Source organism: Pseudomonas sp. 2995-3, from assembly GCF_002742565.1.
Taxonomy (GTDB): domain Bacteria; phylum Pseudomonadota; class Gammaproteobacteria; order Pseudomonadales; family Pseudomonadaceae; genus Aquipseudomonas; species Aquipseudomonas edaphica.
On sequence record NZ_LJSB01000223.1, the window covers coordinates 455,099 to 510,752 of the forward strand.

56 protein-coding genes (2 of these 56 cut by a window edge) are annotated in these 55,654 nt (G+C 60.6%); 34 read left to right on the forward strand and 22 right to left on the reverse strand.

The window, feature by feature from the left end; all coding sequences use genetic code 11:
- The 3 genes in view from AOA62_RS23000 to AOA62_RS23010 are tightly spaced (at most 59 nt apart) and all read right to left on the reverse strand, a layout consistent with a single transcriptional unit that may run on beyond the window.
- Positions 1-982: the 5' portion of a fimbria/pilus outer membrane usher protein gene (locus tag AOA62_RS23000; protein WP_099549861.1), read on the reverse strand. Its footprint begins 1,625 nt before the window's first position; only the first 982 of its 2,607 coding nucleotides appear in the window; the start codon lies at positions 980-982; its stop codon lies beyond the left edge, outside the window.
- Positions 983-984: 2 nt separating this feature from the next.
- Complete coding sequence (locus AOA62_RS23005) at positions 985-1,764, reverse strand: molecular chaperone (RefSeq protein ID WP_017135503.1); 780 nt, start codon at positions 1,762-1,764, stop codon at positions 985-987.
- Positions 1,765-1,823: 59 nt separating this feature from the next.
- The gene (locus AOA62_RS23010) at positions 1,824-2,384 is read right to left on the reverse strand and encodes a fimbrial protein (RefSeq protein ID WP_099549862.1); all 561 of its coding nucleotides are present in this window, start codon (positions 2,382-2,384) and stop codon (positions 1,824-1,826) included.
- Between the two features lie 297 nt (positions 2,385-2,681).
- Here AOA62_RS23010 and AOA62_RS23015 point away from each other — a divergent pair, with 297 nt between their 5' ends.
- Positions 2,682-4,223: an EAL domain-containing protein gene (locus tag AOA62_RS23015; protein ID WP_017135501.1), complete on the forward strand. Its 1,542-nt coding sequence runs from the start codon at positions 2,682-2,684 to the stop codon at positions 4,221-4,223.
- A 199-nt stretch (positions 4,224-4,422) separates the two neighbouring features.
- Entirely contained in the window at positions 4,423-4,785 is a 363-nt protein-coding gene (locus tag AOA62_RS23020; protein WP_017135500.1) for a histone-like nucleoid-structuring protein, MvaT/MvaU family, read from the forward strand.
- 104 nt (positions 4,786-4,889) lie between these two features.
- On the opposite strand, the gene AOA62_RS23025 is transcribed toward AOA62_RS23020, so the two are convergent.
- Positions 4,890-5,426, reverse strand: a complete 537-nt coding sequence (locus AOA62_RS23025) for a DUF4946 domain-containing protein (RefSeq protein WP_017135499.1) — start codon at positions 5,424-5,426, stop codon at positions 4,890-4,892.
- 193 nt (positions 5,427-5,619) lie between these two features.
- Here AOA62_RS23025 and gloA point away from each other — a divergent pair, with 193 nt between their 5' ends.
- Complete coding sequence (gene gloA, locus AOA62_RS23030; RefSeq protein WP_017135498.1) at positions 5,620-6,141, forward strand: lactoylglutathione lyase; 522 nt, start codon at positions 5,620-5,622, stop codon at positions 6,139-6,141.
- A gap of 105 nt (positions 6,142-6,246) precedes the next feature.
- Here gloA and ahpF read toward each other — a convergent pair whose 3' ends face one another.
- From ahpF to AOA62_RS23045, 3 genes are all read right to left on the reverse strand, one after another.
- A complete protein-coding gene (gene ahpF / locus AOA62_RS23035; RefSeq protein WP_099549863.1) occupies positions 6,247-7,812 on the reverse strand; it encodes an alkyl hydroperoxide reductase subunit F in 1,566 nt (521 codons plus the stop codon).
- Positions 7,813-7,939: 127 nt separating this feature from the next.
- Entirely contained in the window at positions 7,940-8,503 is a 564-nt protein-coding gene (gene ahpC, locus AOA62_RS23040; protein WP_010210361.1) for an alkyl hydroperoxide reductase subunit C, read from the reverse strand.
- A gap of 133 nt (positions 8,504-8,636) precedes the next feature.
- The gene (locus AOA62_RS23045; protein ID WP_017135496.1) at positions 8,637-9,569 is read right to left on the reverse strand and encodes a site-specific integrase; all 933 of its coding nucleotides are present in this window, start codon (positions 9,567-9,569) and stop codon (positions 8,637-8,639) included.
- A 170-nt stretch (positions 9,570-9,739) separates the two neighbouring features.
- Between AOA62_RS23045 and AOA62_RS23050 the strand changes: the two genes are divergently transcribed.
- The gene (locus AOA62_RS23050; RefSeq protein WP_099549864.1) at positions 9,740-10,747 is read left to right on the forward strand and encodes a DNA-binding protein; all 1,008 of its coding nucleotides are present in this window, start codon (positions 9,740-9,742) and stop codon (positions 10,745-10,747) included.
- Here AOA62_RS23050 and gorA read toward each other — a convergent pair whose 3' ends face one another.
- Positions 10,748-12,106, reverse strand: coding sequence for a glutathione-disulfide reductase (gene gorA / locus AOA62_RS23055; RefSeq protein WP_099549865.1), 1,359 nt, complete (start codon positions 12,104-12,106; stop codon positions 10,748-10,750). It lies immediately after the preceding gene.
- A gap of 97 nt (positions 12,107-12,203) precedes the next feature.
- Positions 12,204-13,043 carry a UTP--glucose-1-phosphate uridylyltransferase GalU gene (gene galU / locus AOA62_RS23060; protein ID WP_003212579.1) on the reverse strand — a complete coding sequence of 280 codons (840 nt, stop codon included), beginning with the start codon at positions 13,041-13,043 and terminating at the stop codon, positions 12,204-12,206.
- A 308-nt stretch (positions 13,044-13,351) separates the two neighbouring features.
- On the opposite strand from galU, the gene AOA62_RS23065 reads away from it, so the two are divergent.
- Positions 13,352-13,540 carry a hypothetical protein gene (locus AOA62_RS23065; protein ID WP_017135493.1) on the forward strand — a complete coding sequence of 63 codons (189 nt, stop codon included), beginning with the start codon at positions 13,352-13,354 and terminating at the stop codon, positions 13,538-13,540.
- A gap of 144 nt (positions 13,541-13,684) precedes the next feature.
- Positions 13,685-13,969 (forward strand): hypothetical protein, encoded by a 285-nt coding sequence (locus tag AOA62_RS23070; protein WP_017135492.1) that lies wholly within the window; start codon positions 13,685-13,687, stop codon positions 13,967-13,969.
- Positions 13,970-13,978: 9 nt separating this feature from the next.
- Here AOA62_RS23070 and AOA62_RS23075 read toward each other — a convergent pair whose 3' ends face one another.
- Both AOA62_RS23075 and AOA62_RS23080 read right to left on the reverse strand, forming a co-directional pair.
- The gene (locus AOA62_RS23075; RefSeq protein WP_017135491.1) at positions 13,979-14,209 is read right to left on the reverse strand and encodes a hypothetical protein; all 231 of its coding nucleotides are present in this window, start codon (positions 14,207-14,209) and stop codon (positions 13,979-13,981) included.
- A 210-nt stretch (positions 14,210-14,419) separates the two neighbouring features.
- Positions 14,420-14,770 (reverse strand): hypothetical protein, encoded by a 351-nt coding sequence (locus AOA62_RS23080; RefSeq protein WP_065929976.1) that lies wholly within the window; start codon positions 14,768-14,770, stop codon positions 14,420-14,422.
- A 213-nt stretch (positions 14,771-14,983) separates the two neighbouring features.
- On the opposite strand from AOA62_RS23080, the gene AOA62_RS23085 reads away from it, so the two are divergent.
- From AOA62_RS23085 to AOA62_RS23135, 11 genes are all read left to right on the forward strand, one after another.
- The gene (locus AOA62_RS23085) at positions 14,984-15,286 is read left to right on the forward strand and encodes a DUF1883 domain-containing protein (protein ID WP_003173824.1); all 303 of its coding nucleotides are present in this window, start codon (positions 14,984-14,986) and stop codon (positions 15,284-15,286) included.
- 26 nt (positions 15,287-15,312) lie between these two features.
- Positions 15,313-15,471: a hypothetical protein gene (locus tag AOA62_RS31830; protein WP_017135489.1), complete on the forward strand. Its 159-nt coding sequence runs from the start codon at positions 15,313-15,315 to the stop codon at positions 15,469-15,471.
- A gap of 3 nt (positions 15,472-15,474) precedes the next feature.
- The gene (gene alkB / locus AOA62_RS23095; protein WP_099549866.1) at positions 15,475-16,140 is read left to right on the forward strand and encodes a DNA oxidative demethylase AlkB; all 666 of its coding nucleotides are present in this window, start codon (positions 15,475-15,477) and stop codon (positions 16,138-16,140) included.
- 75 nt (positions 16,141-16,215) lie between these two features.
- Entirely contained in the window at positions 16,216-17,268 is a 1,053-nt protein-coding gene (ada, locus tag AOA62_RS23100) for a bifunctional DNA-binding transcriptional regulator/O6-methylguanine-DNA methyltransferase Ada (RefSeq protein ID WP_099549867.1), read from the forward strand.
- 280 nt (positions 17,269-17,548) lie between these two features.
- Positions 17,549-18,613, forward strand: a complete 1,065-nt coding sequence (locus tag AOA62_RS23105) for a nitronate monooxygenase family protein (RefSeq protein ID WP_099549868.1) — start codon at positions 17,549-17,551, stop codon at positions 18,611-18,613.
- Between the two features lie 113 nt (positions 18,614-18,726).
- A complete protein-coding gene (gene modA / locus AOA62_RS23110) occupies positions 18,727-19,500 on the forward strand; it encodes a molybdate ABC transporter substrate-binding protein (protein WP_099549869.1) in 774 nt (257 codons plus the stop codon).
- Entirely contained in the window at positions 19,497-20,183 is a 687-nt protein-coding gene (modB, locus tag AOA62_RS23115; RefSeq protein WP_178075651.1) for a molybdate ABC transporter permease subunit, read from the forward strand. Before modA ends, modB begins: the two co-directional genes overlap by 4 nt.
- A 5-nt stretch (positions 20,184-20,188) precedes the next feature.
- A complete protein-coding gene (gene modC, locus AOA62_RS23120; protein WP_099549871.1) occupies positions 20,189-21,268 on the forward strand; it encodes a molybdenum ABC transporter ATP-binding protein in 1,080 nt (359 codons plus the stop codon).
- A 74-nt stretch (positions 21,269-21,342) separates the two neighbouring features.
- A complete protein-coding gene (locus tag AOA62_RS23125) occupies positions 21,343-22,383 on the forward strand; it encodes a DNA topoisomerase IB (protein ID WP_099549872.1) in 1,041 nt (346 codons plus the stop codon).
- Between the two features lie 133 nt (positions 22,384-22,516).
- Positions 22,517-24,151, forward strand: a complete 1,635-nt coding sequence (locus AOA62_RS23130; protein WP_099549873.1) for an ABC-F family ATP-binding cassette domain-containing protein — start codon at positions 22,517-22,519, stop codon at positions 24,149-24,151.
- A 69-nt stretch (positions 24,152-24,220) separates the two neighbouring features.
- The gene (locus AOA62_RS23135) at positions 24,221-24,925 is read left to right on the forward strand and encodes a YoaK family protein (RefSeq protein WP_099549874.1); all 705 of its coding nucleotides are present in this window, start codon (positions 24,221-24,223) and stop codon (positions 24,923-24,925) included.
- 145 nt (positions 24,926-25,070) lie between these two features.
- Here the strand turns inward: AOA62_RS23135 and AOA62_RS23140 are convergent, their stop codons facing one another.
- From AOA62_RS23140 to AOA62_RS23160, 5 genes are all read right to left on the reverse strand, one after another.
- The gene (locus AOA62_RS23140; RefSeq protein ID WP_099549875.1) at positions 25,071-25,424 is read right to left on the reverse strand and encodes a hypothetical protein; all 354 of its coding nucleotides are present in this window, start codon (positions 25,422-25,424) and stop codon (positions 25,071-25,073) included.
- A 314-nt stretch (positions 25,425-25,738) separates the two neighbouring features.
- The gene (locus tag AOA62_RS23145; protein WP_099549876.1) at positions 25,739-29,260 is read right to left on the reverse strand and encodes a molybdopterin cofactor-binding domain-containing protein; all 3,522 of its coding nucleotides are present in this window, start codon (positions 29,258-29,260) and stop codon (positions 25,739-25,741) included.
- On the reverse strand, positions 29,257-29,748 hold the full coding sequence (locus tag AOA62_RS23150) for a (2Fe-2S)-binding protein (protein ID WP_099549877.1): 492 nt from the start codon (positions 29,746-29,748) through the stop codon (positions 29,257-29,259). The genes AOA62_RS23145 and AOA62_RS23150 overlap by 4 nt, the downstream gene beginning before the upstream one ends.
- Positions 29,749-29,891: 143 nt before the next feature.
- Entirely contained in the window at positions 29,892-30,326 is a 435-nt protein-coding gene (locus tag AOA62_RS23155; protein ID WP_026013564.1) for a MarR family winged helix-turn-helix transcriptional regulator, read from the reverse strand.
- Positions 30,327-30,515: 189 nt separating this feature from the next.
- The gene (locus tag AOA62_RS23160) at positions 30,516-31,568 is read right to left on the reverse strand and encodes a 2,5-dihydroxypyridine 5,6-dioxygenase (RefSeq protein ID WP_099549878.1); all 1,053 of its coding nucleotides are present in this window, start codon (positions 31,566-31,568) and stop codon (positions 30,516-30,518) included.
- A gap of 307 nt (positions 31,569-31,875) precedes the next feature.
- Between AOA62_RS23160 and AOA62_RS23165 the strand changes: the two genes are divergently transcribed.
- From AOA62_RS23165 to AOA62_RS23190, 6 genes are all read left to right on the forward strand, one after another.
- A complete protein-coding gene (locus AOA62_RS23165) occupies positions 31,876-33,009 on the forward strand; it encodes an FAD-dependent monooxygenase (protein WP_099549879.1) in 1,134 nt (377 codons plus the stop codon).
- The gene (locus AOA62_RS23170) at positions 33,006-33,806 is read left to right on the forward strand and encodes an alpha/beta fold hydrolase (RefSeq protein ID WP_099549880.1); all 801 of its coding nucleotides are present in this window, start codon (positions 33,006-33,008) and stop codon (positions 33,804-33,806) included. The genes AOA62_RS23165 and AOA62_RS23170 overlap by 4 nt, the downstream gene beginning before the upstream one ends.
- Positions 33,807-33,816: 10 nt before the next feature.
- Positions 33,817-34,569, forward strand: coding sequence for an Asp/Glu racemase (locus AOA62_RS23175; RefSeq protein ID WP_017135472.1), 753 nt, complete (start codon positions 33,817-33,819; stop codon positions 34,567-34,569).
- 189 nt (positions 34,570-34,758) lie between these two features.
- The gene (locus AOA62_RS23180; RefSeq protein WP_099549881.1) at positions 34,759-35,391 is read left to right on the forward strand and encodes an N-carbamoylsarcosine amidohydrolase; all 633 of its coding nucleotides are present in this window, start codon (positions 34,759-34,761) and stop codon (positions 35,389-35,391) included.
- A gap of 278 nt (positions 35,392-35,669) precedes the next feature.
- On the forward strand, positions 35,670-36,980 hold the full coding sequence (locus AOA62_RS23185) for an MFS transporter (protein ID WP_099549882.1): 1,311 nt from the start codon (positions 35,670-35,672) through the stop codon (positions 36,978-36,980).
- 28 nt (positions 36,981-37,008) lie between these two features.
- Positions 37,009-38,097, forward strand: coding sequence for a nucleoside hydrolase (locus tag AOA62_RS23190; protein WP_099549883.1), 1,089 nt, complete (start codon positions 37,009-37,011; stop codon positions 38,095-38,097).
- A 107-nt stretch (positions 38,098-38,204) separates the two neighbouring features.
- On the opposite strand, the gene AOA62_RS23195 is transcribed toward AOA62_RS23190, so the two are convergent.
- Positions 38,205-39,572, reverse strand: coding sequence for a PLP-dependent aminotransferase family protein (locus AOA62_RS23195; RefSeq protein WP_099549903.1), 1,368 nt, complete (start codon positions 39,570-39,572; stop codon positions 38,205-38,207).
- Positions 39,573-39,705: 133 nt separating this feature from the next.
- Here AOA62_RS23195 and AOA62_RS23200 point away from each other — a divergent pair, with 133 nt between their 5' ends.
- The 5 genes from AOA62_RS23200 to AOA62_RS23220 all read left to right on the forward strand — a co-directional run bounded on the left by AOA62_RS23200 (position 39,706) and on the right by AOA62_RS23220 (position 45,855).
- The gene (locus AOA62_RS23200; RefSeq protein WP_099549884.1) at positions 39,706-40,182 is read left to right on the forward strand and encodes a carboxymuconolactone decarboxylase family protein; all 477 of its coding nucleotides are present in this window, start codon (positions 39,706-39,708) and stop codon (positions 40,180-40,182) included.
- Positions 40,172-40,615, forward strand: a complete 444-nt coding sequence (locus tag AOA62_RS23205) for a GNAT family N-acetyltransferase (RefSeq protein WP_099549885.1) — start codon at positions 40,172-40,174, stop codon at positions 40,613-40,615. Before AOA62_RS23200 ends, AOA62_RS23205 begins: the two co-directional genes overlap by 11 nt.
- Positions 40,612-41,205 carry an FMN-dependent NADH-azoreductase gene (locus tag AOA62_RS23210; RefSeq protein WP_099549886.1) on the forward strand — a complete coding sequence of 198 codons (594 nt, stop codon included), beginning with the start codon at positions 40,612-40,614 and terminating at the stop codon, positions 41,203-41,205. Before AOA62_RS23205 ends, AOA62_RS23210 begins: the two co-directional genes overlap by 4 nt.
- 59 nt (positions 41,206-41,264) lie before the next feature.
- Positions 41,265-42,410, forward strand: coding sequence for a MalY/PatB family protein (locus tag AOA62_RS23215; RefSeq protein ID WP_099549887.1), 1,146 nt, complete (start codon positions 41,265-41,267; stop codon positions 42,408-42,410).
- 94 nt (positions 42,411-42,504) lie between these two features.
- Positions 42,505-45,855 carry a hypothetical protein gene (locus tag AOA62_RS23220; protein ID WP_099549888.1) on the forward strand — a complete coding sequence of 1,117 codons (3,351 nt, stop codon included), beginning with the start codon at positions 42,505-42,507 and terminating at the stop codon, positions 45,853-45,855.
- Between the two features lie 474 nt (positions 45,856-46,329).
- Here AOA62_RS23220 and AOA62_RS23225 read toward each other — a convergent pair whose 3' ends face one another.
- A complete protein-coding gene (locus AOA62_RS23225) occupies positions 46,330-46,545 on the reverse strand; it encodes a molybdopterin-binding protein (protein ID WP_003173733.1) in 216 nt (71 codons plus the stop codon).
- 318 nt (positions 46,546-46,863) lie between these two features.
- Here AOA62_RS23225 and AOA62_RS23230 point away from each other — a divergent pair, with 318 nt between their 5' ends.
- From AOA62_RS23230 to AOA62_RS23240, 3 genes are read left to right on the forward strand one after another with little or no spacing between them, the layout of a single operon-like run.
- Positions 46,864-47,829: an aliphatic sulfonate ABC transporter substrate-binding protein gene (locus AOA62_RS23230; protein WP_099549889.1), complete on the forward strand. Its 966-nt coding sequence runs from the start codon at positions 46,864-46,866 to the stop codon at positions 47,827-47,829.
- Between the two features lie 10 nt (positions 47,830-47,839).
- Positions 47,840-48,667, forward strand: a complete 828-nt coding sequence (locus AOA62_RS23235; protein WP_017135461.1) for an ABC transporter permease — start codon at positions 47,840-47,842, stop codon at positions 48,665-48,667.
- On the forward strand, positions 48,664-49,380 hold the full coding sequence (locus AOA62_RS23240; protein WP_099549890.1) for an ABC transporter ATP-binding protein: 717 nt from the start codon (positions 48,664-48,666) through the stop codon (positions 49,378-49,380). Before AOA62_RS23235 ends, AOA62_RS23240 begins: the two co-directional genes overlap by 4 nt.
- A gap of 106 nt (positions 49,381-49,486) precedes the next feature.
- Here AOA62_RS23240 and AOA62_RS23245 read toward each other — a convergent pair whose 3' ends face one another.
- The gene (locus AOA62_RS23245; RefSeq protein WP_099549891.1) at positions 49,487-50,407 is read right to left on the reverse strand and encodes a FecR domain-containing protein; all 921 of its coding nucleotides are present in this window, start codon (positions 50,405-50,407) and stop codon (positions 49,487-49,489) included.
- Positions 50,404-50,922 carry a sigma-70 family RNA polymerase sigma factor gene (locus AOA62_RS23250; RefSeq protein WP_017135458.1) on the reverse strand — a complete coding sequence of 173 codons (519 nt, stop codon included), beginning with the start codon at positions 50,920-50,922 and terminating at the stop codon, positions 50,404-50,406. The genes AOA62_RS23245 and AOA62_RS23250 overlap by 4 nt, the downstream gene beginning before the upstream one ends.
- 173 nt (positions 50,923-51,095) lie before the next feature.
- On the opposite strand from AOA62_RS23250, the gene AOA62_RS23255 reads away from it, so the two are divergent.
- A complete protein-coding gene (locus AOA62_RS23255) occupies positions 51,096-52,061 on the forward strand; it encodes a threo-3-hydroxy-L-aspartate ammonia-lyase (RefSeq protein WP_099549892.1) in 966 nt (321 codons plus the stop codon).
- Complete coding sequence (locus AOA62_RS23260; RefSeq protein WP_017135456.1) at positions 52,058-52,438, forward strand: RidA family protein; 381 nt, start codon at positions 52,058-52,060, stop codon at positions 52,436-52,438. Before AOA62_RS23255 ends, AOA62_RS23260 begins: the two co-directional genes overlap by 4 nt.
- Here the strand turns inward: AOA62_RS23260 and AOA62_RS23265 are convergent.
- The gene (locus AOA62_RS23265) at positions 52,426-53,052 is read right to left on the reverse strand and encodes a transcriptional regulator (RefSeq protein ID WP_017135455.1); all 627 of its coding nucleotides are present in this window, start codon (positions 53,050-53,052) and stop codon (positions 52,426-52,428) included. The two genes, AOA62_RS23260 and AOA62_RS23265, sit on opposite strands and share 13 nt — an antisense overlap.
- Positions 53,053-53,122: 70 nt before the next feature.
- Between AOA62_RS23265 and AOA62_RS23270 the strand changes: the two genes are divergently transcribed.
- The gene (locus AOA62_RS23270; RefSeq protein WP_099549893.1) at positions 53,123-54,226 is read left to right on the forward strand and encodes a DSD1 family PLP-dependent enzyme; all 1,104 of its coding nucleotides are present in this window, start codon (positions 53,123-53,125) and stop codon (positions 54,224-54,226) included.
- Between the two features lie 254 nt (positions 54,227-54,480).
- Here AOA62_RS23270 and AOA62_RS23275 read toward each other — a convergent pair whose 3' ends face one another.
- Positions 54,481-55,654, reverse strand: the 3' portion of a protein-coding gene (locus tag AOA62_RS23275; protein ID WP_099549894.1) for a GMC family oxidoreductase. It continues 437 nt past the right edge of the window; the window shows 1,174 of its 1,611 coding nt (coding positions 438-1,611); the start codon falls outside the window, past its right edge; its stop codon occupies positions 54,481-54,483.

The following is a 55,654-nucleotide window of genomic DNA, read 5'->3' on the forward strand; positions in this document are numbered from 1 at the left end:
CGCCTCCGTAGCCCGTGGGGTAGAGATCATCGATCACAAAAGGCCCAGGCGCCACAGTGGTTTCGTAAAGGGTGTAGCCGTTCTGGCGCACCGTCACCGTGGCATTGCTGTCGGCAACGCCGCGCACCTGAGGCGCATAGCCTTGTTGCGACGGCGCAAGCATACGGTTATCCGTGGCCAGCGTAACGCCACGCACGCGCACGCCATCAAGGATCTGACCGCTGCTGAAACTGTCACCTACGGTCAGTTGCGACTGCCAGGCTGAAACGGCGCGTTGCAAGTAGGTGGCCGTGGCTTGATAAGGCAAGTGGCTGCTTCGCGAAGCCCAGGCTTGCCCGCCCTGGTGGCGCAACCGCCAGTCACCCAGGTTGACCCCGCCGTCGAGGCCAAGATAACTGCGGTCTTCACCCGCACCTGATGTCACCGCAGCGGCGCTGTAGGTGTAATTGAGCAGTGCGGCATCAACGCCCGCGTCCCATTGGGCGGGGTCAATGTAGTCGCGTGCGGAGCCATTGATGTAGACCTGCGGGATGCTGACATCCAGGGTCAGGGACTCGACATCGACATGGCTGCTGGCCATGGGCATCCATGCGGCGAAATCGCGACAATCCCCCTCGGCGCCTGCCTCGAACTTGCGCAGTACTACTCCGAGTTCGGCCAGTTGTTGCGCGCTCACACAGGGTTGCGCAGCGTCCTGTTTGTCCAGGTTTACGAAGGTGATCGGGCGACGGCCCAGCGATTGGCCGTTGAGTATCACGTCAACGCGATAAACCCCTGGCGTCAACACATTGCTGGTATTGAAGCGTGAGAGATCCGCCGGGCTGGACACACCGCTGGTAAAGGCCTCCAGGTCAAACAACAACGGGGCAGCCTCGGCCGATAACACAAGCGTGCTCAGCAGGCCGAACAACAGCACCAGCCGAGGGTGGGAAAACAGCCAGGCAGCGCCTTGGCAAAACGTGAATGGCAACAAGGCAGGCATAGTCAGAACTTCAGAGGAGCACGCTGCGGCGCGGAAAACGTGCCGTAGTCATTGATGTATTTGAAATGCACCCGGGCATCCGCAGGGATGGGCCGCACGGCCTTGTGCACCCTCAGGGTCAGGTTGCCGCCTGGCGGCACCATGCCCTCTTCCGCCGGCAGCAGCGGCGCGTCTTGCTGCGGGCCCATGGCCAACGCCACCTCGTTGAATGTCACGTGATAGGCCGATGGGTTGTGCACGTCCAGCAGCGTCCCCTGGGTACTGCGGCGCAAGGACCAGCGTAATTGCGTGTGCGCTTCGTTCGGGCTGCCAGGCAGATCGGCGGGGCGAAAAAACACTTTGGTACGGATACGAAAGGCGAATTGCAGGTGATTCGCCGGGCCAACCTCTGCATCGGCCTCGGTGTTGACCTTGGGCGGGATCTCCAGCGCATTCAGCCAAAACAACGATTCCCGATCAGCCGGCAGTGGCTCTTGGGTGTAGACCAGGCGCACGGCCTGGCTTTTCTGCGGGTTCAGGCGAAACACCGGCGGCGAAAGGCTGAAAGGCACCTCGCTGTTAGAAGGGTCTGACGCCGGGTCACCCTGATCCAGCCATACCTGGACCAGGCGCGGAGCCCGTTCGTCGTCGTTGGTCAGGCGCAAGGTGATTTCGCGACGCTGTTGCGGGTAAATGTGCCGCGTGCCATCGATCACTACACCGGCATGGGCAACGGATGGCCATCCGCTAACCATCGAAATGGCGAGCAGCAAGGCAATTGCGAACATGAGTCGGGCAAGCATGGGGCGGTCCTCCAAGGCGCTGTCCAGTGCCTGGCGAACCGCCAGGCTCCGGGCCTTGATCAGGGAAACGTGACGGAATACAGCACCTGCGTACTTACCGGGCCTGGGGTTGCGGCGCCGGTGGCGAAGTACTGCGCGGCGAACGGCAGCGACACCTCACCGTTGTCGGGGACTTTTGCGCTGCTCGAATTGAGTGCCAGGCGCAGGTCCATAGGCTTTTGGGTAGTGCCGTCGACAATCTGCACCTCAACCAGGCTGGCAGGCACTGGTTTGGCCGGCGCTTGATTCTTCAAGTTGCCGGTAGCCGGGTTGATCGCCGGGCTGCTGCTCTCGAACAACACCGCCACCGTCGTATCCTTGGGGCACGCACCCACACGCACAACAAATGGGGTGGTGCCGGCCGTCTGGCCTTTTGCCTTGAGCGCGCTGGCCTGGACCTTGTTGAGCACAACGGCGAAGTTCGGGCTGGCGCCAGGCGCGGAGCCTGCCCCGCCACTGATACTGCAGGTGGTGCCGGTGATTTCACCGGTCAGGCTGATGGTACCGTCTGCGGCAAAAGCAGGCAGCGCGGCGACGCCGGTAGCAGCCAGGAAAGCAGCGGCCAATCGGATGTTGTTCATTGCAGGTAATTCCTTATCAAGTAGCGTTAACGGGTTACGAAACGAATTTCAACAATTGAAAGACGAGGGTCGACCGTCCCGCCAGAAGTGGGCTGAAACGGCTGAGAGAGAGGCTGGAAGGGTCGGTGCTCCGAAGTCTCTTACTTTTTGCAACGATGTTTATCTTGCCAAGTTGAGACAATCGCAACAACTGACCGAACGGCTAGGTCAATTCGCGCCAAACAAGTGAGCGGCACTGCGCAATGCCAACTATCATCGGCACACACCCGTCTTTTTATTCTGTTATTGGCTGCCTCTATGCCCCTCACTGCCAAAGGCCCCCGAAGCCGAACTGCACGCGCGCTCATCAGCAGTGTCTGCGGCCTGGTTCCCGTTTTATTGGGGGTTGTGATTCTTCATTGGCAAGCCGAACGCACCCTTGAGCAAAGCACCGCCCAAACCGCGCTGGAGGCTGTGCGCCAATTCGATTTAATGCTCGACAACACCGCCCTCGCCGCCCAGGCATTGCTGCCGCTGGCCGGCCAACCGTGCGACAACGGCGCGCAACTGGCACTGCGCGAACAGGTCACGCGGCGCCCCTTTGTGCGGGCAACGACCTTGTCCTGGCAAAAAAACATCTATTGCAGCTCGTTGTTCGGCGGCAGCTACCAGTCACCGGTCAACCCGGACGATTACGTAGCGGGCACGCTGTGGTTGATGAACGGCAACCCGGTAACGCCCGATACCGCGTTGTTGGTTTACCGCCTGGTCGATGGCGATAAAGCCGCGTTTGCCTCGGTTGACGGCTATCACCTGACCAACGCCTTGCGCCTGATCAGCCGCTACGCACACCTGATCCTGCAAGTGGGAGCCAACTGGCTGGACGCTGACGGCAAGGTGCACACCACTGCAATGCCGCAGTTTGCAGTGGCCCATCAGCACCTGAACTCCGAGCGTTACCCGTACAGCGTCGATGCCGGCATGCCTGTCGGTGAGGTCTGGCGGTACATGGAGGCGCGCTACCCGGCGCTGTTCAGTCTGCTGGTGTTCTTTGGTGTGCTGGCGGGCGTGTTGGCGCACTGGCTGCAAAAGCGCTCGTCCGCGCCGACCCATGAGTTGCAGCGGGCATTGGGGGCCAATGAATTCATTCCGTATTTCCAGCCAGTGGTGCGTGGCGACACCCGCGAATGGGCCGGCTGTGAAGTATTGATGCGCTGGCGGCACCCGAAGGAAGGCTTGGTTCGCCCTGACCTGTTTATACCGTTGGCCGAACATTCTGGCCTGATCGTGCCGATGACCCGCTCGTTGCTACGCCAGACCGCTGCGCAACTGGCCCCGCATGCCGGGCGCTTCACCCCGGGCTTCCATATCGGCGTGAACATCACCGCCAGTCACTGCCAGGACCTCGACCTGGTGCAGGACTGCCGGGAGTTTCTCGCTGCGTTCGCCCCCGGCCAGGTGACGCTGGTACTGGAGTTGACCGAACGTGAACTGATTCAGCCTACCGACACCACCGCCCGCCTGTTCGACGCCCTGCATCAACTGGGGGTGATGATCGCGATTGATGACTTCGGAACCGGCCACTCCAGCCTGGGTTACTTACGCAACTTCAACGTCGACTACTTGAAAATCGATCAAAGTTTTGTCGCCATGATTGGCGCCGATGCACTCTCACGGCATATTCTGGACAGCATCATAGAACTCAGCGGCAAGCTGGACCTGGGTATTGTCGCCGAGGGCGTGGAAACAGCAGAGCAATGCGAATACCTGGCGGCCCAAGGTGTGGATTTCCTGCAGGGCTACCTGTTCGGCCGGCCGTTGCCCTGTGAGGAATTCATTAAGTCGCTGAGCAGCCATTGAATAGCCATCTAGTGCGCTGGATGAAATAATCTTATTTAGGTAACGCCGTGATTTACTCGCGCGGCATTAACTACTACAATTTTTCCTGCCTGTGCTGAACTCGCAGAAAGGCCTCTTTCTTTGAGTTACCTTAAAGCTCCTGGCTTACACGCTTTATCTGCAGTTGATATCAGCCAACTACACTATTGGAGTACAGATTTTGTCCAGACTCGCCGAATTTCGCGCAGCAGAAAAAGCCCTTCAAGAACAGCTGGCTCAGCTGGAATCCTTGAAGAACGACGCCGGCCTGAAAAAAGAAATCGAATTCGAAGAAAAGCTGCAAGGGCTGATGAAGCACTACGGCAAAAGCCTGCGCGACATCATCTCGATCCTTGATCCTAACCCTGGCAAAGCCAGCGCTGCTGCCGCCGCACCAAAACAGCGCCGCGCACGTGTGGTCAAGGTTTACCACAACCCACACACCGGCGAACTGATCGAAACCAAAGGCGGCAACCACCGCGGCCTGAAAGCCTGGAAAGAACAGTATGGCGCTGCCACAGTAGATTCCTGGTTGCGCGGCTGATCAAAAGACGCTGCAAAAACCCCGCTGATGCGGGGTTTTTTTTTGCTTCGAAAACGAACTTAATCAAGTGTTCACTTTGTTCAAAAACGAGTGAGATAACCCGTTCAAAGTTTAAGGCTATCACGCACTGAACTGACTTCAGCCTTACTGGCTTCATAGGCCTCGGCCTGACCGGCGAAGGAAAAGACATAGGCTTTATCGCTATCAACTGCGCCGACCAATGTTTGTGACAATATGTGCCGACCGTTCTCGGTAATCACGCAAGTAGTTTCCAGCGCTTCAAGACGGCTCAATGTGCTGGTGTGCATTTTGGTGCACACGCTTTGATAACCGCTGCCGGCAAAATCCTTCTGGATGGATTTGCGCATTTCCAGCAGTACGCCTTGAAGATTAACTTTATGGCCCGCCTCAATCGGTGTACCGGTCAACTCCATGACCATCAAGGTGTTGCCGTTTTCATCATTCTTGATTGCGCGTTGGCGGGACACCGCCTGAGGTTTTACCGGCGCTTCGTCGTCGGGCACTACTTCCTCGACTTGCCAGCCGCTGGGCCAATGAATTTCCGGGTCGGCCGCCAACACAAAGGGGCTGCCCAGCAACACACATACAGCGCTCAACAACGGCTTACGAAATTCAATCATCAAGAAAACACCCAAGGTTCAAGCGTCGAAGTTTGAGCCTGACACCCTTGGCTCGCAAGGGCTGAGTAACCTTTTTCATTTGGCTCGGCCGGTAACGCTTGCGTATCATGGCGGTGCGGCACGGATGCCGGCCGCAAGCCAAGGGACCACTCAAGTCACGAGTCGCGTTTGCCCCATTTTTTCTGGAGGGCCCATGAGCCTGCACGATCTGAACACTTTCCCGGGCGTCACCGCCCAACCTGACACCGCCACGTCGAACTTCGTGTTCAACCACACCATGCTGCGGGTCAAGGACATCACCAAATCGCTGGACTTCTACACCCGCGTATTGGGCTTTTCCCTGGTTGAAAAGCGTGACTTCCCGGAAGCCGAATTCAGCCTCTACTTTCTGGCCCTGGTGGACAAGGCCCAGATTCCAGCCGACGCCGCCGCGCGCACGCAGTGGATGAAGTCGATCCCTGGCATCCTCGAACTGACCCACAACCACGGCACCGAAAACGACGCCGACTTTGCTTACCACAACGGCAATACTGACCCGCGTGGCTTTGGCCATATCTGCATTTCGGTGCCGGATATTGTCGCCGCTTGCGAGCGTTTTGAAGCCTTGGGCTGTGATTTCCAGAAGCGCCTGAGCGATGGCCGCATGAAAAGCCTGGCGTTCATCAAAGACCCGGATGCTTACTGGGTTGAGATTATTCAGCCGGCGCCGCTGTAAGCGTTCTGCGTGACGCGGAGCGTCACCGGATGCATTCCCACGTAGAACGTGGGAACGAGAAAACCCCATGATCACTCATGGGGTTTTTTATTTTCGCAGCCGGATTTAAGCGGGTGCCGAGGTACGGATCAGGTGATCAAAAGCACTCAGCGAAGCCTTCGCGCCCTCGCCTACCGCAATCACGATCTGCTTGTACGGCACGGTCGTCACGTCACCGGCAGCAAACACGCCCGGCAGTGAAGTTTCGCCACGCGCATCGACGATGATCTCGCCGCGCGGGGTCAATTCCACCGTGCCCTTGAGCCAGTCGGTGTTGGGCAACAAGCCGATCTGAACAAAGATGCCTTCCAGGTCGATGGTCTTGAACTCGCCGCTGTCACGATCCTTGTACGCCAGACCGGTGACCTTCTGGCCATCGCCTTTGACTTCACTGGTCAATGCGCTGGTGATCACGTCCACGTTCGGCAGGCTGTAGAGCTTGCGCTGCAACACGGCATCGGCGCGCAACTTGCTGTCGAACTCGAGCAAGGTCACGTGGCTGACGATACCGGCCAGGTCAATGGCTGCTTCAACGCCGGAGTTACCACCGCCGATCACTGCCACACGCTTGCCTTTGAACAACGGGCCGTCGCAATGCGGGCAGAAGCACACGCCGCGGGCCTTGTATTCCTGCTCGCCCGGCACACCCATCTCGCGCCAGCGGGCACCGGTGGCCAGAATCACGGTTTTGGACTTGAGGGTCGCACCGCTTTCAAAGCGAATTTCGTGCAAGTCACCGGCATTTTTTGCCGGGATCAGGCGGCTGGCACGCTGCAGGTTCATGATGTCCACGTCGTACTGACGCACATGCGCCTCCAGGGCGCTGGCCAGTTTCGGCCCTTCGGTCTCCTGCACGGAGATGAAGTTCTCGATGGACATAGTGTCCAGCACCTGGCCGCCGAAACGCTCAGCTGCCACGCCGGTGCGAATACCTTTGCGTGCGGCGTAGATAGCTGCGGCAGAACCGGCTGGGCCACCACCGACCACCAACACATCAAAGGCCTCTTTGGCGCTGATTTTCTCGGCGGCCTTTTCGATACCGCTGGTGTCGAGCTTGGCGAGGATCTCTTCCAGGCCCATGCGGCCCTGGCCAAAGTTCACACCATTGAGGTACACACTGGGCACTGCCATGACCTGGCGTTCATCGACCTCAGCCTGGAACAGCGCGCCGTCGATGGCGACGTGGTGGATGTTCGGGTTAAGCACGGCCATCAGGTTCAGCGCCTGAACCACGTCAGGGCAGTTCTGGCACGACAGCGAGAAGTAGGTCTCGAAGCTGAACTCGCCTTTCAAGGCACGAATCTGTTCAATCACTTCGACACTGGCCTTCGACGGGTGGCCACCGACTTGCAGCAGGGCCAGCACCAGCGAAGTGAATTCATGGCCCATGGGGATGCCGGCAAAACGCAGGCTGATATCGGCACCCGGGCGGTTGATAGAGAACGACGGCTTGCGCGCATCATTGCCATCGGTTTTGAGGGTAATCAGCGTGGTGAGGCTGGTTACGTCCTGCAACAGGGCAAGCATTTCCTGGGATTTCGCGCCGTCGTCGAGGGAGGCGACGATCTCGATCGGCTGGGTGACCCGTTCCAGGTATGACTTCAACTGAGCTTTAAGATTGGCGTCCAACATACGGGCGATTTCCTGTTAATTCGGTTTATTGCAGACAAAAAAACGCCCGAGCGAATCTCGCCCGGGCGTTTTGAGGGCGGTGCAGCTTACTTAAGGTGCGGCAACCCGCCCTTGATGTTTCACAGACTTAGATCTTGCCGACCAGGTCCAGGGACGGAGCCAGAGTAGCCTCGCCTTCTTTCCACTTGGCTGGGCAGACTTCGCCTGGGTGAGCAGCGACGTACTGAGCGGCCTTGATTTTGCGCAGCAGCTCGGAGGCGTCACGGCCAACACCGCCGTCGTTCAGTTCAACGATCTTGATCTGACCTTCCGGGTTGATCACGAAGGTGCCGCGGTCTGCCAGGCCAGCTTCTTCGATCAGTACGTCGAAGTTGCGCGAGATGGTCAGGGTTGGGTCGCCGATCATGGTGTACTGGATTTTGCCGATGGCTGGCGAAGTGTTGTGCCAGGCAGCGTGGGCAAAGTGGGTATCGGTGGACACGCTGTAGATTTCGACGCCCAGTTTCTGGAATTCGGCGTAGTTGTCAGCCAGGTCTTCCAGTTCGGTTGGGCAAACGAAGGTGAAGTCGGCTGGGTAGAAGAAGACTACGGACCATTTGCCTTTCAGGTCAGCGTCCGACACGTCTACGAAGTTGCCGTTTTTGTAGGCGGTCGCTTTGAACGGTTTTACTTGGCTGTTGATGATAGGCATCGGTGACTCTCCGTCAGTGGTTGAAAAGTTGATGAGATGAATCCTACTCACTCTTTCCGTCGGTGGCTCATTGGCAAACCTGATGCTGACGATTGGTTTTCCCTATCAGGTATCTGTATTAATAGAAGAAATCTCAAAGCAGCGGTGGAGTCGCCAAGGTCATGCCCAAAAAGGGTGTCGCTTCAACATAGCGCATGGCGGATTTCATGTCGCTCCAGCCGACGTAACTCATCAGCGACTTGATGTCCCAGCCACTGCGATGGGCCCAGGTGGCGAAACCGCGGCGCAGCGAGTGACTGGTGTATTGATCAGCCGGAATGCCCGCGCGCTCCAGAGCCTGGCGCAGCAGCGGGATCACGCTGTTGGGGTGCAGCCCCTCCTCGCCCAGGTTGCCCCAGCGATCAATCCCCCGAAACACCGGCCCCCGCACCAGGGCCGAGGCGCTTAGCCAGTCGCTGTAGGCCTGCACCGGGCACAAGCGCAGCAGCGCCGGCGTCTGGTAGGTTTTGCCGAGGTTGTCGCGGTCACTTTTGCTGCGCGGCAGGTACAGGCTGATGCCGGCGCCGGGCACCGCTTGCACGTGTTCGATGCTCAGGCGACATAACTCGTCGCTGCGAAAGCCGCGCCAGAAGCCCAGCAGGATCAACGCAGTGTCGCGCTTGGCGCGCAGCAAGCGCGGCTGATCCCGCGCTTCAATGGCCTGCCTGGCTTCAACCTCAAGTGATGCCACCACCTGTTCAAGGTGCTTGAGCTGCAAAGGTTCGGCCTGCTTCTCCCGTGCCGGGTGCACCGCCCGAATGCCCTTGAGTACCTTGCGCACCACCGGCGCCTTGGTCGGGTCCGGGAAACCCTGGCTGGTGTGCCACTGCGCAAGCGCCGAGAGCCGCAGCTTTAAGGTGTTGACCGCCAGCACCCCGGCATGGGCCACCAGGTAGCGCGCCACGCTGTCGCTGGTGGCTGGCAGGAACCCGCCCCAACTCACTTCGAAATGCTCGAGGGCTGCGCGATAGCTGCGCCGCGTGTTGTCGCGGGTGGCGGCGTTGAGGTAACGGTCCAGGTCGCTCATGAAAGGCCTATTCGTACTGCTGGCGGGTGTATTAACGGTTAAAACGGCTCTGACACGGGATAATACGCCAATATCCCATCTGTTAAATCATGAATTTAAACGGGTTTTTATTCGTGATAAAGTATGTATCTACATACCATGTACCACAGTACTAAATCGACGGAGACTTCATGGCGCGCGGCGGCATAAACAAAGCAGTGGTTCAAACGGCACGCCTGGCGATCCTGGCCCGTGGCGAAAACCCGAGCATCGACGCGGTGCGCATCGAGATGGGCAATACCGGCTCGAAAACCACGATTCATCGCTATTTGAAGGAACTCGATGACAGCGAAACCCGGCTGACCATCACCCAGGCGCCCATCGACGATGAACTGGGCGAGTTGGTAGCACGGCTGGCTCAACGCCTTAAAGACAAGGCCCAGGAGCCGATTGACGCGGCACTGGCGCAGTTCGAGCAGCAAAAAGCCGCCCTGCTCGCCCAGGTGCAAACGCTTGAAGAAGCCCACGGCCAGCTCAAGCAGCAATTGGATATCCAGGCCGCCGCACTGGCCGAAGAAAGCGCCGCCTTGCAGACCGCCAGCACCAGCCTGCAAACCGAACAAACTCGCAATGCGGGGCTCAGCCAGGCGTGCAGCGATTACGAGTTGCGCATGAATGACAAGGACGAGCAGATTCGCTCGCTGGAAGACAAACACTTGCACGCCCGCGACGCGCTTGAGCACTACCGCAATGCGGTGAAGGAGCAACGCGAGCAAGAGCAACGGCGCCATGAAGGCCAGCTGCAGCAGGTGCAGGCCGAGCTGCGCCAGGCGCAACAAAGCGCGATGGTGCGCCAGGATGAGATCACCCAGCTGCATCGCGATAATGAGCGGCTACTGATCGAGCACCGCGTGACCAGCAAGGAACTGACCGCCCTGCAGGAGCAATCACGCAAGGAACAGGCGCAGCAGCAAACACTCAGCGAACAGCTGGGCCGCATGGAAAGCGAACGCACCCTGCTTCAGGAGCGCTTGCGGGTTGCGGTAGAGGAAAGTCAAGCGCGCCAGGCAGCGCTGAGTGAGCAACAGCAGGTGAGCAAAACCCTGGAACTGGACCTGATCAAGGCCCAGGCCAGTATCGAGGCATTGCGCCTGGCGGCCGTCGTTGCAACGCCGCCAGAGGCAACCGCCGACGCCTGATCAGCCCGCTACAGGCGTGCGCATGGTGACGAACTCTTCCGCCGCCGTAGGGTGCACGCCGATGGTTTCATCGAAATGCTGCTTGGTCGCGCCGGCCTTGAGCGCGATCGCCAGGCCCTGGACGATCTCACCCGCATCCGGCCCGACCATGTGGCAGCCCAGGACCTTGTCGGTGTCGGCGTCGACCACCAGCTTCATCAGGGTTTTTTCCTGGCAATCGGTCAACGTCAGCTTCATCGGCCGGAAGCGGCTTTCGAAGATCTGCACGTTATGGCCGTTTTGCTTCGCATCTTCTTCGCTCAGGCCCACGGTGCCGATATTCGGCAGGCTGAACACCGCGGTCGGGATCATCGCGTAATCCACCGGGCGGTATTGCTCAGGCTTGAACAGCCGACGCGCAACCGCCATGCCTTCGGCCAGCGCGACGGGCGTCAATTGCACCCGCCCGATCACATCGCCAATCGCCAGGATCGAGGCTTCGGCGGTCTGGTACAGGTCGTCGACTTCGACAAAGCCGCGCTCATCCAATTTGACGCCGGTATTTTCCAGCCCCAGGTTGTCGAGCATCGGGCGGCGGCCGGTGGCGTAGAACACGCAATCGGCTTCGAGCACGCGGCCGTCTTTGAGGGTGGCCTTGAGGCTGCCGTCAGCCTGTTTGTCGATGCGCTCGATATCGGCATTGAATTGCAGGTCGAGGCCGCGCTTGGTCAGCTCTTCCTTCAGGTGCGTGCGCACTGCGCCGTCAAACCCGCGCAGAAACAGGTCGCCGCGATACAGCAAGGTTGTGCGCGCGCCCAAGCCATGGAAGATGCCCGCAAACTCGACAGCGATGTAGCCGCCGCCCACTACCAGCACGCGCTTGGGCAGCTCTTTGAGGAAGAACGCCTCGTTGGAGCCTATGGCGTGCTCACGGCCCGGGATTTCCGGGATCTGCGGCCAGCCGCCCGTCGCGATCAGGATATGCCTGGCCGTAAAGCGCTCGCCATTGATCTCCACCTGGTGCGGATCAACCAAACGCGCGTGCCCTTCGTGCAGGGTCACGCCACTGTTAACCAGCAGGTTGCGGTAGATGCCATTGAGGCGGTTGATTTCGCGGTCTTTGTTGGCGATCAGGGTCGCCCAGTCAAAGTTCGCTTCACCCAACGACCAGCCGAAACCGCTGGCCTGCTCAAAGTCTTCGGCGAAATGCGCGCCGTACACCAGCAGTTTTTTCGGCACGCAGCCAACGTTCACGCAGGTACCGCCCAGGTAACGGCTTTCAGCTACCGCCACTTTAGCGCCAAAGCCTGCGGCAAAGCGCGCCGCGCGAACACCGCCGGAACCGGCGCCAATTACATACAGATCAAAATCGTAGGCCATTTCACTCTCCTCGGCAGGGCACCAGCATACCGACTTACATGGGGCTGAAAAACGAAAAAGCCACCCGAAGGTGGCTTTTTGGTCGAGCTACTGTGAATCAGTAAGCCTTACCGGTCTTGTAGAAGTGCTCGTAGCAGAAGTTGGTGGCCTCAATGTAGCCTTCAGCGCCACCGCAGTCGAAGCGACGGCCTTTGAATTTGTAGGCGATCACGCAGCCATCTTTGGCTTGCTTGAGCAGGGCGTCAGTGATTTGAATCTCGCCGCCTTTGCCTGGCTCGGTTTCTTCGATCAGCTTGAAGATGTCCGGCGTCAGGATGTAACGACCGATAATCGCCAGGTTCGACGGCGCATCTTCCGGCGCTGGTTTTTCAACCATGTCACGCACGCGAATCAGGCCATCACCAATATCGTCGCCGGCGATCACGCCGTACTTGTTGGTTTCCTGAGGGTCGACCTCTTGAACCGCAACGATGGTGCAGCGGTATTTCTGGTACAGCTTGACCATCTGGGTCAGTACGCCGTCGCCTTCCAGGTTGACGCACAGGTCATCAGCCAGCACCACGGCGAACGGTTCGTCACCGATCAGCGGGCGGCCAGTGAGGATGGCGTGGCCAAGGCCTTTCATCTGGGTTTGACGGGTGTAGGAGAACGAGCACTCGTCGAGCAGTTTACGGATGCCGACCAGGTATTTTTCCTTGTCGGTGCCCTTGATCTGGTTTTCCAGCTCGTAGCTGATATCGAAGTGGTCTTCCAGCGCGCGCTTACCGCGGCCGGTAACAATGGAAATTTCGTTCAAGCCGGCATCCAGTGCCTCTTCGACGCCGTACTGAATCAGTGGCTTGTTCACCACCGGCAGCATCTCTTTGGGCATGGCTTTGGTCGCTGGCAAGAAGCGAGTGCCGTAACCGGCTGCTGGGAACAAGCATTTCTTGATCATATAAGTCCTTACAAAGGGCTGTGCGTACGGAATTCGGCGCAGTCTAATCAGGCCGCAGTCACCTTACAATGGGTCCTGCTGGCGTTGCGATGTCAACATAGAGAAAAAATGTGCGCGTAAGTTCCGCTGATCCTACGAAGAGCATTCACTCAGGGCGCGACATAACCAGCCATCGCCCCTTTGCTTACGAGCGCCTCAATGGTTTTAGCACGCTTTTCGCGGCAGGGCACTGACCTGCAACAACTTGCGCGCCTCGGGGCCAATTGGCGCTATCATTACTGGCTTGAACCAGACTACGAGATTGACAGATGTCAGAACCAAAAGGCGTAAACGGCTACCTGATCACCAAGCGTGCGGACGGCTGGCACCTGATCAACTTCCACGGCGACAGCGTCGCCGGGGTATTCGCGAGCGAAAGCATGGCCGTTGCGGTGGCTGAAGTGTTTGTGGACGAAGCCGGCCACGCATCGAGCAAGCGCCCCAAGGACAAAAAGTAAGCGTCATTGCTTGCGCACAAAGCCCCGGTCAACGGGGCTTTTTTGTGTTTGTCTGTACCTTGATGGCCGTTCGCTATAATCTTGCTACGAACGCCCCACGACAGTGTCTGCGCCCCTCCTACACCCTCGACGACGACCCAACACATGAACAAGATTCTGGCACTGACTGCGGCCCTGGCGCTGATGACCGGCTGCACCACCACGTCCGACACCTACCTGAAAAACGGCGAGCAAGGCCTGACCATCGACTGCTCGGGCGAGGCCAATTCATGGGCCAGTTGCTACGAAAAAGCTGACGCTTCGTGTGCGGGCACCGGTTACCGCATCGTCGGCACCGAAGGTACGCCGGCACTCAAGGAGAGCGACAAGACCCTGGGCAAAGACGTAGGCAACTTCAAGAGCCGCAGCGTCGTCGTGGTGTGCAAGTAATACTGCGTACTACAGATGAACCTCGGCGAACTTGAGCCCCAGGCCACGCAAGGTCTCGATCAGGTCATCCAGGCGCGGGAATGACTCAACCTCATCCTGATCGTCGACCAGAAAGTAACTGCGGCCGCCGCTCTTCTTGAAAAATACGATCCACTCGCCCAGGTCGGCGGGGTTCTGGATAACATGGGTGGCCGATATTTGGCCTTCGGCATGTCGGGCTTTGACGTGTTCTCGTTTCATGACGGGCTTTCCAGGAAGGACTAATGCCGCGCAAACTCAAAGTTTGAGCGGCATCTTTGCATTGAATGGCCGACAGTTTAACGGATGCCCTGCCCGATCAGCACTCCCTCTACAGGCGACAACACCCGAATAAACGCAAAAAAAAGCCTGACGCTGCAACCGCAGGGTCAGGCTTTTTTATCGGGTTCAGTACGCGGATAAACCAAAGGCTCAGCCGGAGATGCAATCCTCCCCGGCTTTCTTGATGTCGCCTGGGCGAATCGGCACATTTGACATGCTTTCATAGAGCTTGATACTGCTGCCGCTGGAGCGCTCTTCGATCTCGAAGATCGCCGATGGGTCGGCCGAGAATTTCTGCGGAACAATCACCTGTACACCGTCCTTATGCGGCTCAATCTGCGGCGGCCGACGCGTCGCCTCCAGTTTTCGGACCACACAGGCAGCATATTCAGGCGGTTTTTTGCCTGAAATAACCACCAGGGTTGGCGGGGTCTGCTTGATATCTGCAACCGAAGCACATCCACCTAACGCCAAGGCCAGAACCAACACACTCCACTTCATACTTAAACCTCCGATAAAGACCCTACGACCGCGAAGAGAGGAAATTTCTCCCGCCCATGTGGGATTTATCTCTGAAAACTTGGGAAATAACTGTTTTAAATTGTCGAAGTCGTCGACGACGACCCGATAATAATCGCGTCAGGGCTGATAAACTCTATCTTAACCTACGTATCATTCTGATTTTTCAGAAAAAGCCCTTCTGGAGACACCCCCATGAAATTCATCCACCAGCGCGAGCACCTCAACGAGGGCGACATCGTTGTCATCGAATGCTCGCAGACCTGCAACATTCGCCTGATGAGCGATGCCAATTTCCGCAGTTTCAAGAACGGTGGCCGCCACACTTACCACGGCGGCGCGTTCGACAAATTCCCGGCAAAAATCACCGCACCCAGCACCGGGTTCTGGAACATTACCCTGGATGTGGTCACGCGCCGCGCCATCAGCGTGACCCGCAAACCTGCGTTGTCCCACAAGATTCGCATTGTTCGCCGCACCAGCACCAAACTGAGCTGAGCCGAACCCTCGACAGGAAAACCGCTGTGACTAAATACGTTATGAAGTACAAGCTCAATGGCGAACGTCGCTTTGAATTCGCCCTGCTGCAATCGGGAAGCGTTGAAGAAGCCAAAGAAGCCCTGGCAAAAATCCACGATGCCACCGATGAAATCACCGACATCACCGTGAGCAAGGCCCTGTAACCCATGCCAGGCCCGACGGCTGATCTGTTCGCTGAGGATGCCTTGCAGCAACCGGCGGGGCGCGAGCAGATTGGCGAAGAGTCCTACGTACTCAGGGGCTTCGCCCTGCCATGGATTGAACGCCTGCTGCCTGAACTGCGACGGGTGTTGGCCCAATCGCCGTTTCGACAAATGGTCACACCCGGCGGCTTCACCATGTCGGCCGCACTCAGCAGTTGCGGCACATTGGGTTGGACCACCGACAGCACCGGCTACCGCTACAGCCCGATTGACCCCCGCAATCAGCAGCCCTGGCCGGCTATGCCCGAAACGTTGCGTGAACTGGCCACGCTTGCCGCAGCCGAAGCTGGCTTCAGCGCATTTGCCCCGGATGCCTGCCTGATCAACCGCTATGTGCCGGGCGCCAAGATGTCCCTGCATCAGGATAAAAACGAACGCGCCTATAGCGCCCCTGTGGTTTCAGTCTCTCTGGGCCTGCCGGCGATCTTCCTGTTTGGCGGCCATGAGCGCAGCAGCAAAACTCAAAAAGTTTCACTGTTCCACGGCGACGTGGTGGTCTGGGGCGGCGTCGATCGCTTGCGTTTTCATGGGGTGATGCCGATTAAAGAGGGCGTGCATCCGGTCACGGGCCCGCAGCGCATCAACCTGACCTTTCGCACCGCTGGCTAATTTGACCGCAAGCTTCAGAGTGCCGGCCATCTGCAACGCGGTTAATCTGGCCGTGATCCGTCAAGAGTGCAGGCCATGACCACCGAACAAGACCCCCGCTGGGCCGCCATCGTCGCCCGTGATGCCAAGGCTGACGCCCTGTTTGTCTATGGCGTTAAAACCACCGGCGTGTATTGCCGCCCCAGCAGCGCCTCGCGATTGCCACGCCCGGAGAACATCGAATTCTTCGACACCCCTGCCCAGGCTGAAGCGGCGGGTTATCGCCCAAGCAAACGCGCGGCCGGCGACCAGACTCAATTGGCGGCCCTCCACGCCCAACGGGTGGCCGAGGCGTGCCGGCAGATCGAGCAGGCCGAAACCGCGCCCAGCCTGGAAGCACTCGCCAGTGGCGCCGGGCTGAGTTCATTCCATTTTCATCGCATATTCAAAGCGGTGACCGGCCTGACGCCCAAGGGATATGCCAGTGCCCTGCGTTCGCGCAAAGTTCGCCACGGCCTCAAGAGCGAGCATTCAGTGACCGATGCGTTGTATGACGCGGGCTTTAATTCCAACAGCCGCTTTTATGAATCAGCCAACCGACTGCTCGGCATGAAGCCCAGCGACTACAAAGCCGGCGGCACCAACAGCACGATTTTGTTTGCCGTGGGCCAATGTTCACTTGGGGCGATTCTGGTGGCGCAAAGCCAACGCGGCGTGTGTGCGATTTTATTGGGCGATGACCCGGACACCTTACTGCGCGACCTGCAAGACCAGTTCCCCAAAGCCGAACTGGTCGGCGCAGATCATGAGTTCGAACAATTGATCGCTCAGGTCGTGGGTTTTATCGAAGCCCCTGCCCTGGGGTTGAATTTACCCCTGGACCTGCGCGGCACCGCCTTTCAGGAACGGGTGTGGCAGGCACTGCGCGACATCCCGGTGGGCAGCACCGCCAGCTACGCGCAGATTGCTGTGCAGATCGGCGCACCCAAATCGTTTCGCGCGGTGGCCCAGGCCTGTGGCGCCAACAGCCTGGCGGTGGCGATTCCCTGCCACCGCGTGGTGCGCAGTGACGGGGCGTTGTCGGGCTACCGCTGGGGCGTAGAACGCAAGCGGCAACTGCTGGAGCGCGAACAGTCGGTGAAACGCTAGCGAACACCGATACACACCAGCGCCACATCGTTAGCCTGATACATTTCGAATGTCAGTCACAAAGACAGCCTCACGCCGTACCCGGCGTTCCAGGCGTTTTTTCAAGGCCACGCAGGCGACAACGCGAACGCCGGGCGCATCCATGCGGTGTTGGGGCACGCCATCGACGCATGGCAGTGCACGAAATTACTCCCTCGTCCAGTGAATAAAACAGACTGGCCGGGTGCCAATGGCCCTGTTAAAACAGCGCAAAGTCTTATTCACGCTGGAGACGCATCCCATGAGCACCTGGCCAGACACCCGAATTCTCGACCTGCTGGGCATCGACGTGCCTATCATCCAGGCCCCGATGGCCGGCGCCACCACCACAGCGATGGTCATCGCCGCCAATCAAGCCGGCGCCTTGGGCTCGATGCCCGCCGCAGCGCTGAGCATCGAGCAACTGCGCGATGCCTTGAACACCATTCGCCAGGCCAGCGCGAGCCCGATCAACGTCAATTTCTTCTGCCATCAACCGCCAGCAGCTGATAACGCGCGTGACCACCGTTGGAAAACGTTGCTGGAGCCCTACTACCGCGAGCTGGGCGCTGATTTTGATGCACCAACACCGGTGTCCAACCGTGCGCCGTTCGACGAGGCCGCCTGCAAAGTCGTCGAAGAATTTCGCCCCGAGGTGGTGAGTTTTCACTTTGGGCTACCGGAAAAAGCCTTGCTCGACCGGGTAAAAGCCACCGGCGCCAAGATGCTGTCCTCGGCCACCACCGTTGAAGAAGCCATTTGGCTCGAACAGCATGGCTGCGATGCAATCATCGCGATGGGCATTGAAGCCGGTGGGCACCGAGGGATTTTCCTCAGTGACGACCTCGACACCCAAATCGGCTTGATGGCGCTGGTGCCGCAAATTGTCGACGCGGTGAAGGTGCCGGTGATCGCCGCAGGCGGCGTTGGCGATGCACGCGGCATCGTCGCGGCATTGGCCCTGGGTGCCTCGGCCGTGCAAATCGGCACTGCGTACCTGTTTACTCCCGAAGCCAATGTCAGCGTGTCCCACCACTATGCCTTGCGCCATGCCCAGGCCAGCGAAACCGCGCTGACCAACCTGTTCACCGGCCGCCCGGCGCGCGGCATCGTCAACCGGGTGATGCGCGAACTCGGTGCGATCAACCCGTCTGCCCCCGCATTCCCAACTGCCGGCGGCGCCTTGATGCCGCTCAAGGCCAAGGATGAAGCCGGCTTCAGCAACCTGTGGGCAGGCCAGGCGCTGCGTCTGGGTAGAGATATTTCTACGTATGACTTGACCCGCCAGTTGGCCGAACAGGTGCTGGCCAAGCTCAAGCGCCACTGACACTTGGGGCAACTTTGCACTGTACCGGCAATGGCCAACCGCTATATATTCCCATACATAGCGGTAAAGCCTTCTACCTATAACAAGCCGTACAACCCCCAAGGAGCTGCTTCATGACGATCCGCGCCTCACGCCTGGCCCCTACTGCCCTGGCCACCCTGATTGCCGCTTTTACTTTTGGCTCAGCCCACGCCGATGAAGTCCAGGTGGCTGTCGCCGCCAACTTCACCGCGCCGATCCAGGTGATTGCTGCCGATTTCGAAAAAGACACCGGCCACAAACTGGTCGCCGCCTACGGCGCTACCGGCCAGTTCTATACCCAGATCAAGAATGGCGCGCCGTTCGAAGTGTTCCTCAGTGCCGATGACACCACCCCGCAAAAGCTCGAAACCGAAGGCGACACGGTCAAAGGTTCACGCTTCACTTACGCGGTCGGCACCCTGGCGCTGTGGTCGGCCAAAGAAGGTTACGTGGATGCCAAAGGCGAGGTGCTGAAGAAAAACGACTTCAAACACCTGTCCATCGCCAACCCGAAAGCGGCGCCTTATGGCCTGGCGGCCACTCAAGTGCTGGCTAAAGAAGGCCTCACCGAGAAGGTCAAGGACAAGCTGGTCGAAGGCCAGAACATCACCCAGGCGTATCAGTTCGTGTCCACCGGCAACGCCGAGCTGGGCTTTGTGGCGCTGTCGCAGATCTACAAGGACGGCAAGGTCACCAGCGGTTCGGCGTGGATCGTGCCGGCGGCCATGCACGACCCGATCAAACAAGACGCGGTCATCCTCAACAAAGGCAAGGACAGCGCTGCCGCCAAAGCCTTGGTTGAATACCTCAAGGGGCCAAAAGCCGCTGCGGTGATCAAGTCCTACGGTTACGAGCTGGCTAACTGAATATGCCGCTGTCGAGTGCCGATTTTTCCGCCATCTGGTTGACCATTAAACTGGCGTCACTGACGACTGTGATCCTGCTGATCATCGGCACTCCGATCGCCCTGTGGCTGTCGCGCACCCACTCCTGGTGGCGCGGCCCCATAGGCGCGATTGTCGCGTTGCCGTTGGTGTTGCCACCGACGGTCATCGGCTTTTACCTGTTGTTGACCATGGGTCCCAACGGCTACTTCGGCCAGTTGACCCAATGGCTGGGCCTGAGCACCCTGACCTTCAGCTTCGCCGGGCTGGTGATCGGCTCGGTGATCTATTCCATGCCGTTTGTGGTGCAGCCGTTGCAAAACGCCTTCTCCGCCATCGGCACGCGCCCATTGGAAGTGGCGGCGACGCTGCGTGCCAACCCATGGGACACGTTTTTCACGGTGATCCTGCCCCTGGCCCGCCCCGGCTTTATCACCGCCTCGATTCTTGGCTTTGCCCACACCGTCGGTGAGTTCGGCGTGGTGCTGATGATCGGCGGCAATATCCCCAACAAAACCCGCGTGGTCTCAGTGCAGATCTACGATCACGTCGAAGCCATGGAATATGCCCAGGCCCACTGGCTGGCCGGCTCCATGGTGGTGTTCGCTTTTCTCGTATTGCTGGCGCTCTATTCCAGCCGTAAAACCAAGATGGGCTGGAGCTGACCGCCATGATTGATGTACGCCTGAACGTGAAGTACCCAGGCTTCGCCCTGGACGTGGACCTGCACCTGCCCGGCCGTGGCGTGACCGCGCTCTACGGGCATTCCGGCTCAGGCAAGACCACTTGCCTGCGCTGTATCGCCGGGCTTGAGCGCGCTGAAGACGGGTTTATCCAGGTCAACGAAGAGGTCTGGCAAGACAGCCGTAACGGCGTGTTTGTGCCGCCGCATAAGCGCGCACTGGGGTATGTATTCCAGGAAGCGAGTCTGTTTCCCCACCTGTCGGTGCGTGCCAACCTGGAGTTCGGCCTCAAGCGTATTGCCCGCCCGCTTCGCCGTGTGGACATGGCCCAGGCCGCCGAACTGCTGGGCATCGGCCACTTGCTTGAACGCCACCCGCAGCACTTGTCCGGCGGCGAACGCCAGCGCGTCGGTATCGCCCGCGCATTGCTCACCAGCCCGCAGTTGTTGTTGATGGATGAGCCGCTCGCGGCCCTGGACAGCAAGCGCAAAAGCGAGATCCTGCCCTACCTCGAACGCCTGCACGATGAGTTGGATATTCCGGTGCTGTACGTCAGCCATGCCCAGGATGAAGTGTCGCGCCTGGCCGATCACATCGTGCTATTAAGCGACGGCAAGGCGCTGGCCAGCGGCCCCATCGGCGAAACCCTGGCTCGCCTGGACTTGCCGATGGCGCTCGGCGATGACGCCGGCGTGGTCATCAATGGCAGCGTGATTGCCTACGATGAACACTATCAACTGCTCACCCTGCAATTGCCCGACAGCCCGTTGCAAATGCGCGTGGCTCATGCACCGCTGGCGCTGGGCAAACCGTTGCGGGTCAAGGTGCAAGCACGCGACGTCAGCCTCAGCCTGCACGCCGAAGAAGCCAGCAGCATCCTCAACCGCTTGCCGGTGACGGTCACCCAGGAAATAGCGGCGGACAACAGCGCCCACGTGCTGGTGCGCCTGGATGCCGGCGGTACGCCACTGCTGGCGAGGATTACCCGCTTCTCCCGCGACCAACTGCACCTGCATCCGGGCCAGGTGTTGTGGGCGCAAATCAAGGCGGTGGCCGTACTGGCGTAAGTATTTGGCACGCGCGCAAAACCCTGCGGTCAATCAGGTATACCGGCCTGATCTGTTGCCAAGGAACTTGCACCATGCCCGACTCTGCGCTGCCTGCCGACCTGCCCCGCGACCTGCATTATGTTGACGACACCCAACCCGGCATCCGCCGTAAAAAACTGCGCGGCACGTTTCAGTATGTCGACCCCAAAGGCCAGCGCATCACCGATGCCGATGAAATCAAGCGCCTGAATGCGTTGGCCGTGCCACCGGCCTACACCGACGTGTGGATCTGCGCCGACCCGCGCGGCCACCTGCAAGCCACCGGCCGTGATGCGCGGGGCCGCAAGCAGTACCGCTATCACAGCCGCTGGCGCGAAGTGCGCGACACCGACAAATACTCGCGCCTGCAAGAGTTCGGCAAGGCCTTGCCCAAATTACGCAAACAATTGGAAGCGCAAATCGCCGCGCCTGGGTTCACCCGTGAAAAAGTCCTGGCCACCGTGGTGATGCTGCTGGACGCCACATTGATCCGCGTCGGCAACACCCAATATGCCCGCGACAACAAATCCTACGGGCTGACCACCCTGCGCAACCGCCATGTGGACATCAAGGGCAGCGAAATCCAGTTCCAGTTTCGCGGCAAGAGTGGCGTCGAGCACCAGGTCAGCGTCAAGGACCGGCGCCTGGCCACGGTGGTCAAGCGTTGCCTTGAACTCCCGGGCCAGAATCTGTTTCAGTACCTGGACGAAGACGGCGAGCGCCACACCGTCAGTTCCCACGACGTGAATGCCTATTTGCACAGCCTCACCGGCGCCGATTTTACCGCCAAGGACTACCGCACCTGGGCCGGCACGGCGATGGCCCTGGCGGTGTTGCGCGAATTGGAATGGCAGCCCGAATCCGATGCCAAGCGGCATGTGGTGGCGATGGTCAAGGATGTTGCCAAGCAGTTGGGCAACACGCCAGCAGTGTGCCGCAAGTGCTATATCCACCCGGCGGTGTTGGAGCATTTCAGCCTGGGCGAGCTGTCCAAGCTGCCCAAGCCACGGATGCGCAAAGGCCTTAAAGCCGAAGAAGTCGCGCTGGCGATGTTCCTGGAGCAATTGGCCGCCGACTTGCCCAAGCACGCCTAGCTGAGTTAGCCTGCGGGTCCCTTCTGACTCACGGGATGAGCGCCGACGTGAACAACTAAGCCTTCCAAAATGTATTTGCAACGAGCCGCCTGGCGCGCTTGTTGGCCTGTTCGACATTTTTTTGGAGGTGCTGATGACTGACGTCAAACGCCTGCCCGTATTGGTTTCCCTGCAACACGTGTCGTTCCAGTTCGCCAATGGCGAAACCTTGCTGGACGACCTCACCCTGTCCATTGATTACACACCCACCGGGATTGTCGGCCGTAATGGTCGCGGCAAAAGTATCCTGGCGCGCTTGCTGGCCGGCGTACTTGCGCCCTCTTGCGGGACGCTCGATGGCAAGGCCCGCGTAGCCTACGTCGCACAGAGCCTGACGCTGCAACCGGGAGCAAGCCTTGCGCAGATCACCGGTACTGCCCAGGCATTGGCCGCGCTTGAGCGCATGGCCCGAGGCGAGGCCTGGGCCGGTGACCTTGAGCTGATTGACGATCGCTGGGACCTTGCCGAACGCTTGCGTGCCGCACTTGATGACGCGGGTTTACACGCACTCGGTTTTGAAGCCCCAGCCACTCAACTGAGTGGCGGCCAACTGGCCAGGGTTGTCGTAATCGGTGCGCTATTGGCCGCGCCGGATCTGCTGGTACTGGATGAGCCCACCAACCACCTCGACAGCCATGGGCGCGAGTGGCTGCTGCGGGTTTTGAGCAACTGGCGCGGCGGCTTGGTGGTGGTCAGCCATGATCGACAGCTGCTCAATACCCTGGCGCGTATCGTCGAGCTGTCGCCCCTTGGCATGCGTGTGTATGGCGGCAATTACGCTGCCTATCGCCAGCAGCGCGATACCGAACAACACGCTGCCGCCATGGCACTTGAGCATGCTCGCCTGCAACGCAGCCGCGAGCGCAAGCGCCTGCAAAAGGATCACGACAGCCTGCAACGCAATGCCGCACGCTCACGCAAGCATGCCGAAACCGCCAACGTTGATCGCTTTACCAAAGCCCGCTGGAAAGGCGCCGCCACGGAAATCGTCAGCACGGTGCGCAGCGCTCACCACGCCTATAAAAATGAGCTGGATGGGCAGGTGCGCCAAGCCTATGCGCGTGTCGTCGATGAAACCCCCACGTTGCTCGCCCTGCCCGGCTCGGCCTTGCCCAACGGCCGCCACGTACTCACCCTGGAAAATGCCCAACTGCCGTGGCTCGACCCACACCAGCCAGCCACTTACCTGACGCTCAACTTGAACGGCCCGGTACGCGTGGCCGTGCGTGGGCCAAACGGTTGCGGCAAGTCCACGCTGCTCAAGCTGCTGGCCGGCCAATGGCAAGCGGTCAGCGGCGCCTGCACGGTGTCGATACCCGCCGCGTATATCGATCAGCACCTGGCGCTGCTGATGGATGAGCGCTCCATCGTCGAACAACTCAACCTGCTCGACACGCCCCTGGCCGAAGCCGAGCTGCGCACGCGCCTGGCCTTGTTGCAGCTGGACGCCCTGCGCGTCACCCAACCCACCGGCCAACTGAGCGGTGGCGAACGCTTGAAAGCCGCCATGGCGATCGCCTTGTGGCGCGATGCCCCGGCGCAACTGCTATTGCTGGACGAGCCCACCAACCATCTGGACCTGGAATCGGTACTGGCCTTTGAGCAGGCGCTGCGCGGGTTTAGCGGGGCCATTGTTGCGGTGTCCCATGACGAGGCGTTCATCCAGGCGATCCGGCCGACCCATCATTTGATCTGGCAGCACACCGGCTGGCGACTGGAAAGTGTCTGAGGTCATTGCATGCACCGCCAAAGCGTCCTACGGTAGTGGCCGAATAATCTCACCGCGGAGCCCGATCCTATGTTGCCTTCGTCCCAAAGGCTTTATGCCAATGCAGCGCTTGCCCATCGCCAACGCTGGCGCGGGCGGGTCGGCTTGATGCTGGTGGCCAGCCTGTCGGTGCTGGCGGGCATGACCGATGCGATTGGCTTTATGGCCAGCGGGGATTTTGTTTCATTCATGAGCGGCAACACCACGCGCCTGGCGGTGGCAATCAGCGCCGGTGACCTGGGCCTGACCGGGCGCCTGCTGTTGCTGGTGGCGGTATTTGTGCTAGGCAACGCCTTGGGGGTGGTGGTCAGCCGCTTCAGCCGCCGGCATGCGCTGCCTTTGCTGCTGTGCATCGCCGCCTTGTTGTGCGGCGCGGCGCTGTGGCCCTTCGACGATACGTTGCCGGCGCTGCTGGCGGCGATCCTGGCCATGGGCATGCTCAATGCGGCCGTGGAAGAGGTCAACGGTTTGCCGGTGGGCCTGACCTATGTGACCGGCGCGCTCTCACGTTTTGGTCGCGGGTTGGGGCGCTGGATACTGGGGGAGCGGCGTAACGGTTGGCGGGTGCAACTGGTGCCGTGGGTCGGCATGTTCGTGGGCGCCGTGATCGGCGCGGTGCTGGAGCACCAGCTCGGGCTCAAGGCGCTGCTGGTGAGTGGCGCATTGGCCGCCGTGCTGGGGCTGGTGTCACTGAAAATCCCCCGGCGCTGGCACTTGGGCTACATGCCGCGATAGGAAGGAAACGAGGCCCGCTCGACGATCAGGCCTCGACGTCCGTGTACTGGTAAAGAGCCATCGCGTCGAGCGAGCGGGAGGAATAATAAGCCAATGTCCGGCGGCTGTCCCGCCGGGCATTTCCGAAAAATGCTAAGGAGACAGCCTACAGACAGGTGGCCAGTGCGGCCAACCGCCGCTTGGCCGGCATCGTGTCCTGGGCGGCATAGTATTTGACGCTGGAGCCGCCACCGGCTACGCGCACATCGGCAAAGTAGTCACCGCCCGTGGTGTAGACGGTATAACCGCCTGTTTCGAGCGGCTCTTTGAAACCACCGGCATCCACGCCGAACACGGCCTCGTCCTGCCAGCCGAACTGGATGCATTGGGCAACCACCAATGTGGCCTTGTCCGACGCCAGGGTCTTGTAGGGCTGGCCGCTGCGCGCGTCCTTCATCTTCGAGCCCGCACAGCCAGACAGTGCGGCCACTGTCAATGCGCCAATTACCAGCTTTCGCATGCCATCGCTTCCTTGAAAAAAATGCGACTCTACCACTCTCCGGTGATTGTCTGATGCGTGCATGAATTTTGTTTCACTGTAAAAGGGGCGCCTGGCACCTATAGTCGGCAGGCTCATTTTTAAGAAGTATCCCTTCTGCCCGCTCTCCCGCGGGCTTTTTTTTGCCTGGTTATTTTTAGTGATTTGGGGGGACGATTTCAGATCAAGATCAAAAACGCAGATCAAAAGACCGCTGACTTCGCCGGCGAAAAGGATGCAAGGGCCAGATCAACAGCAACAGCAGAGCCAGCTCCCACAGTTTTAACCGCGTTCTGTCAGTGCGTGCCGGGGTTAGCGCGCAAGTGCGCTACCTTTTGTTCCAGGCCTTTCCACGCCGGCGCATTCGGCGCAAATTGCCCGCGCAGGTAGTCGATCAGATCCGCCACCTGGCCATTCGACAGGCTGTCCTTGAAGCCCGGCATATACCCCAAGTCCCGGGTCGCCGGGCTGCTGATGCCTTGCAAAATCACCTTGATCAAATTATCCGGCTGGTCGCTGAACACATTGGTATTGGTCGCCAATGACGGGCTCACCCCGAACAGCTTCGGCCCCAGGCCATCGGCATGACAGGCTTTGCATGAGCCTTCGAATACACGTCGGCCATTGGGGTTGGGCAGCGGCGCCGTCGCCACCGTTTGCACCTCGGCAGTGGCCTCGCCATTAAGTGACGCCAGGTACACCGCCATCGCACGAATATCGGCCTTGGGCAGCTTTGACAACTCACTCACCACCGGCCCCATCGGGCCCGCCGCCACGCCATGGGCATCGGAATAGCCAGTGCTCAGGTAGTTGAACAACTGGTCCTCGGTCCACGGCGTCGGTGCCTTGGACAAGCCCGTCAATGCGGGCGCCTCCCAGCCATCGACCATGCCCCCGGCCAGAAAGGATTTGCCGCCCTTCTGCGCACCCATCAGGTTGCGCGGCGAGTGGCACGCGGCGCAGTGCCCGAGGCCATTGACCAAGTAATTGCCGCGATTCCATTGCTCGCTGCGCTCAGGCTGCGGGGTGATTTCACCCCGCCGCAGGTTCAGTGCATTCCAGCCGGCCATCAATGGTCGGATATTAAACGGAAAGCGCATGGCATTCGGCGTCGGCGCCTGGCTCACCGGCGCCTGGGACATCAGGTAGGCATACAACGCCTGCAGGTCGGCATCATTGATATTGCGAAACGCCGTGTAGGGAAACGCCGGGTACAGGTTGCGTCCATCGCGGCCAATGCCGTCACGCATCGCCCGCTCGAATGCCGGGTAGGACCAGGCGCCGATGCCGGTTTTCACGTCTGGGGTGATATTGCTGCTGTACAGCGTGCCGAACGGCGTTTGCATCGCCAGGCCGCCGGCATTGGTCGCGCCACCCGGCGCGGTATGGCACACCGCGCAATCGCCGACAGCCGCCAGCAAGCGCCCGCGTTCCAGGGTGGCCTTGGACCAGGTGCCCGCGCCGGGCGGCGCAATCGGTGCGATTTCAGGGTGAAACGGCCAAGCGGTGGCCAGCACTGCGCCCAAGGTGGCAAACAGCGCACCGAACCACCACTTCCTGCGTTTTTCCGGCGACTTGGCAGGTTCGCCAAGGCTGCCTGCATTCAGCGCCGCCAATACCCGTTCGGGCGTTATCGGCAGCTCGCGAAAACGAATGCCGGTGGCGTCATAGATCGCATTGGCAATCGCCGCCGCACTCGGCACCGAAGCCGACTCGCCGGCGCCCATGGGCGGCTGGTCCTGGCGCGGCATCATCAGCACGTCGATCCTGGGTACTTCGGGGAAGGTCAGGATCGGGTAGCCGCCCCACTCCTTGCTCGCCACCGTCGACTCCTCAAAGGTCACCCGCTCCTTGAGCACACGGCTGGTGGACTGGATCACATTGCCGTGGATCTGATGCTGCACGCCCGCCGGGTTGATCATCATCCCCGAGTCATGGCCGATCACCACCCGCGTCACCGACACATCGCCGGTGTGTTTGTCGATCGCCACGTCCGCCACCCACGCCGCCCACGCCGCGCCGAAACCGGGGAATTTGCTGTGGATATAGCGCGCATAGGCAAAACCGCGACCGCGTAACAGGTGGTCTTCGTTGGCGGTTTGCATCGGCGCCGTGCGCGGTGACCAGTTGGCACGTTCGGCGGTGGATTTGACCAGCTCGATGGCGCGCTCGTCCTTGAGGTAACGCAGGCGGTATTCCACCGGGTCGACGCCCGCGGCAAACGCGAGTTCGTCGATATAGGATTCATGCGCAAAGGTGTTGGGCAGCGCCGATACGCCGCGCATCCACGAGGCGCGCACGATGGGTGCCATGTCGTTGATGGTCACGCGCATATTATCGATGGCGTAGGGCGGGATCGAGGTGCGGTCGCCCATCTCGAACATCGCCGCCACCGGCTCCACCCGGCCGGTGAGCAACAGCGCCAGGGTCGGCGCGCCGTTGGACGGGTAGCTGGTTTCAAAGTCATAGGCGGCAATGCTGCCGTCGGCATTGAGCCCGCCGTCAACATCCATCAACTGCGCGGTGCCCTTGGGTTCCCACAGGTGTTCCTGTTCGCGGGTCAGTTGCACGCGCACCGGCTTGCCCACCGCGCGCGACAGCAGCAAGGCATCGGCGCACACATCGTCCGCACAGTTGCGCCCGTAACAGCCGGCGGCTTCCATGCGGATCACGTCGATCAGCGCTTCGTCGCATTCCAGCAACCACGCAAGATCTGCGCGCAGCAGGTGCGGGTTCTGGCTGCCCGACCACACGCGGCTGCCGGTTGCTTGATAGTCCGCCACGCCGCACGAAGGCCCGATCGAACCATGCATCTGGTACGGCCACAAATAGCTGCGCGGCATGCGCTGGCTGGCGCCCGCCAAGGCTTCGTCGACGTTGCCCTGATCGAGCACCGTGCGGCGTACCCGTGGGTTGTCGCGGATGGCCTGCTCGACATCGCTCATGTCCGGCAAGGCGTTGTTCCACGGTTTCCAGTGCACCTGGAGTTCGTGGGCGGCCTTGATCGCCTGTTCTTCGCGCATCGCCACTACACCGACAAAATCGCGAATCACCACCACCGCGACAATGCCGGGGATATGCGCGATGGACGCCTCATCCACACTCAATAGGCTGTTGCCGACAAACTCACCGCAGTCGAGCCCCGCATACGGCGGGCGTACCACGCGACCATGGAGCATGTCCGGCACGCGCATGTCGTGCACATAGGTCAACTCGCCGGTGGCCTTGCCGGGAATATCCACGCGCGCGGCGCCCTTGCCGACCAGCCGATAATCCGCAACAGGTTTTAACGGCGCGTCACCGCTGATGCGCAACTGGTCATGCTGGCCGCTGACCAACTCTGCGTAGGTCGTGGTGCGCCCGTCGGCAGTGTGGACAACCCCGGCTTCAACCTTGAGGCTGCCCGTGCTCACGCCCCAGCGTCCCGCTGCGCGCGCGAGCAAAAAGCGCCGTGCTTCGGCGGCCGCGTTGCGCAGCGGGATCGCCGAAATCTGCAAGGTCGCGCTGGCGATGGTTGCACCCTGGTTGGGCGCACGCTCGGTATCGCCCAGAACCATCTTGACCTGCTCCGTGCTCAGGTCCAGCTCTTCGGCCACAATCTGCGCCAGCGACGTGCGAATGCCGGTGCCCAGGTCCACATGGCCGTTAAAGGCATACACCAGGCCGTCATCGTTTACCGCAATGAACAACCCCAGTTCCTTGGGTTTCACGGTCGGTGTGCCGCCCTTGGCCACCGGGCCTGAAGGTGGCAGTACATCATCGACAATCAATAAGACGCCAGACTTGGCCAGCCATTGGTCACGGGAATTATCAGTCATGGTCGGCCTTCCACGCTCAAGAGGTGCGCTGCACGCAGTACGGCGCGCAGGATTTCGATATGGGTGCCGCAGCGGCACAGGTTGCCCGACAACTCATTGCGCACCTGGGCTTCGCTGGGGTTGGGGTTGCGGTCGAGCAACGCCTTGGCCGTCATGATCATGCCGTTGAGGCAATAACCGCATTGTGCCGCCTGCTCCTCGATAAAGGCTTGCTGCACGGGGTGCGGCGCCTGGCGTGTGCCGAGCCCTTCAAGGGTGACAATCTCGCGCCCGGTTGCACCCGCCAGCGGAAACACGCACGAGCGCGCCGCCACACCATCGATGATCACGGTGCACGCACCGCACTCGCCCAGGCCGCAGCCGTACTTGGGGCCGTTAAGCTGCAAGTCATTGCGCAACACCAGCAGCAGCGGCGTATCCGCCATCGCACTGACTTCGCGGATGTGGCCGTTGACCTTGAGGGTAACGGTGATGGGTGGGCTGATCATTCGCTTCGCCTGTATCAGTTGATGAAGCAATCACTACACGAAACAGCCAAAAAAAAGCGCCGCGGAGTTGGGGCCTCGCGACACACTTGGCACGTGAAGTGACTACTACATGAACTCAGAGCAAAAACGATGCCAGCGCCGGTTTATTCCTGCGGGTCGTCGATCATCTTGCGCAGCAGAAACAGCACCGCCACGCGCTCGGCGGGGTTGAGGTTGCTCATGGTCAGCTCGCTGATCTGCGCGGCGCGCGGCGCGGTTTGCGCGACCAGTTCGGCGCCGGCTGGCGACAGGTCAACCACCACCTTGCGCTTGTCCTGGGGGTCTGGTTCCAGGGTAATCAGCGCCTTGGCCTTGAGCCGCTCGACGATACCGCGAATGGTCGCCTGGTCGACGGCCGTGGCCTTGACCAGTTCGGTGAGGGAACTTGCACCGTGATCGCGCAGCGCACACAGGGTGACGAACTGCACGGCGGTGAGTTGTGAGTCGCCGACATTCTGCTGAAAAATCGCCAGGTGGCGCTGGTAGGCCTTGCGCAGCAGGTGGCCAACTTGTTCAGAGAAAACGTAGGAATCAGGCACGGCGTGGCTCGGTGAGTGATTAGCGATGGTCGGCATGATGGCGGGGATAGTGAACGGACTCAAGCCTCAAACTAAAGGTGCACGCTCAAACTGTGGGAGCTGGCTTGCCTGCGATAGCGCCGGATCAGCCAGCCGTGATGTGCCTGCCAGACCGTTATCGCAGGCAAGCCAGCTCCCACACTTGAAAACTCAGCGTGCCAGGGACGCTTGCGGTGCAACGACATCGCCGCCGATCACCACCGCCTCATCATCCAGGTACACATCACAATTACGCAGCGGAATATCCATATGGCATGGCGTCTTGCGCGTGCCGCCCACTTCGGTATTCGGCCCGGTGGAGAACAGGAAGTTGCCGTAGAACGCCCGCGCATCCATGCACATGCCATCGTTTTTGTCGTGCAAGCCCATGGCCGTCCACTGCGCCTTTGGCTGCAAGCCCCAGCCGATATGGGAGATGCCGTACACCTCCGGGTCATTGAAATACTTCATGTAATCGCGCAGGTACTCGGCCTCGAAACCGCCGTGGATCTTGGTGATAAAGCCCTTCTCGATCTCCAGGGTGATCTTCTCGCGGGTGTAGGTCTTGAACGGCAGCAGGATGTCACCGATATCCAGCACCAGCACACCTTCGGCGGTTTCTTCGTTGGGCCAGGAGAACAGGAAACCACTCGGCCAGTGGTCCCAGCGCCCAGGCTCGTCGGCAAAACCGTACTCGGTGACCGACGGGTATTGGCCCAGCGCTGCACGGAAATCACTGCCCGCGCGGGACTTGACGTGGATCGAGCGCGCCTTCTTCAGCAACTGCTCGGCCGCCAGCACACGCCCCTTGTCGGCTTCGGTGGGCAGCATGCGCGCCAGCACTTCCGGCGGTTCCACCGCCAGCAGGATACGCGTGCCGGTCTTGAGGATCTGCTCCTGCTCCGGCGAGTGCAGCAGCATCATGGTGTCGACGATCAGGTCGGCGGCCTCCAGCGCGCGCTGGGCAGCGATATTGCCGGTGAGTGCGGTGTCGCCGCAGTAGGCGGTCATGTCGTTGCCCATCGCTTTGGGATGGTTGAACGACGGCAGCTCCACCGCATACACCTTGGCCCCCAGGCGCTGCGCCGCGTCCATCGCAGCACGCACAGTGCGCGGGTCCGAGTAATGGCTCTTGAGCACGGCGACGCTCTGGGTCGGGTCGACCTTCGAGAGTTTCAACACGTGCTCAAACATCTGGGTCAGTTCGCAATCGCTTACCGGCATTTTCCTGTCTCCTGTGGGGCTGCACCAAGTTCAAGCACCGCGCTTCACTCCAGTGCATTTTTATAGCGTATACGCCAATTAATAACGATAAGACCCGAATTGAAGACGAACTGCAAGTAGCGCACCAAAACGTTACCAAACCACACAACCACTACAGATAAAGGCCTCAACCCGTTACACAGGATAAATACGGCCAAAAAATAAAATTGTGAACGTGGGCTTCCCATTTCAAAAAATGAGCGTATACACTTTAAAAACCTTGCGGACAGATGCCGCCAAAAATCAAAAAGAGAGAGGTTCACGCCCCATGGGAAGCACACAAAAAATCGCCATCGTCGGTGCCGGCCTGGGCGGCGCGGCGGCGGCCACACTGCTGCAGCAAGCCGGTTTCGATGTCGATATCTATGAACAGGCGCCGGAGTTTTCCCGCTTGGGTGCAGGCATCCACATGGGGCCTAACATCATGAAAATCTTCCGCCGCATGGGCATCGAAAAACAGCTGGACCTGATGGGCTCGCACCCCGAGCACTGGTTCAGCCGTTGCGGCGAAAGCGGTGACTACCTCTCGCGTATTCCACTCACCGGCTACGGCGCTTCCTACATCACCGTGCACCGTGGCGACTTGCATGCATTGCAGATGTCGACCCTCAAACCCGGCACCCTGCACTTCAACAAGCGCCTGGAAACCCTGGAAGAAACCGATACCCAAGTGCGCCTGACCTTTGCCGACGGCGAAGTGACCTACGCCGATATCGTGATCGGCGCCGATGGCATCAACTCCAGGATCCGTGAAGAGCTGCTCGGCGTGGAAAAACCGCTGTACAGCGGCTGGGTCGCGCACCGTGCGCTGATCCGTGGCGACCAGTTGGCCAAGTACGACTTGAAGTTCGAAGACTGCATCAAGTGGTGGACCGAGGACCGCCACATGATGGTCTACTACACCACCGGCAAGCGTGACGAGTACTACTACGTGACCGGCGTGCCCCATGCCGAATGGGACTTCCAGGGCGCGTTTGTCGACAGCAGCCGCGAAGAGATGTTTGACGCCTTCAAAGGCTACCACCCCACCGTGCAGGCGCTGATCGAGTCCACCGAAAGCGTGACCAAATGGCCGCTGCGCAACCGTAACCCGTTGCCGCTGTGGAGCCGTGGCCGCCTGGTGTTGCTGGGTGACGCCTGCCACCCGATGAAACCGCATATGGCCCAGGGTGCCGGCATGGCCATCGAAGACGCGGCCATGCTCACCCGCTGCTTGCAGGAAACCGGTATCAGCGACTACCGCACCGCCTTCCAGCTCTACGAAGCCAACCGCAAGGAACGTGCGTCCCGCGTACAAGCGGTGTCCAACGCCAACACCTGGCTGCGCACCCAGGAAGACCCGGCCTGGGTCTACGGTTATGACCTGTACGCCCAGGAACTGAAATCGGGGGTGGCCGCGTGAGTACCTTCCTGTATGGCGCCAATGTGCAAGCCAATGGTATTCGCCAGCACTACCTGCGCTACGGCGGCAAAGGCCCGGCGCTGATTTTGATCCCGGGCATCACCAGCCCGGCGATTACCTGGGGTTTTGTGGCTGAGCGCCTTGGCACCCGGTTCGACACTTACGTGCTGGATGTGCGCGGGCGCGGCTTGTCGTCCACAGGGCCGCAATTGGACTACAGCGCAGACACCTGCGCCGAGGACATTGGCGCGTTTGCCGATGCGCTTGAGCTGGATAGCTACCACCTGGTCGGCCACTCCATGGGCGCGCGATTTGCCGTGCACAGTGCAGCCAAGCATCCACAGGGCGTCAACCGCGTGGTGCTGATCGCCCCGCCAGTGTCCGGGCCTGGCCGCCGTGAATACCCGAGCAAGTTGCCATGGTACGTCGACTCGATCCGCCAATCGCGGGTCGGCATGGACGCTGACGCGATGCGCGCCTTCTGCGCCACCTGGACCGTCGAGCAACTGCAGCTGCGCGCCGAATGGCTGCACACCTGTTATGAGCCCGCCATCGTGCGTGCTTTCAATGACTTCCACACGGTCGACTTCCACCAGCACCTGCCCAAGCTCAAGGCCCCTGCCCTGTTGATGGTGGCCGGGCGCGGCGGCGTGATCCTGGATGAAGACATCGCCGAAATCCAGGACCTGCAGCCCGCTATCCAGGTCGCCCGTGTACCGAACGCCGGGCACATGATTCCGTGGGATGACCTTGAAGGCTTTTTTGCCGCCCTCGACGGCTTCCTCACACAACAATAAGGGGACCACCATGCTCAAGCCTTACCGTATCGGCCAGATCGTGCCGAGTTCGAACACCACCATGGAAACCGAGATCCCGGCGATGCTTAACGCGCGCCAGGCGATCCGCCCCGAACGCTTTACCTTTCACTCCAGCCGCATGCGCATGAAGCAGGTGCGCAAGGAAGAACTGGCGGCCATGGACGGCGAGTCCGACCGCTGCGCCATCGAGCTGTCCGACGCCAAGGTCGACGTGTTGGGCTATGCGTGCCTGGTGGCGATCATGGCCATGGGCCTGGGTTATCACCGCAATTCCGAACAACGTTTGCGTAAAGCCACCGCCGATAACGATGCCAACGCCCCGGTGATCACCAGCGCTGGCGCCTTGATCGAAGGCTTGAAAGTGATGGGCGCCAAGCGCATCGCCATCGTCGCGCCGTACATGAAGCCGCTGACCGAACTGGTGGTGAACTACATCCGCGAAGAAGGCTTTGACGTGGTGGACTGGCGCGCCCTGGAGATCCCCGACAACCTCGAAGTGGCGCGCCACGACCCGGCCAACCTGCCGGCCATCGTCGCCGGCATGAACCTGGAAGGGGTGGACGTGATCGTGCTCTCTGCCTGCGTGCAGATGCAGTCGCTGCCGGTGGTGGCCAAGGTTGAAGCGCAAACCGGCAAACCGGTGCTCACCGCCGCCATCGCCACCACCTACGCGATGCTCAAGGCGTTGGACCTGGAACCTATCGTGCCCGGCGCCGGCGCCTTGCTGTCCGGCGCTTACTGACACTCGTGGTGAATGAGCTTATGTGGCGAGCGAGCTTGTTGTGGCGAGCGAGCTTGCTCGCGCTGGGCTGCGAAGCGGCCCCAAAAAAGCGGGAGCGCTGCGCACTCCAGCGCGAGCAAGCTCGCTCGCCACATAAGCTCGCTCGCCACAACAAGCTCGCTCGCCACACAAAAATGAGGGGTTGAGAAGATGAACAACCAATCCGCCGACGCCAACTACCAGGGCGTCTGGGGCAATCGCATCGGCTTCGGCAAAAAATCTGCGCTGCTGATGATTGACTTCATGCAGGGCTACACCACCGAAGGCGCGCCGCTGTATGCCCCCGAAGTGGTGGTAGCTGTAGCTGAAAGTGTCGAATTGCTGGCCACCGCTCGCCGGCACGCAATTACGGTGGTGCACACTAATATCCGCTACCATCCCGGCCATTTCGCCGACGGCGGTATCTGGGTCAAGAAAGCCCCGGTGATGAAAGACATGGTCGAGGGCAACCCGCTCGCGGCGTTCTGTACCGAGGTATTGCCCCAGGCGGATGAAGTGGTGATCACCAAACAGTACGCCAGCGCCTTCTTCGGCAGCAGCCTGGCCCCGATGCTGCACGCCCAGGGCATCGACACTGTGGTGCTGGCCGGCTGTTCCACCAGCGGCTGCATCCGCGCCACGGCCGTGGATGCGGTGCAGCATGGGTTTCGCACCATTGTCGTGCGCGAATGCGTCGGCGACCGACACCCGGCGCCCCATGCAGCCAACCTGTTCGACATCGACAGCAAGTATGGCGATGTAGTGAGCAAGCAGGAGGCGATGAGCAAGTTCAGGGAGCAATAAAGGTTACGAAGAACTGCGCCATAGAGCGCGGTCTTGCACAAAACTGTGAGCCGCCCCCGCCCAACGGTGGGAGCTGGCTTGCCTGCGATGACGGAGTGTCATGCAGCATAATTGTTGCTGATCCACCGCTATCGCAGGCAAGCCAGCTCCCACATTAAAAAGCCGGTGCAGCTTTCAGTCTTCTGACACTGCCTTTGGATGTCGCTTTTACAGCACTCCGAAGTGCTGGAAAAAAGCGGCTGTATAAAAACCATAAGTCACCGCCAGGAGACACCCCAATGCCCATTGCGAATGCAGCGCCCGCGACCACGGTCGCCGACCCCGTTACCACGCTCTACCACAAGATCACCTGGAAGCTGATTCCGTTCCTGTGTTTCTGCTACCTGGCCGCCTACCTGGACCGCATCAACATCGGCTTCGCCAAGTTGCAGATGCTCGACCAGTTGCACTTCAGCGAAACCGCGTTCGGCCTGGGTGCCGGCTTGTTTTTCGTCGGCTACATCATCTTCGAAGTCCCCAGTAACCTGGTACTCGAACGAGTGGGCGCGAAGATCTGGATCGCGCGCATCATGATCACCTGGGGCCTGCTCTCGGCCTGCACCATGCTGGTCACTTCCACCACCCAGTTCTACATCCTGCGCTTTCTGCTTGGCGCCGCCGAAGCCGGGTTTTTGCCGGGGGTTTTGTATTACCTGACCACTTGGTTCCCGACGCACCGACGCGGGCGCATCATCGCGCTGTTCATGATCGGCCTGCCGCTGTCGAGCGTCATCGGCGGCCCGCTGTCAGGCTGGATCATGGGCCACTTCGACAACATGGGTGGCCTGCGTGGCTGGCAGTGGTTGTTCCTGATCGAAGCGGTGCCCAGCGTTTTGCTCGGCGTGCTGACTTTCTGGGCGCTGCCCAACACCTTCCAAAAGGCCAAATGGCTGTCGGACGAAGAAAAGGCCCTGCTGGAAAGCGAACTGCGCAAGGACGAAGCCGACGCCACCGGCAGCAAGCACAGCTTCCGTGACGGCTTCTTCAACCTCAAAGTGTGGATGCTCGGCGGTATCGACTTCTCGATCCTGCTCAGCGCCTATGCCATGGGGTTCTGGATGCCGACCTTCATCCGCAATGCCGGAGTGACCGACACCTTCCATATCGGCGTGCTGACTGCATTGCCCAGCGTTGCGGCGCTGCTGGGCATGCTGCTGATCGGCGCCAGCTCCGACAAACACCGCGAACGCCGCTGGCACATCATCGTGCCGTTCTTCATCGGTGCGGCGGCCATGGCCACCAGCACGTTCTTTACCCACAGCGTGGTCGCCACCGTGTTGCTGTTCGCCATTGCCTCAGCCGCGATCATCGGCGCCGTGCCGGTGTTTTTCAGCTTGCCGGCAACCTTCCTCAAAGGCACCGCAGCGGCGACCGGCTTTGCCCTGGCCTGTTCGGTGGCGAATATCGCAGGCTTAGTGAGCAACTCGTTGATGGGAGTTGCCATCGACGTCACCGGCAGCAGTGCGGGTGCCTTGTGGTTTTTCGCCGGCTGCCTGATCCTCAGCAGCTTCCTGGTCATCGCCTTGCCGGCGAAACTGGTGAACCGTTAATAACAACAATTTTTGCGGATGAATCACCATGCAAGGTTTTCTTAAAAGCTGCGCGTTGCTTGTCGCCGTCGGCCTGTGTGCCGGCACGGCACAGGCAGCGCAAACCGCGCCTGAAAAAGTCATCTTCGACACCGACTTCAACGTGCTCAACGATGACGGCCAGGCCTTTATCATGCTCGCGCAGTTGCACGCGCAAAAACGCATCGACCTGCTGGGCATGACCCTGGTCAGCGGCAATGCCTGGGTCGACCAGGAACAGGTCGATGCCCTCAAGGCCGTAGAGCGTATGGGTGTAGAAAAACAGGTCGGCGTCTACTCCGGCGCCGCCTACCCGTTGCTGCATGACTACGCCACCTACGAGGCAGAAAAAGCCCTGTTTGGTTCGGGCTGGCCGGGCGCGTTCAAAAACCCGCGCCCGACTTCACCCGCGCAGCTGGTCGCGCCACCGGATGGCCTGGCCACCCACACCCAGTTGCGCAGTGAAACCGCCGCGCAGTTCATTGTGCAAAGCGTGCGGGCCAACCCGCACCAGGTGACCATTCTGGCCGTCGGCCCGCTGACCAACATCGCCCTGGCGATTCGCTCGGCGCCGGACATCGTGCCGCTGATCAAGCGCATCGTGTACATGGGCGGTGCCCTGGAGATTCCGGGCAACACCACGCCGGCGGCGGAATTCAACTGGTGGTTCGACCCGGAGGCCGCGAAGATTGTGTTGCGCTCACCCATCGAACACGTGATTTTCCCCAACGATGTGTGTGAGAAAGTCACCTTCGACAAGTCGGTGTACCAGCGCGTGATAGCCCACAAAGGTGCGATTGCCGATCTCTACAAGCACGAGTTCGGGCCGCTGTTCGACAAAGACCCGAGCTACCACAGCTTTACCTGGGACAGCTTGCCGGCGCTGTTTCTGGTGAGCCCGGAGATTGTCACTGAGTCTCGCGACCTGTGGGTGGATGTGGACGCCACGTTTGGCGCCGACTACGGCCGGGCGCTGGGCTACAAAAAAGGCGCGCCGGTGGGCACGCAAAAAGCCAAGGTGGTGTTTGGTGTCGATCAGCAGAAGTTCTGGGATGGCTACGTCAACCTTGTAACCTTGCCAACCCCCGTAAAACCCTGACGTTTTAAAGCTGAACACGATCTAAATGTGTGGGCGGGCTTGCCGTGGCGAGCAAGCTTGCTTGCGCTGGGGTGCGAAGCGCCCCCAAAAAAGCCGGCTCCCACACTTTACGGGTGACATGCCCGCAGTATCTGCAGCAGCCTCAATGCCAGTTCATTGGCCTGTGCGGCCGTCGCCACATTGGTAAAGCCCATCAACAACCCCTGCCCACCTCCCGACTCAAGAGTCCACGCTGACAATGCGTTAACCGCCAACCCCGCCTCATTGGCTGCCATGGCAACTACCTGATCCGGAACAGGCACCCGCAACCGCGCCAACAGGTTAATCCCCCCGGCCTGTTCATCCACGCGTAAAAAATCCGCGCAATGGGCCTGTAACGCGGCGACCAAAAAGCCCCTTCGCAGCGCATACAACTGACGCATCTTTTTCAAGTGCCGGGTGAAATGGCCCTGCTCGAGAAAATCCGCCGCGGTCAGTTGCAACAACTGCGCACCGCGCTGCTGCAAGGCCTCGGCGCTGCGCCCAAACACCTCCACCAAGGCTGCCGGCACCACCAGATAGCCCAGGCGCAAGCCCGGAAACAGCATTTTGCTGAAGCTCCCGGCATGGATCACTCGGTCGTGCACATCCTGGCTCTTGAGCGCCGCCAATGGCTGGCCCTGGTAGCGAAACTCACTGTCGTAATCATCCTCCAGCACCCAACTGCCCTGCTTCTGCGCCCAGGCCAGCAAGGCCTGGCGGCGCGTCAGGCTCAACGCCACACCCAGCGGGCTCTGGTGGGCCGGCGTCACAATCGCCAGCCGTGCTTGCCGATCACGCTGGATGCCCTGCTCAACATCCAGCCCTTCACGGTCGACCGGTACCGGCACCAGCTCAACCCCTTGATGCCTCAATAACTGCCGCGCATGCACATAGCCCGGGTCTTCGTACCAGCAACGTTGCCCGGCCATTTGCAGTGCATCGCACAACAGCGTCAGGGAGCCGGCATACCCCGAACAGATAAATACCTGCTGGGGCGTACACTCCACGCCTCGGTACAACGCGAGATAGCTGGCAATCGCCACGCGCAACGCCTGGGCGCCGCGCACATCGCCCATGGCCAGGCTGTCGGCGTCGGTGCGGCGCACTTGCTGGGTGACCAGCCGTGCCCATAGCTTGCGCGGGAAGGCATCCAGCGCCGGCTGGCCCATTTGCAAGGCTGGCGGCGCCGATGTCGGCGGTGGTGCGACGGGCTGGGGCTTCATCGCCACCTGCGGCAATGTCCGCGCAATCACGGTGCCCGCCTGCCCACGCGCCTCAAAAAAACCCTCACTGACCAGCAACTGGTAAGCCGCCTCCACGGTCCCGCGGGCGATCTTGAGTTCCAGCGCCAGGCTGCGCACCGACGGCACCCGATCACCGGGGCCGAGTTGGCCCTGGTCGATGGCCAACCGGAAGCGGCGGTAGATTTCCTGATATTTGGGCAATGACGACATCACAAGGGGGCTCGGCAGGACGACAAGGTGGAGTCTGATCATGTCCCAACCCACTTGTCCAATCATGCCCCTGTCGAGCAACCCGGCCACCACCGAAAATGGCGCATCTCTTAACGCAACCCAAGGATTACCCATGAAACACCGTCTCGATTACGGCAACGCCGCCCCTGCTGGTTACAAGGCCCTGGGCACCGTGCACAGCTATGTGCATGGCTGTGGCCTGGAGAAAGAACTGATTGAACTGGTGTACCTGCGGGTTTCGCAGCTCAACGGCTGCGCCTATTGCCTGGATTCCCATTCCCGCGGCCTGCTCAAGCAAGGCGCAAGCCTGGAAAAGATCATGCTGCTGGCCGCCTGGCGTGAAGCCTTGCCGTTGTTCACTGTGCGTGAACAAGCCGCCCTGGCCTGGGCCGAAGTGGTCACCCAGGTGGCGCAAACCCACGTGCCGGATGCCGACTACGCCGCCGTGGCAGCGGTGTTCAACGAGAAGGCAGTCGCCGACCTGACCCTGGCCATTTCCTTGATGAACGCCTTGAACCGCGTGGCCATCAGTTTTCGTAAAGTACCGGAGGCGATCAAGGCCCATCTGGAGAACCTTGATGAGCAATGAGCCCATTGAGTTCGCCCTGGTGGAAACCGAGACCGACTGCCTCGCAAGCTTCGCCGTGATGCAGCAACTGCGCCCGCACCTGACCGACGCCGCCAGTTTCGCCGCGCAGGTTCAACGCCAGCGCCAGAACGGCTATCATCTGCTGGCCGCACGCGAACACGGCAAAGTCATTGGCCTGGCCGGCTACCGCCTGACGGAAAACACCCTGTACGGCAAGTTCATCTACGTCGATGACCTGGTGGTAGACGCCACCTTGCAGCGCCGACGCCTGGGCGAGCAGTTGCTCGACCGCGTCCGCGAAGAAACCCGCGCACGCGGTTATCGTTACCTGGTGCTGGACACCGGCCTGCATATGGCCCTGGCCCAGCGTTTCTATTTCCGCCAAGGCCTGCTGCCGCGAGGCATGCACTTTTCCCAGGACCTGAGCCAATGACCCGCGCCCTGCTCCTTAGCTTCAGCCCCCACGGCAAGGCCGCGCAGACCTTCAAGCTGGCCCGTGCCTTGCTCAACGACCTGGTGCCTGGCGCAGAGGTCATCGAACGCGACTACGGCAGCCAGGCGCTGGCGCCGCTGACCCGTGAATACGCGAATGCACTCACTACGCCTGGCGGCTTGAGTGGCAGCGCCACGGCGTTGTCGGAACAGCTGATCGTCGAACTGGAAGCCTGCGACCTGTTGATCCTCTGCACGCCGGTGCACAACTTCACCGTACCGGCGGCGCTCAAGGTCTGGATCGACCATGTGGTGCGCATCCATCGCAGCTTTACCATCAATGCGCAGTTCGAAAAAGTCGGCCTGCTCAAGGACCGCCGCACCTTCGTGCTGGTCAGCAGCGGCAATGCGCGCAAGGGGCATGAACCGGACTTTCTCACGCCTTACATGACCACCATCCTGTCTACGGTGGGCATCCACTCGGTGGATTTCGTCTACCTGGGCGCCATGGTGCGCGGTGAAGAAGCGGTCGCTCGGGCCGTGGAACAGGCACACCTGCAGCTATCGGCGGCAATCAGCACTGGCCTATAAAATTAATGGCGCTAGAATCAGCGCCATTCCTGCACCTGCCTCCCTGATACGAGCCACCCATGAGCTTTGATTTCGACACGATCCACCCCCGCCAAGGCACCGGCAGCACCAAGTGGAACCGTTACCCGCAAGACGTTCTGCCGATGTGGATCGCCGACATGGATATCGCCGCGCCACCCGCCGTCCTGCAAGCCCTGCACGCACGCCTCGACCAGCAGGTGCTCGGCTACAGCGTGGCTGGCGCGGATGTGCGCGAAGCCATCATCGCGGACCTGTGGGCCAAGTACGCCTGGCGCGTACAACCTGAAGAGTTGCTGTTCCTGCCCGGTGTCGAGCCTGGTTTCAATATGGCCCTGCATGCGTTCGTACAGCCGGGCCAGCCCGTGGTGCTGCAAACCCCCAACTACCGGCCGATTCGCCTGGCCCCGGGCCACTGGAACCTGCCGCGTATCGAAGTGCCGTTCGAGTTGATCAACGGCGAGTACATGACGCCCATGTCCGCCATGCGCCAGGCGCTGAAGGGCGCCGGTGCGCTGCTGCTGAGCAACCCGCACAACCCAGTGGGCAAGGTCTTTGCGCGTGAAGAACTGTTGGCCGTGGCCAACGCCTGCGTGGAGAACGGTGCACTGATCATCAGTGACGAAATCCATGCCGAGCTGTGCTTTGACGGCCGTCGCCATATTCCCACCGCCAGCCTCAGCCCCGAGATCGCCCAACGCACCATCACCCTGATGTCGGCGAGCAAGGCCTATAACGTCGCCGGCCTGAAGACTTGCTTTGCCGTGGTGCAAAATGCCGAGGTGCGCGAGCGCTTCAACAATGCCCGCTGCGGCATGGTCGACAGCGTCAGCCCGTTGGGCCTGGAAGCCACCCGCGCCGCCTACAGCCAGTGCAGCGAATGGCTGGATGCGCTGGTGCAGTACCTGCAAGCCAACCGCGACTACCTGCTGCACGCCGTGCAAACCCGTTTGCCCGGCGTGGTGATGCACGCGCCACAAGGCACCTACCTGGCCTGGCTGGATTGCAGCGCCCTGGGCCTTGCCGACCCGCAGCAGTTCTTCCTGGAGCAGGCCAGGGTCGGCCTGAGCGCAGGCATCGAATTCGGCGATGACAGCCAGCAATTCGTGCGCCTGAACTTCGGTTGCCCACGATCGATGCTCGAAGAGGGTTTGCAGCGCATGGAACGTGCACTGCGTCACCGCTAAAACGCATTTCACAACGTTTCGCAACGAGTGCCGAACCCCTGCTGTTACTGTTTTTGCCGACCCGTCCCACCGGCAACAGCAGGAGTTCCATGGCATGTCGACCCAGCCGCTTGATCGCTCGTCCGAGCCCAAAAGCCTTCCGCGCACTCTATCAACATCGGGCGAAGCATTTGCTGTGCTGCTCAAGAACAGCGCCCATAAAAAAGTCGAACCCCATGACAAGTCGCCATCGGGGCTCGATGCGAGCAAAAAAGACGGTTATGAACTCGCGGCCAAAGACGCCACGCCGCCTGCTGCCCTGGCCGACTACAAGGCCATCGGCCCGCCCGATGAAGTGGGTCCTGGGTTGATTCGTTATGAAACCCAGGACGGCAAGAAGATCATCGTCAGCGAGCACGACAGCCCGGAGCTGTTCAAGCAGGTCAGCCAGGACTTCAAGTCGCTCTCTGGCGTGGTCGCCAGCCAGAACGCCGGTTATCAGAGCCTGGGCGCCGAGGGCACAGCGCCGGGTGCATTGGCCGATTACAAAGCCCTCGGCCCGCCCGATGAAACCGGCCCTGGCGTGATCCGCTACGAGACCCAGGACGGCGGCAAGTTCGTGATCAGCCAGCGTGACAACCCCGAGGCTTTCCAAAAGGCCAAGGAAGCTTATGAAAGTTTCTCCGGCCTCTCCAGCAGTGAAGATGCCGGTTACCGTCGCGCCACCGACAACGAAGTATGGCCACCCTACGGCGGCACTGCGGTAGGCCCGGTGGACGAAGTGGGTCCCGGGCTGATCCGCTACGAAAGCAACGGCGAAAAAGTCGTCGTCGCCCGTGAAGACAACCCCAAGTTGTTCGACTACCTGGCGGGCCTTAACACGGTGTACTCCGACCCCGGCAAAAAAGCCGTGATTGAAGGCGAACTGAACAACGGTGCAGCCCTGGCCGACGCCAACACGCCCGTGCCCGGGCTCAACGACTACAAGAACTTCAGCTGGAACAACGACCAGAAAGACAGCGTCCTCACCTACGAACTGCAGGATGGCACCAAGGTGGTGGTGTCTGCCGACGTCAGCCCCGAGCTGTTCAAAAGCGTGGCCACGGCGAACGATACCTGGGCCAAGATCCACACCAGTGAAGACGCCGGGTACAAACTGGCCGGGCCGAATGACTTCCTGAAAAACACCGACATCACTTTCGGCTCTCCCGATGAGCTGGGCGACGGCCTGATCCGCTATGAAACCAGCGAAGGCAAGGTCATCGTCTCCAAGGAACTGAGCCCACAGCTCTATGATGACGTGCTGGCCAAATGGGAAGCCTTCAGCGCCAGCTCCATCGACGACACCCGCGCCAAGCACAACCTGCCCAAGGCCGGTGACCTGGATGTGTTGAACATGGACACCGGCGTGCATTCGGACCCCAAGGACGACAAGTCGCCGACCATGAGCGTCAGTGAGTTGGCCACCACCCAACTGATCGACACCTACCGCGCCGGCGTCAAGGACGGCTCGATCCCCAAGGATGACCCACGGGCCAAGCTGGTGCGCGCCCTCGAAGCCCAGGCTGCCTACCAGAACGGCCATGGCATCACCGGCTATGAAGAAGCCAAACGCCCGTTCAACACTACTTGGCGCGAGTCGGATGACAAGCAAACCGAGCTGAGCGCGGCCGACATGCACGACATCATCGACGGCAAGGCCGTGCAAAAGCAGATCGGCGAGCTGTTCAACGACCCGACCATCCAGGCTGACTACAAGTCGAAAATGGACGACGCGCTCAACAAGTTGCCCAACAAGGATGAGGTCAAGCAGAAGCTGCTCGATCTCACCGCCAACCCCGACTACGTGCTGTACCTCAAAGACCTGCAAAACCAGGGCAAGGCCAGCGACGCACAAAAGGACTTGAGTGACACCCTCACCTCGCTGTCGCTGTTCGACCCCGAAGCCGCCAGCAAGGCCGCGCAAAATATCCAGGCCGACGGCTTGACCACCGACCTTAATGCGATCCTCTCGGACCCGAGCAAAATCTCCGACGACAACAAGGAGCTGGCGACCAAAGACTTGTTCGGCCTGCTCAAGGGCGTGCTCAAGGGCAACCTGCTCGACCTGCCGCGCCGCACCCAGGAAACCCTGGAGAAGTTCCTCAACGAGGGGCTGCAAGGCAAGGAGAAATCGGCCGGTGTCACCAAGGCCCTGGAAGAACTCGGCGAGGTCTACAAGAACAGCGGCACCATCAGCGAAGCCGACGTCAAAAAGGCCCTGAGCAAACCCTATATTGCGGTAGCGGATCGCGGCATGCTCGGTGAGGTGTTCAACACCCTTAACAGCAAAGGCATCCTGGGCTCCCTTGGCGCGGGTGTGACGCTGTTTTCGGCGATTTACCAACTGGTGGGCAAAGGCGGCAAACTCGGCGAAACCCCGGCGCAGCGCATGAGCATCGCCAAGGACTTCCTGAGTTTTGCCGGTGGTTCCAGCCACTTCGTGCGCCTGGGTGACAAGATCGGCGAGACCCTGGGCAAGGGCGGCCTGGTGGACTTCCTGGGCCTGGACAAAACCTTGCCGGAAATCTGGGGCAAGGAAGGCGTGACCGGCAAAATGCTGGATTTTGGCCCCGGCGGCGAGATCGACGCCAAGGTCAGCAAGGAAATCTCCGCGGCGCTGGATGCGGTGCCTGACAGTCAGTACGACGGCATCGGCAAGTTGTTTGGCGAAGGCGATACGGCGGTCAAGCAAGCCACCGATGGCCTGGCCACGCACCTGGATGACGGCCTGGCTGCCGCCGGTGCGGCCAAGTTGGGCGCGTCCAAGTCTGCGAAAATCGCCGGTTCCGTGATCAAGGTGCTCGGCCCGGCCACGGACATCGTCGGAGGGTTTGCCGATATCGTGCTCGGCGCCTTGGCGATCAAGAGCGGCGTCGACAGCAAAGACCCGCTGGCTCAGGCCGCCGGTGGCCTGCAAGTAGCCGGGGGCGCGTTCGGTGCCTCGGCCGGGGTCCTCGGGGCGGCGGCACTGTTTGGCGCAGGCACCGCAGCGGCATTGACCGGGCCGCTGTTTCTGGTCGGCGTGGTGCTGGCGGTGGTGGGCGGGATCATCGGCTACTTTGTCGACCACAACAAAAAGCAGAAGGCCACCAACGCGGAAAACGATTGGTATCGCGGCTTGGCCAACGACGGTTTATTGCAAAACGACTGGGCGGAAAAGGTCGAGTACGCCCACTACGAAATCCACCACTATCACGGCCGCGACACGCCGACCGATGACAGCATCTTTCGCTTCCAGCAATCGGAATGGCAGCACTTTGAGGAGACGCCGAGCAAAGGTGGCTCCTCGAGCAATCGGCTGGATGGGGATTTGCACAAGCACTACGAAGACCCAAACACACCGCCAAAGAACCTGCCCAGCGATGCGCCACCGGACAAACCGCAGCCGCACCCGCCGGGCGGTGGTGGGCCGCGCATCAACTGATGCATTGAGCAGGCTCCCACACATCAATGTGGGAGCTGGTTAATGTGGGAGCTGGCTTGCCTGCGATGCAGACACCTCGGTGTGTCAGGTACACAGAGTTGATGGCATCGCAGCGGTGCGACGATTCGACAAGCCAGCTCCCACATTAGTCCGAGTATGGCTTTGCTGTTGCAGTGGCCCTTACATCCTTTTCGATGACGAAGTCAGCGGTCTTTTGATCTGTGCTTTTGATCTTGATCTGAAATCGCCCCCCCAAATCACTGGCGGATTGCGGGCATGCCGAGCCATAGCGAGGCACCGAGTGTTGGGGCGAGGACTTTTTGGTTACTTTTGACTGGGCCGGCATTCCGGTCCTTGCAAAAGTGACCCGCTGTAAGAGCTGAACCATAGGCAGCCGTTACCGCAACAACGGATATGTACCCCGCCAAAAGCCCCCCATCACAGGCATCCCAGCTCTCACACTTGCGAACACATTTACAGCTTGGCAATCGACACTTCAGTCGACTTCACAAAGGCAATCACTTCACTGCCCACTTTTAATTCCAGGTCACGCACCGAGCGGGTGGTGATCACTGATGTGACGATGCCGGACGCGGTTTGCACATCAATTTCGGACACCACTTCCCCCAGCAAAATTTCCTTGATCACGCCCTTGAACTGGTTGCGCACGTTGATCGCTTTAATGGTCATGTCGGCTTTCCTTTTGGCTGTTGGGTCAATCCGCACGAATGCGCAGGCCCTCAAAATGCGTTATCGGCACCAACATTAAAAGGAATATATAAGTCTTTATTTATACGATACAGATATATATGAGGTGTTCGCCTGCCAACAGCCATTCAACACTTTGCCCTCTACCGCTACAGCCGCATCCATAGAAACCCGCGTAAAGACGCTGCGCACAAGGTGGCACAGAGACTGCATATTCCTTTAAAGCATGATGAAACATGCCATTTCAATTTTCTGAATATAAGAAAAGCCTTCTCTCAACGCCTTGTCTGGAGCTGTTCCATGAAACCCTTTGCTTTATTGAGTGCCTGCGCCCTCGCCGTGTGCCTGCAACCCCAGGCCTTTGCCGCCGAAACCGACCCCGCCCAGGTCAACCTCGATTACGCCTACTATTCGCCCGTGAGCCTGGTGCTCAAGCATTTTGGCTGGCTCGAACAGGCGCTTCCCCACACCAAGGTCGGCTGGGTGCTGAGCCAAGGCAGCAACCGCTCGCTGGAATACCTCAACAGTGGCGGCGTCGACTTTGCCTCGTCTGCCAGCTTGTCGGCGGTGTTGAGCCGCGCCAATGGCAGCCCGATCAAATCGGTGTACGTCTACAGTCGTGCTGAATGGACCGCACTGGTGGTGCGCAAAGACTCGCCGCTCAAAACCGTCACAGACCTCAAAGGCAAAAAAATCGCCGCCACCAAAGGCACCGACCCGTACCTGTTCACCCTGCGCAGCCTGCAACTGGCCGGGCTGAAAAAGGATGATGTGGAGTTGGTGCATTTGCAGCATCCGGACGGCCGCACCGCCTTGGAGAAAGGCGACGTAGACGCCTGGGCCGGCCTTGATCCACACATGGCCGCGAGTGAAATCCAGGCCGGTTCGCGCTTGCTGTATCGCAATAAAGACTTCAACAGCTACGGCGTAATCAGCGTCACCGAGCAATACGCCAAACAGCACCCGCAGACCATCACCAAGGTCCTCGGGGCCTATGAGAAGGCGCGTGATTGGGCCGTGAAGCACCCGGATGAATTCGCTAAATTGCTCGCAGACGAAGCCGGCTTGCCGCTGGAAGTGGCCAAGCTGCAATTGTCGCGCACCGACTTGAGCAACCCGCTGCTGAGCGCCAGGGACGTGGCGTCATCCAAGGCCGCCGCGCCGATCCTGGTGTCCGAGGAATTAGTCCGTCGTGGCGTGGATGTCGACCCCGTGATCGATCAGTTGATCGACACTTCGTTTGGCCAAACCCTGCCCAAGCCTTAAGGGAGGCGTGATGACCGATAAAAGCCAAGCACTGCCGCTACCGGCACCCGTGGTGATCAACCGAAGCGCCTGGCCAAAACGGCTCAAGGGCCTGGTGCTGCCGGTACTGATCCTGCTGGTACTGGAGGGCGTGGTACGCATCGGCTGGCTGCCGTCCTACCAGATGCCGGCCCCCAGCGACATCGCAGTGACCCTCACCGACCTGGCCGAAGGCGCGTTGTGGAAACACATCAGCGCCAGCCTGCTGCGGGTACTGGCGGGGTTTGCCATCGGTGCCAGCCTGGCGCTGGTGTTTGCCGCCTGGGTGGGGTTGAGCCGTGAAGCCGAAGCGTATCTGGAGCCGACCTTCGCCGGGCTGCGCTCGATTCCGAGCCTGGCCTGGGTGCCGCTGTTGCTGCTGTGGCTGGGTATCGATGAAACCTCCAAGGTCGTGCTGATCGCGATTGGCGCGTTCTTTCCGGTGTACCTCAACGGTGTCGCGGCGATTCGCGATATTGATCGCAAGCTGGTGGAAGTCGGGCAAATGTACGGTTTCAGCCGAGCACGCCTGGTGCGCCGGATTCTGCTGCCCGCCGCCCTGCCCGGCCTGTTCACGGGGCTGCGCAGCGGCTTGAGCCTGGCGTGGATGTTCCTGGTGGCGGCCGAACTGATCGCGGCCACCAAGGGTCTCGGTTACTTGCTCAGCGATGGTCGGGAAACCTCACGGCCAGACATCGTGCTGGCCGCCATTACCGTGTTGGCATTGCTGGGCAAGCTCAGCGATGGCCTGCTCGCAGCCTTGGAGAAACGCTGCCTGGCCTGGCGCGACACCTTCACAGGCGAAGGCGCGGAGCAATGAGTATGCAAGCGTTATTGGAGCTTCGCGTGGCGCGCAAAAGCTTTGCCGGCATTACGGTGCTGAACAACGTGCAGTTGGCGCTGCAACCGCGCGAAACCGTCAGCCTGCTCGGGCCCAGCGGTTGTGGCAAAAGCACGTTGTTGCGCATCGTCGCCGGCCTGGAGACCGACTTCCAGGGCGAACTGCGCAGCCCCGAAGGCGAAGTTGCCTTTGTGTTCCAGGAACCACGGCTGATGCCCTGGCTGACGGTGGAACAGAACATCGGTTTGCGCGATGACAACCACTATGACAAGGCCTGGGTTACCCAGTTGATCGCAGAAGTCGGCCTCACCGGCTTCGCCCAGGCGCTGCCCAAAGCCTTGTCCGGCGGCATGGCGCAACGCGTGGCCATTGCACGCGGGCTGTATTCACGCCCGCAGGTGTTATTGCTTGATGAGCCGTTCAGCGCAGTGGATGCCTTTACCCGCATGAAACTGCAGGACTTGCTGCTGCAACTGGCCGAGCACCATGGGATCGCCTTGCTGCTGGTGACCCACGATGTCGACGAGGCGCTGTACTTGAGTGACCGGGTGCTGGTGATGGACAACCGGCCGAGCAGTATTCGCCGGGAACTGGCAGTCGACCTGCCACACCCAAGGGACCGGCGTGACCCGGCGCTGGCGCAACTCAAGGCACACTCTTTGACCGAATTGCAGCGCGCGCATGTGATTTAGGTCCCTGGAAATGGATTAACTTCCTGTGGCAAGCAGGACTGTTATGCCAAGCCCACCTGTTGTGGCGAGCCTCTGCCACTAGGAGCCTGATGGCCAGCGTGAAGCGTCAAGCCAGGGTTCGGCTGAGTGTCACCCAATACCGCGTGCGCGCTCGCACCTCAAACCCCAGGGTCTGGGCCAGCAGTGTGAGGATGCGGTCGGTGTCATCCAGGCGAAAGCTGCCGGTGACCCGCAGCGTTTCCAGGCTCGGGTCCCAGCGCAACACGCCAGGGCGGTAACGTTCCAGCTCACGCAGGAAATCCCCAAAGGGTTGGTTCTGTGCGGTCAATACACCGTCACGCCAGCCCAGTTGCTGCACATCAAACGCCGCCCTGGCACTTAGCCCGCGAGGCTTTAACGAGGCTTGCTGACCGCTGTCCAACGTCGTCAATTGCCCGGCCAGATCACGCACCTGCACCGCGCCCTTGAACACCGACACGCGGCAGCCGGACGCCAATTGCCGTACGCACACTTCAGCCTGGCTCACCTCTACCTGGCCGTAGCGCGTGTGCACACTGATCGCTGCCGCGCCTGGCACCGTCAGCGCCAACTCGCCGTCCACCAGCGTGATGCGCCGCTGTGCCAGGTCAACATCCACCGCCGTCGCCGTGTTGAGTTGCAGGCTGCTGCCATCGGCCAACGGCAGGCGTTTGCGCTCGCCGGTGGCGGTGTGCAAATCAGCCCGCCATGCCTCGATGGGCAACTGACGGCTGATCAGCCAGGCGGTCGGCACCAGCGCCGCTACGCCCAAGGCCCGCTTGAGCAATGCACGTCGCCCCGGTTGCGGGCGGTCGAGGCTGGCCATCGCCACGGCCTGGGGCAAGTCACGCAAGCGCTGGCGCAGCGATTGGGCTTTCTGCCAGGTCTGTTCGTGCTGAGGGTGGCTGTCGCGCCAAGCCTGCAAATTGGCGTGGTCACGCTCGGTGGCCGCTCCGGACTCCAACAACGCCAACCACTGCGCCGCAGCACGCGCAACCTCGTGACTCATAGGGCCACCAACAGGCAATGTTCATAGGCCTGGGCCATGTAGCGCTTGACCGTGCGCTCAGAGACGTCGAGCCGCTCGGCAATTTCGCGATAACCCAGGCCTTCCAACTGGCTCCACAGAAACGCGCGCCGCACCCCCCGCGGCAAACCGTCGAGCAACTCATCCAGAGCGTGCAAGGTCTCCAGCACCAGCCAGCGTTGCTCGGGCGACGGCACGCAGGTTTCGGGCAAATTCGCCAGCGCCTTCAGATAGGCTTGCTCAAGGCTGCGGCGCTGATGAAAGTTGGCCAGCAAACGCTTGCCGACCGTCACCAGATACGCCCGTGGCTCCTGCATCTGCGCAATCGGCTGGGCACTGGCCAGCACCCGCACAAAGGTGTCCTGGCTCAGGTCCGCCGCATCCCAGGCATTGCCCAGGCGCCGCCGCAACCAGCTTTCGAGCCAGCTGCGATGGTCGCGGTACAAACGCGACAGGGTCATTTCGCCAGTGTGGGTCGGGGCAACAGCATCAGTCATGAAAAGCAACCTGCGCAGCGCGAGTGAGTCTCAAATGAGATTCATTCTATTTAATATCGCTGCTGATCACCACGCTCTTTTCAACATTGCGTTTATGCACTGGGTGACAAGCCATCCTTTACTATTTGTCTTGATATGGATATTTTATCCAAGTCCGCCCACGAGGTCCGCCCATGCAATTGCCTGACTATTCAGATGTCGTCGCCGCCGCCCAACGCCTGCAAGGCTTTGCCCATCAAACGCCGGTGTTTACCTCACGCACCCTCGACGCTGAAACCGGTGCCCAGGTATTCATCAAGTGTGAAAACCTGCAACGCGCTGGCTCGTTCAAGTTTCGCGGTGCGTTTAATGCCCTGTCGCAGTTTGACGCACACCAGCGCAAGGCCGGGGTGGTGGCGTTCTCTTCCGGCAACCATGCCCAGGGTATTGCGTTGGCCGCACAATTGCTCGGCATGCCGGCGACCATCGTGATGCCCACCGACGCGCCGGCCGCCAAAGTGGCCGCGACCCGGGAATATGGCGCCAGCGTGGTGCTGTATGACCGCTTCACCGAAGACCGTGAGCAGATAGGCCGCACCCTGGCAGTTGAGCACGGCATGACATTGATCCCACCGTATGACCATCCACACATCCTCGCCGGCCAAGGCACGGCCGCCAAGGAACTGTTGGAATTCACCAGCCCTCTGGACGCCCTGTTCGTCGGCCTGGGCGGTGGCGGCATGCTATCGGGCACCGCGTTGTCGACCCGTGCGCTGGCACCCGATTGCCAACTGTTTGGCGTTGAGCCCGAAGCAGGCAATGACGGCCAGCGTTCATTCCAGACCGGCAGCATCGTGCACATCGACACCCCGGCGACCATCGCCGACGGTGCGCAAACCCAACACCTGGGCAACTACACCTTCCCGATCATCCGCGACAAGGTGACCGACATCCTCACCGTCTCCGACGCGCAATTGGTGGCCTCGATGAAGTTCTTTATGCAACGCATGAAAATGGTGGTCGAACCCACCGGCTGCCTGGGCCTGGCGGCGTTGCGCCAGCTGGGCGAGCGGTTCAAGGGCCAGCGCGTGGGCATTATCGTCACTGGTGGCAATGTCGACATCGCGCGCTACGCCGCGTTGCTCAGCGAGGCGTCATGAACATCATCCACACCGAGGCCGCCTCGGCGCCCGCCGGGCATTACTCCCAGGCCGTCAGCCACGGCGACACGCTGTATATCTCCGGGCAATTACCGGTGAGCCCGCAGGGGCGCCACAACCTTGAAGCATCGTTTGCCGAACAGGCCCAGTTGGCGCTGGCTAACCTGCTGGCCATCTTGAAAGCCGCCGGCGGCTCGCCCCAGGATCTGGTGAAGGTCACGGTGTATGTGGCCGGGGTTCAGCATTGGCCGCAATTCGACCGTATTTACGCCGCCGCGCTGGGCGAGCACCGCCCTGCCCGCGCGGTGGTGCCGGTGCCCGAGTTGCACCACGGTTATCTGGTGGAGATTGAAGCTGTGGCGCGCTACTTGGCGTAGGTGTAGACCGCCGCCCGTGACACGCCCAGGTGCGCGGCCACGGTCTCCATGGCCCGGCGAATGTCCATGCAGCCCGAGTCCTTGAGCTCTTGCAGCAACAGCCGTCGATCCGCCGCCTTGAGCGCGCGCGGGGTGGTGGCCAGGCGTGCGGCGAACTGGTCGATGCGGGTGCGAATCACATCGGCGCCGGACGGCTCCAGGGATTCAATAAGGGTGTCGCCAGTGACCGAGCCAAATTGCTCAAGCATGCCCTGCAGGCCACGAAACAATGAGAGATCGACGTTCATGCACAAGGCCGCGACGTACTTGCCACTGGTGTCCTTGATGCCGATCGAGGTGCTTTTGACCTGGCGCCCATCGCTGAATTGGTTGCGGTAGTTGGCAATGATCTGCGGATAGTCGGGGTCGGCAATCCGCGCCAGGCCCAACTCGGTGGTCGGGTCGCCCGGCGAGCGCCCGGAGAGGTTGTTATGGATCGCCAGGATCGCCTGCTGCGGGTCGCGCAAATCGTGCAGCACGACCTCACAGAACGGGCTGAAGGTTTTGCTCAAGCCTTCGGCAATCTGTTCGAGCTGGCTGATCAGGGTGGTTTCTTCGGGAGAGGTCTTTTTCATGCAAGACAACATATCCAGTCCTGGACAGGCCGTCAATTTGGCCGCTGTCCGCCCTTGTGGAGCGTTAACCATGGACACCCCAGCAGCATTGCTAGACAGCGTGAAAATGCAGCGCAACATCCAGCGCATGCAACAGCGTGCCGACAGCCTGGGTGTGCATTTGCGCCCCCATGTCAAAACCCACAAGTGCGCCGAAGTGGTGGCTGCGCAGATAGCGGCCGGTGCCCGTGGCATCACCGTATCGACGCTCAAGGAAGCCGAATATTTCTTTGAGCTGGGCATCCAGGACATCCTCTACGCCGTCGCCATGGCCCCGCACAAACTGCCCCAGGCCCTGGCGCTGCGCCGCCGGGGTTGCGCGCTGACGCTGATCACCGACAGCCTCGCCGGCGCCCGGGCCATCGTCGATTTCGGCGGCGAGCAGGGTGAAACCTTTGCCGTGATGATCGAGATTGATTGCGACGGCCACCGTTCCGGGGTCAAGCCGCAGGACGCGTTATTGCTCGACATCGCCCGACTGCTCGGTGACAGCCTCGTCGGCGTATTGACCCACGCAGGGGAAAGCTACGGCCTGGATACGCCTGAAGCGTTGCAGGCCATCGCCGAACAGGAACGCGCACGCTGCGTTGAAGCGGCGCAACGTATCCGTACCGCCGGGATGGCCTGCGATCAGGTCAGTGTCGGCTCCACGCCTACCGCGTTGTCGGCCGTAAGCCTTGAAGGCGTGACCGAACTGCGCGCGGGTGTGTATGCGTTTTTTGACCTGGTGATGCACAACATCGGCGTATGCCGCACCGAGGAACTGGCCTTGAGCGTGCTGACCACAGTGATCGGCCATCAAGCGGAAAAAGGCTGGATCATCACCGATGCCGGCTGGATGGCCATGAGCCGGGATCGCGGCACGCAAGCGCAAAAACGCGACTTTGGTTATGGCCAGGTGTGCAATGAGCACGGGGAGTTGATCGACGGCTTGCTGTTGAGCAGCGCCAACCAGGAACATGGCGTGGCGCGGTTCGAAGCGGGCGGCGTGGATGTGGTGACGCAATTTCCGCTCGGTACGCGCCTGCGTATTCTGCCCAATCATGCCTGCGCCACGGGGGCGCAGTTCGGCAACTATAACGCCGTGTTGCACAACGGTGAAGTGCAACGCTGGGAACGCTTGCGCGGCTGGTAGTCGACCTTTCAAGGGCTGCTATAGCCCCTGTGGGAGCTGGCTTGCCTGCGATGGCGGTCTCCCAGTAGCAAATGGGCCAGCTGACCCGACGCTATCGCAGGCAAGCCAGCTCCCACAATTCTGGCTGTATTTCAAATCAAGCTCGATGCGGCTGCCACAGACCTTGTGGGAGCTGGCTTGCCTGCGATCGCGGTCTCCCAGTAACAAATGGGCCAACTGACCCGCCGCTATCGCAGGCAAGCCAGCTCCCACATTCAGGCATCCTCAAGTATGAGGTCGGCGCCCTTCTCCGCCACCATCAATACCGCCGCATGGGTGTTACCCGAGGTCACATTCGGGAAAATCGACGCGTCCACAATGCGCAAGCCGTGCAACCCGTGCACCTTCAAGCGCTTGTCCACCACCGACACCTGCGGGTCCGAGCCCATCGCACAGGAGCCGCACAGGTGGTAGATCGAGCCGCTGTTTTCGCGGAAGTATTGCAGCATCTGCTCGTCGCTCTGCACGGCCGCGCCGGGCAACACCTCGGCCACCGTGATGCCTTTGAGCGCAGGTGCCTGCATGATCTTGCGCATCAAGCGGCTGCCCTGGATGACTTCGTCAATGTCCTTTTGCGTACTCAGATAGTTCGGATCGATCAACGCCGCATCCCGCGGGTTGTTCGAGGCGATGCGGATGGTGCCACGACTGGTCGGCCGGCACGGGTTGAAGCACAGCAGGAAACCGGAATACGGCTCGGGCTTGAGGCTGGCCTTGTTGTTTTTCGGAATCTGGTACGACAGCGGGTTAAAGTACAACTGCAGGTTCGGGTCCGCCTGCTGGTCGTTGCCGCGAAAGAAACCACCGGCCTGGTTGACGCTCATCGCCAACGCGCCCTTACGAGTGAACAGGTATTTCAGGCCCAGTTTCAGCTGGCCGAACAAAGAGCTGAGTTCGTCATTGAGGGTGGGAATATTGGCCTTGTAGTAGTAGCTGGCGCACAAGTGGTCCTGCAGGTTTTCACCTACGGCCGGCAGGTGCTTGACCAGTGGGATGCCGTGTTCAGCCAGCAGTTGCTGATCGGCCACGCCGGACAGTTGCAGGATCTTCGGCGTGTCGACGGCACCCGCGCAAAGGATCACTTCCTTGCGTGCCTTAAAGGTGCGCACCACGCCCTTTTGGGACACGCGAATCCCGCTGGCGCGTTGCTGGTCATCAAACAGCACACGATCAACCAGTGCATGCAACTCCACGGTCAGGTTCGTGCGACTGAGCGCCGGATGCAAATGCGCAAAGCTGCTTGAGCAGCGCTCGCCATTGCGGGTGTTGACGTCATACAGGCCCGCGCCTTCGAAATGGGGGCCATTGAAGTCATCACTGAGGCCGTAGCCGAGCTGTTCGCAGCCCTTGAGGAACACGTCACAAATCGGGTGGGTCTGGCCCTTCATC

What these genes read in the sequence shown, in the direction of transcription:
- AOA62_RS23085 (WP_003173824.1), top strand. Translation starts at nt 14,984, where the DNA reads ATGAAATTCATCCACCAGCGCGAGCACCTCAACGAGGGCGACATCGTT.
- AOA62_RS23260 (WP_017135456.1), top strand. Translation starts at nt 52,058, where the DNA reads ATGAACATCATCCACACCGAGGCCGCCTCGGCGCCCGCCGGGCATTAC.
- AOA62_RS23250 (WP_017135458.1), bottom strand. Translation starts at nt 50,922, where the DNA reads ATGACTGATGCTGTTGCCCCGACCCACACTGGCGAAATGACCCTGTCG.
- AOA62_RS23195 (WP_099549903.1), bottom strand. Translation starts at nt 39,572, where the DNA reads ATGTCGTCATTGCCCAAATATCAGGAAATCTACCGCCGCTTCCGGTTG.
- AOA62_RS23025 (WP_017135499.1), bottom strand. Translation starts at nt 5,426, where the DNA reads ATGATTGAATTTCGTAAGCCGTTGTTGAGCGCTGTATGTGTGTTGCTG.
- AOA62_RS23185 (WP_099549882.1), top strand. Translation starts at nt 35,670, where the DNA reads ATGCCCATTGCGAATGCAGCGCCCGCGACCACGGTCGCCGACCCCGTT.
- AOA62_RS23205 (WP_099549885.1), top strand. Translation starts at nt 40,172, where the DNA reads ATGAGCAATGAGCCCATTGAGTTCGCCCTGGTGGAAACCGAGACCGAC.
- AOA62_RS23135 (WP_099549874.1), top strand. Translation starts at nt 24,221, where the DNA reads ATGTTGCCTTCGTCCCAAAGGCTTTATGCCAATGCAGCGCTTGCCCAT.
- AOA62_RS23015 (WP_017135501.1), top strand. Translation starts at nt 2,682, where the DNA reads ATGCCCCTCACTGCCAAAGGCCCCCGAAGCCGAACTGCACGCGCGCTC.
- AOA62_RS23145 (WP_099549876.1), bottom strand. Translation starts at nt 29,260, where the DNA reads ATGACTGATAATTCCCGTGACCAATGGCTGGCCAAGTCTGGCGTCTTA.
- AOA62_RS23125 (WP_099549872.1), top strand. Translation starts at nt 21,343, where the DNA reads ATGCCCGACTCTGCGCTGCCTGCCGACCTGCCCCGCGACCTGCATTAT.
- AOA62_RS23105 (WP_099549868.1), top strand. Translation starts at nt 17,549, where the DNA reads ATGAGCACCTGGCCAGACACCCGAATTCTCGACCTGCTGGGCATCGAC.
- AOA62_RS23165 (WP_099549879.1), top strand. Translation starts at nt 31,876, where the DNA reads ATGGGAAGCACACAAAAAATCGCCATCGTCGGTGCCGGCCTGGGCGGC.
- AOA62_RS23070 (WP_017135492.1), top strand. Translation starts at nt 13,685, where the DNA reads ATGAACAAGATTCTGGCACTGACTGCGGCCCTGGCGCTGATGACCGGC.
- AOA62_RS23130 (WP_099549873.1), top strand. Translation starts at nt 22,517, where the DNA reads ATGACTGACGTCAAACGCCTGCCCGTATTGGTTTCCCTGCAACACGTG.
- AOA62_RS23075 (WP_017135491.1), bottom strand. Translation starts at nt 14,209, where the DNA reads ATGAAACGAGAACACGTCAAAGCCCGACATGCCGAAGGCCAAATATCG.
- ada (WP_099549867.1), top strand. Translation starts at nt 16,216, where the DNA reads ATGACCACCGAACAAGACCCCCGCTGGGCCGCCATCGTCGCCCGTGAT.
- modA (WP_099549869.1), top strand. Translation starts at nt 18,727, where the DNA reads ATGACGATCCGCGCCTCACGCCTGGCCCCTACTGCCCTGGCCACCCTG.
- AOA62_RS23265 (WP_017135455.1), bottom strand. Translation starts at nt 53,052, where the DNA reads ATGAAAAAGACCTCTCCCGAAGAAACCACCCTGATCAGCCAGCTCGAA.
- AOA62_RS23005 (WP_017135503.1), bottom strand. Translation starts at nt 1,764, where the DNA reads ATGCTTGCCCGACTCATGTTCGCAATTGCCTTGCTGCTCGCCATTTCG.
- galU (WP_003212579.1), bottom strand. Translation starts at nt 13,043, where the DNA reads ATGATCAAGAAATGCTTGTTCCCAGCAGCCGGTTACGGCACTCGCTTC.
- modC (WP_099549871.1), top strand. Translation starts at nt 20,189, where the DNA reads ATGATTGATGTACGCCTGAACGTGAAGTACCCAGGCTTCGCCCTGGAC.
- AOA62_RS23190 (WP_099549883.1), top strand. Translation starts at nt 37,009, where the DNA reads ATGCAAGGTTTTCTTAAAAGCTGCGCGTTGCTTGTCGCCGTCGGCCTG.
- AOA62_RS23065 (WP_017135493.1), top strand. Translation starts at nt 13,352, where the DNA reads ATGTCAGAACCAAAAGGCGTAAACGGCTACCTGATCACCAAGCGTGCG.
- AOA62_RS23150 (WP_099549877.1), bottom strand. Translation starts at nt 29,748, where the DNA reads ATGATCAGCCCACCCATCACCGTTACCCTCAAGGTCAACGGCCACATC.
- AOA62_RS23240 (WP_099549890.1), top strand. Translation starts at nt 48,664, where the DNA reads ATGAGTATGCAAGCGTTATTGGAGCTTCGCGTGGCGCGCAAAAGCTTT.
- AOA62_RS23045 (WP_017135496.1), bottom strand. Translation starts at nt 9,569, where the DNA reads ATGAGCGACCTGGACCGTTACCTCAACGCCGCCACCCGCGACAACACG.
- alkB (WP_099549866.1), top strand. Translation starts at nt 15,475, where the DNA reads ATGCCAGGCCCGACGGCTGATCTGTTCGCTGAGGATGCCTTGCAGCAA.
- ahpF (WP_099549863.1), bottom strand. Translation starts at nt 7,812, where the DNA reads ATGTTGGACGCCAATCTTAAAGCTCAGTTGAAGTCATACCTGGAACGG.
- gorA (WP_099549865.1), bottom strand. Translation starts at nt 12,106, where the DNA reads ATGGCCTACGATTTTGATCTGTATGTAATTGGCGCCGGTTCCGGCGGT.
- AOA62_RS23255 (WP_099549892.1), top strand. Translation starts at nt 51,096, where the DNA reads ATGCAATTGCCTGACTATTCAGATGTCGTCGCCGCCGCCCAACGCCTG.
- AOA62_RS23160 (WP_099549878.1), bottom strand. Translation starts at nt 31,568, where the DNA reads ATGCCGGTAAGCGATTGCGAACTGACCCAGATGTTTGAGCACGTGTTG.
- AOA62_RS23200 (WP_099549884.1), top strand. Translation starts at nt 39,706, where the DNA reads ATGAAACACCGTCTCGATTACGGCAACGCCGCCCCTGCTGGTTACAAG.
- AOA62_RS23215 (WP_099549887.1), top strand. Translation starts at nt 41,265, where the DNA reads ATGAGCTTTGATTTCGACACGATCCACCCCCGCCAAGGCACCGGCAGC.
- gloA (WP_017135498.1), top strand. Translation starts at nt 5,620, where the DNA reads ATGAGCCTGCACGATCTGAACACTTTCCCGGGCGTCACCGCCCAACCT.
- AOA62_RS23010 (WP_099549862.1), bottom strand. Translation starts at nt 2,384, where the DNA reads ATGAACAACATCCGATTGGCCGCTGCTTTCCTGGCTGCTACCGGCGTC.
- AOA62_RS23230 (WP_099549889.1), top strand. Translation starts at nt 46,864, where the DNA reads ATGAAACCCTTTGCTTTATTGAGTGCCTGCGCCCTCGCCGTGTGCCTG.
- ahpC (WP_010210361.1), bottom strand. Translation starts at nt 8,503, where the DNA reads ATGCCTATCATCAACAGCCAAGTAAAACCGTTCAAAGCGACCGCCTAC.
- AOA62_RS23270 (WP_099549893.1), top strand. Translation starts at nt 53,123, where the DNA reads ATGGACACCCCAGCAGCATTGCTAGACAGCGTGAAAATGCAGCGCAAC.
- AOA62_RS23220 (WP_099549888.1), top strand. Translation starts at nt 42,505, where the DNA reads ATGTCGACCCAGCCGCTTGATCGCTCGTCCGAGCCCAAAAGCCTTCCG.
- AOA62_RS23210 (WP_099549886.1), top strand. Translation starts at nt 40,612, where the DNA reads ATGACCCGCGCCCTGCTCCTTAGCTTCAGCCCCCACGGCAAGGCCGCG.
- AOA62_RS23245 (WP_099549891.1), bottom strand. Translation starts at nt 50,407, where the DNA reads ATGAGTCACGAGGTTGCGCGTGCTGCGGCGCAGTGGTTGGCGTTGTTG.
- AOA62_RS23180 (WP_099549881.1), top strand. Translation starts at nt 34,759, where the DNA reads ATGAACAACCAATCCGCCGACGCCAACTACCAGGGCGTCTGGGGCAAT.
- AOA62_RS23080 (WP_065929976.1), bottom strand. Translation starts at nt 14,770, where the DNA reads ATGAAGTGGAGTGTGTTGGTTCTGGCCTTGGCGTTAGGTGGATGTGCT.
- AOA62_RS23050 (WP_099549864.1), top strand. Translation starts at nt 9,740, where the DNA reads ATGGCGCGCGGCGGCATAAACAAAGCAGTGGTTCAAACGGCACGCCTG.
- AOA62_RS23235 (WP_017135461.1), top strand. Translation starts at nt 47,840, where the DNA reads ATGACCGATAAAAGCCAAGCACTGCCGCTACCGGCACCCGTGGTGATC.
- AOA62_RS23175 (WP_017135472.1), top strand. Translation starts at nt 33,817, where the DNA reads ATGCTCAAGCCTTACCGTATCGGCCAGATCGTGCCGAGTTCGAACACC.
- AOA62_RS23140 (WP_099549875.1), bottom strand. Translation starts at nt 25,424, where the DNA reads ATGCGAAAGCTGGTAATTGGCGCATTGACAGTGGCCGCACTGTCTGGC.
- AOA62_RS23225 (WP_003173733.1), bottom strand. Translation starts at nt 46,545, where the DNA reads ATGACCATTAAAGCGATCAACGTGCGCAACCAGTTCAAGGGCGTGATC.